Here is a 54964-nt window from a genome sequence, read left to right as displayed (position 1 = left end):
TGCTGGAGCTGTACGGATTCACCGCCGAGGTGCACCGCGCGCTGGCCGAGCGGCACCTTCCGGTCGCCCGCACCCTGGTCGGCAACTATGTGACCTCCCTGGACATGGCGGGCAGCTCGGTGAGCATCTGCCAGGTGGACGAGGAGCTGCTGCGGCTGTGGGACGCGCCGGTGTCGACCCCGGGCCTGCGCTGGGGCTGCTGAGCCCTCTCCCGGCCCCGCTCCCACCCATCCCTCGGTGCTCCCGCATCCCTCGGTGAAAGGCACCCCATGAACGCGCTTCCAGCGGACGAACCCGCGATAGACACGGCCTTCATGCGCCGGTGGCTGGACACGGCCGCGACAGCCATCGACCGCGAGTCCAAGCAGCTGAGCGACCTCGACTCCCCCATCGGCGACGGGGACCACGGTACGAATATGCGCCGCGGGTTCCTCGCCGCCCGCACCGCGATCGAGCAGGAGCCGCCCGACACGCCCGGCGGTGTGCTGGTGGCGCTCGGGCGGCAGCTGATCAGCAAGGTCGGCGGCGCGTCCGGGCCGCTGTACGGCACGCTGTTCCGGCGGGCGGGCAAGGAGCTGGGCGACGACCGGGCGGTGTCCGCCGCCCAGCTGCGCGACGGGCTGCGGGCCGGCGTGGACGCCGTGGCCAAACTCGGCGGCGCGGTGCCCGGCGACAAGACGATGCTGGACGCGCTGCTCCCGGCCCTCGACGCGCTGACCGGCGCCCTCGACGCGGGCGGTTCGGCCGCCGACGCCCTCGCGGCGGCGGCCGGCGCCGCCGACGAAGGCGTCAGGGCCACCGTCCCGCTGCGGGCCCGCAAGGGCCGCGCCAGCTATCTCGGCGAGCGCAGCGTCGGCCATCAGGACCCCGGCGCCACCTCGTCCGCCCTGCTGATCAACACGCTGGCCGACACCGCGAAGGAGGCGGCGGCATGACCTCGACCCCCGATCCGGCGGCCGGCGCGACCCCGCTCGTCGGCGTGGTGCTCGTCTCCCACAGCGCGGCCGTCGCCGAAGCGGTCGCCGAGCTGGCGGTCGGCCTGACCGGCGGCGGCTCGCAGGTCCAGGTGCGGCCGGCCGGCGGAGCCCCCGACGGCGGACTCGGCACCAGCTCGGACCTGATCGCCTCGGCCGCCCGGTCCGTCGACCGCGGCGCGGGCGTGGCCGTGCTCGTCGACCTCGGCAGCGCCGTCCTCACCGTCAAGGCGCTCCTTTCCGACGACGAACTGCCCGAGGGCAGCCGGCTGATCGACGCCCCCTTCCTGGAGGGGGCGGTGGCCGCCGTCGTCACCGCGTCGACGGGGGCGGACCTGGACGCGGTGGCGGCAGCGGCCGGTGAGGCGTACAGCTACCGCAAGACGTAGACCGTCCCGGCCGGTCCCGCGCCGGGCAACGCCGGACGGCCCCCTCCACCGCGGCGTGTGCGGTGGAGGGGGCCGCCCGAGCGGGGGTTCAGCGCCCGTAACCGAGCAGGGCGCGCACCATCCGGCAGGTCAGGTCGGACGGCGGGTGGACACCGATGAGCTCGGCGGTGTCCCGGATCTTCCGGTTGCCGGCCTGGGCCGGCTCGTACACACCCGAGTCGAGCAGCGCGATCACCAGGCGCATGGTCTTCAGCCGGCGGTTGTGCGCGACATACCACTCGCGCGGCAGCCCGGCCGGCAGCGGCTTCTTGGGCAACGGTGTCGCGAACAAGGGAACTTGCGTCGGTCCGGACTTCGGCAGGGACAGTACGGCAGCGGCCATCGACATCCTCCAGAGGCGTCGGCCAACCCTCTCGAACACTGTCGATTTTACCGCCAAGCACTGACAAAGTCCGCTGGCCAGACGGATGTTGACCGGCTTCGCGGCCGGTTCTCGCGAGGCGCCGGACCGCGCGGCGGCACGGGCGGAGGCCGCAGAAAGCCGAGTGCTCCGGCGCGGGTCAGGTCGCGCCGGAGCACTCGCATCCCATCAGAGGGGCGACGTAAATTCAATAGTGATTTACGCAAAAACTCGATGAGGACCTGAAACCCGCGCGCAGGTCATCTGCTGGCATCAGGGGCCGCCCTCCGGGCCGCTACGGCGCCGGGTAGCCCTGGTCCGCCAGGCCGGGCGCCGGGGCCGGGGCGAACCAGGTGGGATCGTCGCGCAGCGCCAACTCGATCCGGCCCCGGGCGATCGGCCCCAGCGGCGGGAGCTCGTCGAGCGCGAACCACCGCACGTCCAGCGACTCGTCGTCGTTCACCCGCGCCTCACCGCCGACCGCGCGGCACCGCAGCACGATGTCGACGTACTGGGCGCGGTCGCCGTTCTCGTAGACCACCGGCTCGTTGGTGAAGACGCTCAGCACCCGTTCCACCACCGCGGAGATCGCGGTCTCCTCCAGGATCTCACGCACCGCGGCCTCGGCCGGCTGCTCGCCGGGATCGGGGAGGCCGCTGATGAGGGCCCACTTCCCGCTGTCCGCGCGCTTGTTGAGCAGGACGCGGCCACGGGTGTCGAAAACCACCATCACCACCCCGGGCAGGAACAGCAGGGTGTCCCCGGCCTTCTCGCGGATGTCGAGGATGAATTTGGGAATCGCCATGCCCTGAGCCTACGAGACAAAGGGTGAACGCCACATCAGCACCAGGTTTCACAAGCCGGACAAGGTTCCCGCGCGACATATCCACAGCGCGAACTTCACCCGTTACGGTGAGCCGGAGGACAGCGCCCACGCGGGGAACGCGGGTGCGGCGGCACCCCCGTCGCGCCCGGGTGGCGGCAGGGGATGGCGGGGGATGGACACGATGACCGGCGGTACGCCGGACGCCGCGCGGGCGGAGCCGTCGCCCGACGGGCGTCTCCCGGCGGTCTGCTCCGTGGGGCCGCACAGCGGTGTCACCGACGCGGTCGGCATCGCGGTGCTGGTGTGCTGTGCCGGGTGGGTGCTGATCGCCGCCGCCGGGCGGCCCGCCCGCCCGGAGGGCGCTCTGCTGGCGCTGCTCGCCGTCACCGCCGGACATGCCGCCGGGCGCATTCTCGGCGCGCTGCTGCCGGCGCCAGCGTCCGCGTCGGCCGCCGGGGTCCTCGTCGCGCTCGCCCTGATGCCGCCGTCCCGGCTGTCCGCCGTCCCGGAGGCGGCGCCCCCGGACAGCCCCGACGCGCGGGCGGCTCTGCTGGTGCTGGCGGTCGGCGCGGCCTGCTGCGCCGCCTGGGCGGCCCGCGGCCGGGTGCGACGGACGGGGTTGCGGCTGGTCGGCGCCGGCGCGGCGGCCGCCGCTCTCCTGCTGGGCTCGGTCGCCGGCTGCACGGCCGGCGCCGCGGTCGTGCTGTGCTCGCTGGCCGCCGCCCGGCTCCGGCGCCGCCGGCTGCTCGCGCTGGCCGCTCTGGCGCTGGTCGCGGCGCTCGCGGTGGCCGGCAGCTGCGCGGTGGCGCTCGACCTGTTCCCGGCCCGCCTGTCGTCGTCGGTGACCGGGCGGCTCTCCCCGCCGCGGGTCGAGCTGTGGCACCGGGCGGTCGCCCTCGCCGATCGGCATCCGCTGCGGGGTGTGGGGCCCGAGGACTTCGCCGACGCGCCGGGGGCGCCGACCACCGCGACGCCGGCCACCGCCACCGGGTCACCGCGGTCCGCGCCGCTCCAGCTCGCCGCGGAACAGGGCTACCCCGGGGTCGCGCTGCTCGCGGTCGCCTACGGCTGGGTGCTGTGCGCCCTGTGGCGCTCGTCCCGGCCGACGCGGGTGGTCCTCACGGCCGGGGCGGCGCTGACCGCTCTGGCGCTGCTGGCGACCGTCGACCAGGTGCTGAGCCATGCCGCGGTGACGGCGGGCGCCGGATATCTGGCGGGCGTCGCGACGGCCCGCCCGCTGGCCGAGGACGGCGGGACCGGAGGCGGGGCGCAGGAGCCGGGCTGAGGCCCGGGGAACGGGGGCGGACTGCGCGGGTCGGACGGAGCGGTTCAGGCGCCGGCGCCCGTGGCCGGGTGGCCGCTGCCCCGCAGCCGCAGGCAGTTCCTGATCGCCAGGACCGCGCCTTCGGGGTCGTCGACGGTGACCGTGAAGTGCCGTCCGCCGCCGAGCTCGATGACCACACCGGGTCCGCGTCGGACGACCACGGCGGTGCCCAGCTCCGGGCGCCAGCGATAGCCCCAGCCGCCCCAGGTGCGCGGGCTGATCAGCATCTTGACCTCGGCGTCGCTGACGTCCTCCAGCGGGATGCGGCGGCGCGGCAGCCCGATGTGGCCGCACCGGACATGGACCGCGTCGTAATCGATGCTCACGTGCACATGGGTGAAGGCGATGGTGCCGAACAGCACCAGCAGGCCGACGGCGAGGCAGCCCACGACGGACATCACCAGCGGTGCCAGGCCCGAGGTGCCGGGCCCGTCCACCGCGAGGTCGATGCCGAGGGCGAGGCAGGCAGCGCCCGCCGCGGCGAGCACCCACTGCATACGGTTGCTGGCCCGGCCTGTCCACTCCTGGGCCGCGCCGGTCTGCGGCCGGTGGGCGTGCGTCATGGCAGGTAGCGTACTAAGGCTGCGGGAAGAGAGCAGCATCCCGCGTCACGTCACCGCCGCGGTCGCTGCCAGAGCGGCGCCTTCGGCATATGCCAGAGCCACTTCCGGCAGCCGGTCGGCCCGCCGGCCGTTCAGGATGACGGTCACCGTGCCGGTCGGGCCGAGCGGGGGCGCGGACGCACCGATCCTGCGCAGCGCCTGGGCGGCGACGGCGTCCGCCGAGCCGTACAGCCGCGCGCCCGGTACGGCGGCGGCGATCCGGTCCGCCACCAGTTCGTAGTGCGTGCAGCCGAGGACGACGGCGCCCACACCGGGCGGTGTACGGGAAGCCGCGACGGCGATGGCCGCGCCGACCGCCTCGGGGTCGGCGGCCTGCACGGCGTCGGACAGACCGGGGCAGGGCACTTCGGTGATCCGGGCGCCGTTGCCGAAGTCGGCGATCAGGGCGCGCTGGTAGGGGCTGCCGGTGGTGGCGGGGGTGGCCCAGATGGCCACGGTGCGGTGCTCGGCGGCGGCCGGCTTGACGGCGGGGACGGTGCCGATGACCGGCAGATCCGGCTCGAACGCGGCGCGCAGGGCGGGCAGCGCGTGGACGGAGGCGGTATTGCACGCCACGATCAGCGCGTCCAGCCCGTCCTCGGCGGCGGCCCGCGCGCACGCGACAGCCCGCCGCGTCACATCCTGCGCCGACCTCGGCCCCCACGGCATTCCCTCCGGGTCCGACGCGAGCACCAGCTCCGCGTCCCCCCGCGCCCGGCGCACCGCCGCGGCCGCGGCCAGCAACCCGATCCCGGAATCCACCAGCCCGATCTTCACGGCCCCAGCCTAAGCCCTCCGCCCCGGCCCCTTCTCCTCTTGTCCTCGCCGCGGCTCTTGTCCTCGCAGCCAACGGCGGCCCCGGAGGCGAGCGGGCGGACCGCCTCCGGGCCGGGCCGGAAGAAGGACCGTGTCCCCGCCGGGCGCCCCGCGGGGGATGGCAGACTGCGGGGCGTGATGGTGATGTCGGTGATTGCCGGGGTGTCGCTCGCCGCCTGGCTGTGGCTGCTGGTGGGTCAGGGCGGGTTCTGGCGGACGGATGTGCGGCTGCCCAGGGGCGGCGGGGAGCCCGCGGTGTGGCCGAGTGTGGCCGTGGTCGTGCCGGCCCGCGACGAGGCCGAGGTGCTGGGGGTGAGCCTGCCGTCCCTGCTGGCGCAGGAGTACCCCGGGCGGGCCGAGGTGTTCCTGGTGGACGACGGGAGCAGCGACGGCACCGGGGAACTGGCCGGGAAGCTGGGCGCGGAGCACGGCGGGCTGCCGCTGACCGTCACCTCGCCGGGCGAGCCGCCGTCCGGCTGGACCGGCAAGCTGTGGGCCGTGCGGCACGGCATCGCGCTGGCCCGCGAGCGGACCGGCGCCGAGTACCTGCTGCTCACCGACGCCGACATCGCGCACCGACCGGACAGCCTGCGCGCTCTGGCCGCCGCCGCCGTCACCGCCGATCTGGACCTGGTGTCCCAGATGGCGCGGCTGCGGGTGCGGACCGGCTGGGAGCGTCTGATCGTCCCGGCCTTCGTCTACTTCTTCGCCCAGCTCTATCCCTTCCGCTGGATCAACCGCCCCGGTTCGCGCACCGCCGCCTCGGCCGGCGGCTGTGTGCTGATCCGCTCCACCGCCGTGACCGCCGCCGATGTGCCGGACGCGATCCGCCAGTCGGTGATCGACGACGTGGCTCTGGCCCGCGCCGTCAAACGCTCCGGCGGCCGGATCTGGCTGGGCCTGGCCGAGCGGGTGGACAGCGTCCGCCCCTACCCGGGTCTCGGCGAGCTGTGGCGGATGGTGTCCCGCAGCGCCTACGCCCAGCTGCGGCACAATCCGGCGGTGCTGGCGGGTACGGTCGCCGGCCTCGCGCTGATCTATCTGGTGCCGCCGGTGGCCGCGATCGGCGGCGCGCTGGCGGGCGCCTGGCCGCTGTCCGCCCTCGGACTGGCCGCGTGGGCCGTGATGACCGGCAGCTATCTGCCGATGCTGCGCTACTACGGGCAGTCGCGGTGGCTCGCCCCGCTGCTGCCGTACACCGCGGGCCTGTACCTGCTGATGACGGTGGACTCGGCGATCGAGCACTACCGGGGCCGCGGCGCGGCCTGGAAGGGCCGCACCTACGCCCGCCCGGACGCCACCGTCTGACGGAGTCCGCCTTCGCTTCCCGGCGCCGCCCGAGCGCGGCTCACTTGCGGCCCGGCGTCCAGTTGAGCCCCCAGCCGTACGCGTAGTCCACGGTCCGCTGCGGGCTCACCCCGGTCCGCGGCACCAGGTAACGGGCCTCCCGCCGGACGACGAGATCGGACCCTTCGCGGGTGAGCAGCGCGAGCGCGCAGACGGTGGACTCGACGGTGCATTCGTCGAGGCTGAAGTCGATGTCGGCGCCGTGCTCGGGCCGGAGCGTCACAGAGGCGTGGAGTCCGGCGAAGCTGCGGGCGCCTTGGTAGAGGGTGACGAAGACCAGGATGCGCCGGAAATGCGGCAGCTGGTCCAGGTTGACGGTCACATTCTCGCCCTCGGCGCTCGCGCCGGTCCGGTCGTCGCCGTCCAGCCGGATGAAGGGCGGCCGGTCCAGCGAGCCGAAAGCGCCGCCGAGGGCCTGGACGACACCCTTGCTGCCGTCGCTCAGCTCGAACAGCGCGCACAGGTCGAGATCGATACCGGCGTGTCCGTGGCCGGTGGGCGCCTGCCAGTCGAGGCCCACCCGCAGCCGTCCCGAACCGCCGCCCTGCTTGGCCAGCGACACCGCGGGCGCCCGCTTGCCGAGCGTCACCCTGGAGGGCGCGGCCGGGGCGGCGGACGGCTCGCCGCCGGGCGCCTCGAAGGCCGGCACCGCGTCCTCCGGCAGCCCGTAGCGCCCGGCCAGTTCGGTGAAGCCGCCCTCGTAGCCCTGCCCGACGGCGCGGAACCGCCAGCCGCCGGCCCGCCGGTAGCACTCGCCCAGGACGTACGCGGTCTCGCTGGTCGCCCCCGCGCAGTCGAAGTGCGCCAGCCGCTCCTCCCGCGCCCCGAGCCGGACCGCCACCCGCAGCCACAGTCCGGGAATCCGCCCGAAGGGCCCGCCGTCACCGCGGGCGACCACCAGTACCGAGTTGACCGCGCTGTCGAGCGACGCGAGATCCACCGTGAGGGTGTCGACCGCGAACCCGTCGACGACGGCGGTGCCTTCGTGCCGGACCGCCCCGCCGGCCCGCGCCGGGGCGCCCGGGTGCACGAGGTCGCCGGCGTCGCGCACCGCGCCGTCGGTTCCGCCGTCGGGGCTGTCCGCGAGCAGCAGCGCGCAGGCATACGCCCGGGGGGTGCCGGCCGCCGCCCGGCGCCCGAACTCCAGCCGCACGGCGGCTGTCGGCAGGCCCGTGTTCTCCCCTTTGCGCAGACTCATCCGCTTCCCCTCCCCGGCGCGCCGAGACCCCCGGTAACCCCCTCGGCGCATGCGTTTTACCTGATCACACCACGACGGGCTGACCGATTTTCACGGATTCGCTCATATTGGGGGCGGCCGGTCACTCCCCGGTGACCAAACAACCTTCTAATCGGTCTCCCCAACGACCACATCGTGGGCTTAACTTATGGCTCATGACCACCCCCCGCGGTTCGTATGGTGGCGGCTACGGCGGCTACCAGTCCTCCTCTTCGTCCTTCCCGGACACCCCGATCTACGACAGCCTCGTCGCCGAGCGAGGCACCCCGCAGATCGCTCCCATCCGTGTGCCCGCCGCTTACTCTCCGTACGAGTCGGGTGGCTACAACAACTCCTACGGCGGCAGCAACCTGCCGGCGCTGCCCGCGGCCCTGCCCGCGCTGCCCCCCGGCCCGTCGGCGCCCTCGCAGTACCCGCAGCCGGTGCCGCCGCCGATGCAGAGCCCGATGCCGAACGCGTACCCGCCGGCCGGCTACCAGCCGCAGCAGCAGACCTCGTACATCCCGCAGCAGGCACCGGCTCCGCGGGCCGGTTACAACAGCTTCGGCAACGGTTTCGGGAACGGGTACGGCAACACCAACGGCGGCAGCAACGGCGCCGGCTACCCCGCGCAGCCCCCGCAGCCCTCCCCCGGCGGGTACGAGGCCGCGCGTCCGGTGCCGCCGCGTCCGATGCAGCCGCGGCAGATGCCGGGCGGCCACCCGGAGGAGCAGTACCCGCGGCGCAACCTCGGTCAGGGTGTGCCCCCGCAGCAGCAGAACGGTGGTTACTACCAGGGCTGACCGAAGCGGTACCGCGCCTGCGAGGATTGCCGTATGACGATGTCCCGGGTGCAGCAGGTGAACGTGCTTCGTACCGGCGCGCCCGTCGTGAGCGCGCTGCATGTCTATCCGGTCAAGTCGCTGCGCGGGTTCAGTCCCGGCCAGGCGGTCGTGGAGCCGTGGGGGCTCGCGGGGGATCGCCGCTGGATGCTGATCGATGCCCGTACGCGCAAAGCCGTGACACAGCGGGAGGACGCCCGGCTCGCCCTGCTGACCGCCGAACCCGTGGGGGGTGGCGGTCTGCGGGTGTGCGCCCCGGGCCGCGAGCCGCTCGATGTCGCGGTGCCCCCGCCGGGGGAGCTGGAGACGGTGGGGCTCTTCTCCCACCGGATCGAGGTGCGGCCGGTGGGCGGCGCCGCCGACCGCTGGTTCGGCGAGTTCCTCGAAGCGCCGGTGCGGCTGGTGCATCTGGACGACCCGGCGGTGCGCCGGCCGGTCGATCCCCGCTTCGCGCAGCCCGGTGAGACGGTGAGCCTGGCCGACGGCTTCCCGCTGCTGGTGACCGCCGCGGCCTCGCTGGAAGCCCTCAACTCATGGATCGCGGCGGGCGACCATCCGGAGGAGGGTCCGCTGCCGATGGATCGTTTCCGGCCGAATGTGGTGATCGACGGCACCGCCCCCTGGGCGGAGGACGGTTGGCGCCGGATACGGATCGGCGGGATCGGCTTCCGGGTGGCCAAGCCGTGCGGACGCTGTGTGATCACCACCACTGATCAGAGCACCGGCGCCCGGGGCAGGGAACCGCTGCGCACTCTGGCCCGGCATCGCAAGTTCGGCGCCCAACTGGTTTTCGGCCAGAATCTGATTCCTGAGCATTCCGGAACCCTGCGCGTCGGTGACCCGTTCTTGGTGGTGGAGTAACACATCCCAAGTGTGCCGTGCATGAGTCCCTCCGTTCGCGGTAATCGAACGGGTGTGAAGGGGGTGGCTGCCCGTGGGTCCGACAGCGAGCCGGTCGGCGCGTCGCCGCAAAAGGACGAAGCAGTTCGGGTGGCGGTGGCGGCGTAACAGCCTGCGCCGGCGCAGTGATGTGATCGAGGCGTGGCTGGGCGTGCTCACCGCGCTGCTGTTCTGTCTGGTTCCCCTCTTCGGCTGGTGGTCCGGCCAGTCGGTGGACCGCACCCTGCAACGCGTGGTGCGGACCCAGCGGTCCGCCCGCTTCCTGGTGACCGCGACCGTGGTGTCGTCCGCCAAGACGCCGGGCGTGGCTTCGGGCCGGGCGCCGGGGACCGTAACCGGCACGGCGACGGGCCGGACGCCGGGTGACGCGTCGCAGCACGGGACAGGACTGTCCTCGGCCACCGCCAGCCTGTCGGGCGGCGCCGCCGAGTCCAGCGGCAGGATGGCCAACACCCTGGGCGACGTGCTGCACTGGACCGCGCCCGACCACTCGGCGCACACCGCGACCGTCTCGGTGGACCTGGAGGTGTGGCACCAGGGCAAGATCCTGCTGTGGACCGACCGGGCCGGTCGGCTCGTACCGCCGCCGCTGGACTCCGCGACCGCCACCACGCACTCGGTGCTGGCCGGCACCGCCGCCGCCACCTCGGCCGGCGGTCTGCTGCTGATCACCCGGCAGGTGCTGATGTGGCGTCTGATGCGCCGCCGGCTCGCGTCGTGGGAGCGGGAATGGGCCCGGGTGGGCCAGGACTGGGGACGCATGGGCGCGGGCGGATGACCACCGGCCGGCGGGCGTCAACACCGGGCCGCCGCGCGCGCTACGGTTGCATCCCCGGTCGGCCGACGCAAGAGGTGGGGGCAGAGCAGCCCGATGGCACATGGCGTGGTGCAGGTCACCAATCAGAACAGCTCGCGGTGGCGCCGCCGCACAGGTGAGTACGAGACGCTCGCCGCCGCGCTGGAGGCGGCGGGCGACGGTGATGTGCTGTCGGTGAGCCCGGGTACGTACCGGGAGAATCTCGTGCTGGACCACGCGGTGACCCTGCGCTGCGCGGACGGTCCCGGCACGGTGCGGATCGCGCCCGCCTCGGGGGTGGCGCTGACGCTGCGGGCCGCGGCGACCGTGCTGGACCTGCTGGTGGAGGGCCAGGACACCTCGTCCGCCGCGCTGCTGGTGGAGGCGAGCACCCCCGAGTTGTCGGGGCTGCGGATCAACACCCGCTCGGCGGTGGGCCTGGAGGTGCGCGACGGCGCGCGGCCGACCGTGCGGCGCTGCACGGTGGACAATCCGGCCGGGCTCGGCATCAGCGTGCTGGACGGCGCCGGCGGCCTGTTCGAGGACTGCGAGGTGGTCGCCGCCGGGCAGAGCGGCGTCGCGGTGCGCGGCGGCGGCGGGCCGCGGCTGGAGCGCTGCCGGGTGCACCACGCCTCGGGCGCCGGGATCTCGGTGACCGGCGAGAGCAGTTCGCTGGAGGCGGTCGGCTGCGAGGTGTTCGAGATCCGCGGCACCGGAGTGCAGATCTCCGCGCGGGCGACCGGGCACTTCACGGACTGCCAGGTGCACCGCACCACCGGGGACGGCGTCACCCTGGACACCGACGGGGTACTGACGCTGGCCGACTGCGACATCCACGACATCCCGGAGAACGCGATCGATCTGCGGGCGCGTTCGGTGCTCACCCTGACCCGGTGCGCCGTCCGCCGCTTCGGCCGCAACGGCCTGTCGGTGTGGGACCCGGGCACCCGGGTCGACGCCGACAGCTGCGAGATCCACGACAGCACGGGCGACTACCCGGCCGTGTGGGTGAGCGACGGCGCGGTGGCCATACTGGACTCCTGCCGGGTGCACGACGTGCCCGACGCGCTGTTCGTGCTGGACCGCGGCTCGCGGGCCGATGTGGTCGACAGCGATTTCAGCCAGATCCGCAACACCGCGGTGTCGGTCAGCGACGGGGCCACCATCCAGCTGGACGACTGCCGGATCAGCCGGGCCGCCACCGGTGCCTGGTTCCGCGATCACGGCAGCGGCGGCACCCTGGCCCAGGTCACCATCGACGAGACGGCGACCGGCGTGATCGTCACCAAAGGTGCCGACCCGGCCCTGGAGCGGTGCACGGTCACCAACCCGGTGGAGTCCGGCGTCTATGTCTCCGCCGGGGGCCGCGGCACCTTCACCGAGTGCCGGGTGACCGGCAGCCGCGGTTACGGCTTCCACATCATCGACGGCTGCCGGTCCACGCTGACCCGGTGCCGTACCGAGCGCTGCGCCCGCGGCGGTTACGAGTTCGCCGAGCCGGGCCCGATCACCGAGAACTGCACCAGCGACCGGGCGGCCACCGAGGAGAGCCCGGCGCCGGTCCCGGCCGGCGCGGTGACCGCGCAGACGGCGGCGGCGCAGTCGTACGGCGTGCTCGGCGCGGTGCCCGAACCGCGTCCCGCCGCGGCGCCGGCCGCGCCCGCCGTGCCCGCCGCCCGGCAGAGCGAGGAGGTCCTGGGCGATCTGGACGCGCTGGTCGGCCTGGACAGCGTCAAACGCGAGGTCCGCACGCTGATCGACCTGATCTCGGTGGGGCGCCGCCGTGAGCAGGCCGGGCTGAAGGCGCCCTCGGCGCGCCGGCACCTGGTCTTCACCGGCTCCCCGGGCACCGGCAAGACGACGGTGGCCCGGCTGTACGGGGAGATCCTGGCGTCGCTGGGTGTGCTGGAGAGCGGCCACCTGGTGGAGGTCTCCCGGGTGGATCTGGTGGGCGAGCACATCGGCTCCACCGCGATCCGCACCCAGGAGGCCTTCGACCGGTCGCGCGGCGGGGTGCTGTTCATCGACGAGGCGTACGCGCTCGCCCCGGAGGACGGCGGCCGGGACTTCGGCCGGGAGGCCATCGACACCCTGGTGAAGCTGATGGAGGACCACCGGGACGCGGTGGTGGTGATCGTGGCCGGCTACACCGAGGAGATGGCCCGCTTCCTGGCCTCCAACCCGGGTGTGGCGTCGCGCTTCTCACGCACCATCACCTTCGGCGACTACACGTCGAAGGAGCTGGTGCGAATCGTGGAGTCGCAGGTGGCCGAGCACGAGTACCGGCTCGGCGAGGACACCGGGGAAGCGCTGCTGAAGTACTTCACCGCCCTGCCGAAGGGTCCCGGCTTCGGCAACGGCCGCTCGGCGCGCCAGACCTTCGAGGCGATGGTGGAGCGGCATGCCGTACGGCTGGCACATGTCGCCGACCCGAGCCACGAGGAACTGCAGCTGCTCTACCCGGAGGATCTGCCCGAGCTGCCGTGAACCGGCGACGGCGGCACCCGGGCCGGGACACCCTCCGCCGATTCATCCGGCGTACACCGGCCGCCCCGCGCGTGGAAGGATGACCGCAGCACTTCGGCGTAGGGCACGGTGCACAACGAAACGGACGGGACGGGGTCACGGGTGAGCGACAACCAGAACCTCCTCGCAGAGCAGCGGCGGGCTCTGATCCTGGACGAGGTGCGACGGCGTGGCGGGGTACGGGTCAATGAGCTCACCCGGCGGCTGAACGTCTCGGACATGACCGTGCGCCGCGATCTCGACGCGCTGGCCCGGCAGGGCGTGGTCGAAAAGGTGCACGGCGGCGCGGTCCCGGTGGTGGAGGCCAGCAGCCACGAGCCGGGCTTCGAGGCGAAGTCGGGTCTGGAACTGGGCGCGAAGGAGGCCATCGCCCGGGCGGCGGCGGCCCTGGTCCCCCCGGGCAGCGCCATCGCGCTGGCCGGCGGCACCACCGCGTTCGCGCTGGCCCATCATCTGCTGGACGTACCGGACCTGACGGTGGTGACCAACTCGGTCCGGGTCGCCGACGTGTTCCAGTCCGGGCAGCGCCGGCCCGGCACCGGCCACGGGGACGCCTCGGCGACCGTGGTGATCACCGGCGGGGTGCGCACCCCGTCCGAGACGCTGGTCGGGCCGGTCGCGGACCGGGCCATCCAGTCGCTCCACTTCGACCTGCTGTTCCTGGGTGTCCACGGCATCTCGGTGGAGGCCGGACTGTCCACGCCGAATCTGGCGGAGGCGGAGACCAACCGGCAGTTCGTACGCTCGGCGCGCCGGGTGGTGGTGATCGCCGACCACACCAAGTGGGGCACGGTGGGCCTGAGTTCCTTCGCCTCCCTGGAGGACGTGGGCACCCTGGTGACGGACGCCGGCATCCCCGAGGTGCTGCGGGCGGAGATCGCCGAGCACCTGGCGGACCTGATCGTCGCGGGTGAACCGGGCGGCGAGAGCGCCGAGAGCTGACGGCGGACAAGCGGCCGCACCGGGCGTAGCCTGCGGCTCATGGCTCGTCTCAAACACCGACTGCGCCCGGTCGGACTGGAGTTCCTCGACAGCGCACCGGTCAGGCTGGTCTTCTCGCTGGCCGTCGCGGCCTCCCCGGAAGCCGTCTACCGCGCTCTCGCGGAGGAGACCGGGTCCTGGCCCGAGTGGTTCGGCGCTGTCCGGCGGGCCCGGGACACGCGGACCGGGCGCTATGTCGTGCTGGCCGGCGGCGCGGCCTTCGAGGAGACGGTGCTGGTGGCCGAGGCGCCGCGGCGGTACGCCTACCGGACCGACGCCATGAACCGGCCGGGTGTGAAGGCACTGCTGGAGGAGTGGCGGGTGGAGCCGGTCGGCCGGTCCAGCCTGGTGCAGTGGACGGTCGTGGCCGAGCCCACCCGGACCGGCACGGCCCTGCTGCGGGTGTTCGCCCCGGCGCTGCGGCGGTCCTTCCGGGCGGCGATGCGGAAGCTGGACGAGCGCGGCGTGTGAGTGCCGGTCCGCGGCCAGGTCAGGTGCGGATGGTGTGGCCCGGGCCGGGCTGCGGCGAGACGCTGGTCGGCGCGGGTCCGGGGGTGCCGCCCTGCTGCCAGCCGTCGCCGCGTATGAAGGACCAGGCGCGGCCGGGCGCGAGCACGATCAGCAGCAGGAGCACCACCAGCACGACGGCGGCCGCGCCCCGGATCCGGCTGCGGCGGCGCAGCCGGACTTCGGCGGCGTCCGTGGTCCCGGAGCGCCAGGCGTGCGGCCCGGGGCCACGGACGCCCCGCCCGGGGCGCCGCCTGCTCGCTTCGGCGAGCCGCGCCTCCTCCTCGCGCAGCCGCCGGGCCACGATCCTGGCCCGTGCGGACGGTTCCCTGGGCGCGCTGGCCCGGATGTCGGTCTCGGTGTCCCGCAGGAACTGGTCCCAGACCTCGTCGGGCAGGGACCCTTCTCCCTCGGGGGCGGGCGATGAATCGGTGGTCACGGTACGCGTCCCGTCTCGTGCAGCATGTTGAGGCCGCGAGCCGGTCGCGTGGTGCCCCCCACAGGCGAATCAACAGTTCGTAGGCCACTTATTACCGCTCGAACGAGTGAACCCACAAGTTCGGTTCCGCGGTGGGCACCGGAGCTGGTCCGGCCCGGCCTCCCGCGGCCGGGCCCGGGCGCTGTCCGCCGTCAGCGGTATTCGGCCAGCCGGGGCCGTACGGCCAGCAGGACCAGCACCCCGGCCAGGCCGAGAGCCCCGGCCGGCACCGCGGGCCAGCCGTCCAGCGAGCCGCGGGCGTCGGTGGCGTGGGCGCTGAAATCGGCCAGTTGTCGGCCGGCCAGGCTGTCGAGGGTGGTGGCGAAGTCCCAGAAGTCGAAGGCGACGTCGCCGCGTCCGACTTCGGTGAGCACCTTCGCGGCCTCGTCGGCCGCGGCCTTGTCGGTCCTGCCCGCCGCCTTCAGGGTGCGCAGCCGCCGGTCGTCGGCGCGGAAGTGGCCGTAGCGGGTCAGGACGTCCTCGTACGCCGGACGCTCCGCCGCGCTGGCGTAGCCGTCGGGTGTCAGCAGGGCGTCGAGGCGCTCGGTCAGCTCGGTGAACTGCGCGGCGTCCGCGGCTCCGAAGGCCGAGTCGTGCACGAACCAGCGGCTCTCGGTGGCGGCGGCCTGGGCGGCCACCGCGCGTGCCTCGGCCAGCCGGGTCCAGGGGCGCAGTCCCTGGCCGACCGCGGTGTTCACATCGCTCGCGCAGGAGGTCAGGGCGAGCGTGCCGGCCAGGCTGACGGCGAGTACGGCGGCGGTCGCGCCGACCAGCGGAAGGCTGAGCAACCGCCGGTAGTCACGGGCCAGTTCGCGCTGCCACCACAGCAGAAGAGCGAGGGTGAGCAGGCCGAGCAGGCCGACGGCGAGCGCCCACCGCGAGGTGGCGTCGTGGACCTGGTCCTGGCGCTGCGCGGCCTGTTTCTGGTAGGCCGCGAACAGCGAGGACGCGGCGGGCAGCAGATCGTCCCGCATCACCTCGCCGGCCTGGACGTTCATGGAGACGGCGATGGGCGGCGGGAAGCCCGCCAGCCGGCTGGTGTTCTGCTCGTCGACGTAGGCGGCGCGCCCGCTGAGGTCGTCGTAGCGGCCGAGTGCGTCGAGCAGGGCGCGGACCTGTGTGCCCTGGGTGGCGTCGGCGCCCAACTGGCGCAACAGGTCGCTGACCTGGGCGCGTCGCTGCTGTGCGGTGATGAGTGCGACGAGTTCGTTGCCGACCTCCACCGTGGGGCTGACGGCGGACTGCCCCGGCGCGAGGGTGTCGGCCCGCTGGGCGTCCAGGTCGGCGAGTGCGAAGCGCAACTGCCCTGCCACGGCGGCCCGTTCGGTGACGGTGGTACGCAGCGCATCGGCGTCCCGGCGCGCCGCCACCGAGCCGACGACCGCGAGCGCGCACAGTGTCCCGAGCAGGATCAGCGCGACCACCGCCCGTATGCCCAGCCGGCGCGGACCGGGCCGGCCCGTCCGGCGGCGGGCGGGCCGGTACAGCTCGGGACGCGGCGCCCTCCCCGCGAGCCCTTCCGGGGAACCCCCCGCCGCCACCGGCCGCGTCGTGATCTGAGGCGTCGTCATGCTGTGACGCTAGGTTCCGGCGGCGAAGCGGCGATGGCGTCATGGCGACCGCGCGGTGTCCTGGGTGTAACGGAACGGCTGCGAAGGGCGACGCCGGCGGTTCGACGGTCAGCCGGCGGGCGGCGGCTCCGGATCGATCCGCTCCGCCGCCGGCGCGGGCTCCGGCCGCGGCGGTGTCGTCGTCCTCGGGGGGTCCGGGCGCCACAGCGGGTGCTCGGCACCGATCCACCAGCGTGGCACGTAGCCGGTGCGCAGGCCGCGACGGGCCTCGGGGTCCTTCGCGGCGAACCGCACATGGCCGGCGATGGCGACGACGACGAGCAGGAAGAGCCAGTCGTGCACGAAGGTCGCACCGGTGCGCCACACCAGCGGGGTCAGCCGGGGGAACCACATGATCAGCCCGGTACCGACCATGAGCAGGATCGCGCCCACGGTGAAGGCGGCGTAGAGCTTCTGCCCGGCGTTGAACTTGCCCGCCAGGCTCGGTTCGCGCCGACGGCGGTGCAGCGCGACGCGCAGCCAGTGCCAGTCGTGCGGGAAGAAGCGGCCGAGCCGCCCGGCGTCGGCCCGGAAGGCGCGGGAGACCAGGCCGAGCAGCGGCGGCGCGGGCAGCAGGATGCCCGACCACTCGTGGATGGTCACCACCAGCCGGCGGCGGCCCACCATCTCGGCGAGCGGCGGAAAGTACAGGCAGACGGCGGTGAAGACGCAGACGCCCATCAGCCAGGCCAGCGAGCGGTGCACCCAGGTCTCGGCCCGGGTGAAGCGGCGCACTCCGCCGGCCGCCCGGGACTGCTCGATCCTGGCCATCGAGTCATGCAGTCGGGTCATCATGGCGACCGTTCGATTTGCCGACCCACCCGTCCACGTCATATCCGTAGTGCTCCCAGTAGCCCGGTTGGACGTCCTTGGTGACCGTGATGCCGGAAAGCCACTTGGCGGACTTGTAGAAGTACATGGGCGCGGCGTAGAGCCGCACCGGGCCGCCGTGCGCGTCGGTGACCGGCTTGTCGTTCATGGTCAGGGCCACCAGCATGTCGCCGCGGCGGGCCTGGTCGAGGGTGAGGCTCTCACTGTAGACGCCGTCGAAGCAGGTGAAGCGGACCGCGGTGCCCTCGGCCCGCACCCCGGCCGCGTCCAGCAGGGTGGACAGCCGCACCCCGGAGAAGGCGGTGTTCGGCACCCGCCAGCCGGTGACGCACTGCACGTCGTGCACCATCCGCACCTGGGGCAGGGCCCGCAGGTCGGACAGCCGGAAGCTGAGCGGTTTGTCCACCAGGCCGCCGACGGTCAGCCGGTAGTCGGCCTCGCCGCGGTGCGGGATGGAGTTGGACACCGAGTAGAAGCGGAACCCGCCACCGCCGGGCAGCAGTCCGGTGACACCGGTGGGATCCAGGGTGGAGACCGAGGCCAGGATCCCGTCCACCTTGTCCTGCAGGGCCCCGCCGACGGCCACACCCGCGGCGCCCAGGCCCAGCATGCCGAGCACCAGGCGGCGGCCCACAGGGCTGCCGCGCCTCTGCTCCTCGGGGTCCTCGGCGCCCTCGGCGGGCAGCGGCTCCGGTGTCTTCACCGGGGGCGACGTGCGGTCTTCCATGCGGCGATTCGAGCACGTGCGCGGCCTCCTGGCCAGGGGCGGCCGGCAAACGTCAGACTTCCGTCACATCTGTGGCCGCCGCGACGGCCGCCAGCAGTCCCGTCAGCGCGGCGTTGAACGCGGCGGGCCGCTCCAGGTTGGGCAGGTGCCCGGCCCCCTCGACCACCGCCAGCCGCGCGCCCGGTATCCGCTCCCGCAGGAACTCCGCGTCCGCGACCGGGGTGAAGACGTCATCCCGCCCGACCACGACGAGCGCCGGCACGCCGATGCCCGCCAGCGTCCCGGTGTAGTCGGGCCGCTCGGCCCGCCCCCGCAGGGCGGCGGCCGCCCCCTCGGGCGGTGCCCCGAGCATCATCGCCAGCACGTGCGCGGCGACCGCGGGCATCGCGGCGACGTTGGCCGGCGTGATCATCTTGTCCAGCACCTCATGGGCGTAGCCGGCCATGCCCTCCGCCAGCAGCCGGTCGGCCCGCTCGTTGCGCTCCCGCTTGCCGGCCGGTGTCTCGCCCTGCGCGAAGGTGTCCGCTAGCAGCAGCCCGGCCACCCGCCCGGGGAAGAGCCGGTGGAACTCCAGCGCGATCTGCCCGCCCATCGACACCCCGCACACCACGGCGCGCGCCATCCCCAGCCGGTCCAGCAACCCGGCCAGATCCCGGGCGAACGTCTCCAGCGGCACCACCCCCGGCACCACCGTCGTCCCGCCATAGCCGCGCAGATCCGGTGCGACCGCCCGCACCCCGCGCCGGACCAGCTCCTCGACCTGCGGCCTCCACATCGTCCGGTCGAACGGATGGCCGTGCACGAACAGGACCGCCGGTCCCCCTTCCGCACCGGCCGCCGGAACGGCGCTGCCGGAGTCCTCGTACGCGATGGCTATGCCGTTGACGTTTGCACTGTCCACCTGGGCGTTTCCCCTCTGCCGCGCTGATGGCTCGATGCTATGGGTGGGCATATTTCGGGGCAATCCCTATATTGATCTCGGTGCAATATGGACCGGCTGGCCGGCCGGTCCGGACGGAGGGAAACGTGCGGGATTTTCGGCGGGTGGCGGACGGGGTCGCCGCTCAGATCGCGGCGGGGCGACTGCGGGCCGGAGACCGGTTGCCGACGCAGCGGGGATTCGCTCGGCGGCACGGGATCGCGGACTCGACGGCGAACCGCGTCTACGCGGAGCTGGCGCGGCGCGGGCTGGTGGTCGGAGAGGTCGGGCGGGGGACGTTCGTACGGGCGGCGCCGCCGGTCGCCGGGCCCGCGCTGGCCGAGCCGTCACCCGCACGGGTCGACCTCGAACTGAACTACCCGGTCGTGGACGGCCAGTCGGAGCTGCTGGGCGCCGGGCTGGCCCGGCTCGCCCGCCCGGACGTGCTGGCCGCGGCGATGCGTCCGGCCGGGGCCGCGGGCACGGCGGCGGCCCGGCAGGCGGTGGCCGCCCTGCTCGCCCGCCCCGGCTGGTCACCCGCCCCCGCGGACGTGCTGTTCGCGGGGAACGGCCGTCAGGCGATCGCCGCCGCGGTGGCCGCGCTGGTCCCCACCGGCGGCCGGCTGGGCGTCGAGGCGTTCACCTACCCCGTGGTGAAGGCGCTCGCCGGTCGCCTCGGCGTCACTCTCGTACCTCTCGACTGCGACGCGGAGGGCCTGCGGCCGGACGCGCTGCTCGCCGCCCGCCGGGCCGGTCCCCTGCGCGCGGTCTACCTCCAGCCGACCCTGCACAATCCGCTGGGGGTGACGATGCCGGCCGCCCGGCGGGCCGAACTCGCCGCCGTGCTGGGGCAGATCGACGCCGTCGCGGTGGAGGACGCGGTCTGGTCGTTCCTGGACGCGGACGCGCCGCCACCACTGGCGGCGTACGCCCCGGAGCGGGTGATCCACACCGACAGCCTGTCCAAGCGGCTCGCCCCGGGCCTCACCGCGGGCTTCCTGATCGGCCCGCCCGCGCTCCGGGACCGGCTGACCGCGGCGCTGCGCTCCGGCGCCTGGACGGTCACGGGGTACGCCCTGGAAGCAGCGACCGGTTGGCTCACCGACGGCACGGCGGCGGCGATCAGCGCGGCCAAGCGGGCGGACGCGGCCGAGCGGCAGGGCATCGCCGCCGAGGCGCTGCGCGGCTTCACCCTGCGCGCGGACGCCCGGTCGTACTTCTGCTGGTGGGAGCTGCCCGGCCCATGGCGGGCCGACACGTTCGTGGCCGCCGCCGCCCGCCACGGCATCGCCGTCACCCCGGCCGCGTCCTTCGCCGTACTCCCGCACCGGACTCCCAACGCCCTGCGGCTCGCCCTGGCCTCGCCCCCGCTTCCACAGCTGCGCGGCACCCTGGCGACCCTCGCCGCCCTGGCCGGCGGTGACCCCGACGACTCCTCCCCCGACTGACCGGAGGTAGCGTCACCGCATGCTTTCTGGAGTGCCGTTGAGCGATGCGTTGCGTGCCGAGTTCGGGGCGGTGGGCCGGGCGCGGCGGATCGGCAGCAGTCCGCGGTCGCGGGTGTGGGCCGTGACGCTGGGCGATACGCCCGTCGTGGTGAAGCAATCGGTGGGCGGCCCCGAGGCGCAGGCGCGGTTCGCCCGCGAGGTGACCGCGCTGCGGGTGGCCGGGCGGGCCGGGGTGCGGGTCGCGGCGCCCCTGCTCGGAGTGGACGAGCAGGCACGGGTGATGGTGCTCGGCCGGATCGAGGGCGGCCCGCCGGGCGCGGGCTGGGCGGTGGCGTACGCGCGGGCGCTGGCGCGGCTGCACGCGACGGGCCGCCCGGAGGATGCCGGCGGGTTGCCGGTGTGGGCCGGGCCCACGCAGGCCGACGTGGAGGCGTTCTGCGGGTTCGCCGGCGCCCTGGGCGTCCCGGTGGGCGCCGGCGCCCGCGCCGAACTGACCGCCGCCGTCGAGCGGTTGGCGGCCGAAGCGGCGGGCGGCCACGCGCTGCTGCACGGCGATCCCTGCCCGGGCAACGATCTGTACACGGCCGACGGCCCGGTCTTCGTCGACTTCGAGGGCGCGGCCCTCGGCAGCGGCTCCGTCGAACTCGCCTATCTGCGGATCGGTTTCCCCACCTGCTGGGGTTCGATGGCGCTGCGGCCCGCGGAGTTGGCCGCGGCGGAGGGCGCCTACGCCGACAGCTGGCGGCAGGTCACCGGGACGGAGGTCTCGGGTGATCCGGCCGATGCCTGCCTCGGCTGGCTGATCCGGGGTGACGCCCTCGTCCCGTGCGCGAAGCGCGGCACCCGGGACCACCTGGCCCGCGCCGCCCGGCGCGACTGGCGCTGGGGGCCGCCCTCGGCCCGGGAGCGGCTGCGCCACCGCCTCGCGGTCGTCAGCGACCTCGGCGTCGGCCACCCCCGCATCCGGCGTGTCGGCGATCTGACCGCCGTGCTCCATCACGCTGTGTCGACCCGCTGGCCCGGTCTGGAAGCGCTTCCCGCCAGCCGTGACCCCCGCGCCGACTGACCGCCGGAGCACCCGTGGAAGTTGCGCCGCGCCCGGCGCGGGGTGACCCTGAAGAAGCATCACGGAGTACTGCAGCAGTAACTCTACGCATTTCACTCAAGTGTTCCCATTGGAGCGGCGCACGGCCCGGCCTCCCGCGTGTGCGGTGGGCTGGTCTCCTCGCCGCGGAGGGAGTCGCAGCCGTGATCATGCAAGCCGACCAGGCCGACCCAGCGGCCAGAGAATGTGCGCTCGAACTGGAAGCGCACCCGTACCGGATCCAGCAGATCCGGCGCATCGTTTCCGCCCAGCTTCGCTACTGGCGCCTCGATCCGCTCGTCGACGCGGCATCGACCGGCATCAGCGAGCTGCTCGCCAATGTCCATCGCCATGCCAGGCCCGACAAGAAGTGCGCCGTGAAGCTGACCCTCGCGGTCGACCGCCTCAAAGTGGCCGTCACGGACCACGATCCGCGGCTGCCCCATCTTCGCCCCATGGAACCGACCGCCACCACCGGCCGCGGTCTGGCCATGGTCGAGGCGATGAGCGACGGCTGGGGCACGGACCTGCTGCCGGGCGCCTCCGGCAAGGTGGTGTGGTTCGTCCTGCGCACCCCGATGGCGGCGCCCACCCTCGTCCCCTTGAAATCCGCCACCATGCCGCAGGAGCGGATCGCTCCGGACCGCCTCGCGGTGGCGGCTTCGGTCGCCTGAAGGCCCAGCCGACGCGGCCGTGAACCGGACCGGCCACCGCCTCCCGTCAGGGGACGGCGGCCGGTCCGGCCGGTGGAACGGGGGCCCTCGCGATCACCGCGTACCGGACCTCGCCGACGGGACCTCACTCGCTGGCTGTCGCCCGCAGGATGTCCAGCCGGGCCGCCCGCCGCGCGGGCCGCCATCCGGCCAGTACGCCCGCGGTGACACCGACCAGGACGACCACGGCCAGCCGCGCCGGCGGGATCGCGAACGCGCTGGTGCCGTCGCTGTCCGTGGCCCGCACCAGCGCCCAGCCGAGGAAGGCGCCGAGACCGGTACCGCCGGCGGTACCGAAGGCGGCCACCATCACCGACTCCCAGCGGACCATCGCCCGCAGCTGCGCCCGGGTCTGGCCCACGGCCCGCAGCAGGCCCAGTTCCCTGGTCCGTTCATGGACCGCGAGAGTGAGGGTGTTGGCGATGCCGAGCAGGGCGATCAGCACGGCCAGCGCCAGCAGCGCGTAGATCAGGGTGAGGAAGGTGTCGATGCCGGCCGCCGAGGACTCGGCGTACTCACTCCTGGTCCGCACGTCCGGCGCCCCGAAGGCCGCCACCGCCTTGATCACCGCGGCCTTCCCCGCGGCCGTGGGGACACCGTCCCGGAAGCCGATGGCGACCAGGGTGTCCTTGTCCTGGATGTGGTGCGGGGCCCAGGCGGCGCGGGTGATCAGATAGTCGCCGGCCAGGTCGGCGCGGTCGTAGACCGCGGCGACGGTGAACGGCACCCTCTGCCCGTCCGCGAAGCCGAGCTCGACCGGGCTGCCGGTGGTCCAGCCGCGCTGGTCCGCCTCCTTCCGCGAGACCGCGACGGCATGGCTGCCGAGGCCGGCGAGGGAACCGCGCACCGTGCCGAGGTCGAGCAGCCGCGACAGGGCGGCCGGGTCGGTGACGGTGAGCTGCCGCCCGCGGCCGTCGACCTCCGCGATGCCGCGGCCGAGCCCCACCGCGGCTTCGACCTGCGGGAGTCTCGCCACGGTCGGGGCGATGCGCGGGCTGAGTCCGCTGCCGCCGGCTCCGTAGACCTGCGCGCTGATCGCCACGTCGCCGGCGAAGGAGCGGTCCACCGCCTGCGACATGGTCTCCTTCAACGAGGCACCGAAGACGGTGAAGAGGGAGACCACCGCCACTCCGATCATCAGCGCGGTCGCGGTGGCCGCGGTCCGGTGGGGACTGCGCAGCGCGTTGCGGCGGGCCAGCGCCCCGCTCACTCCGCGCAGCCGGGCGACCGGCGCGCCCAGCAGCCGTACCGCCACCGAGGCGGCGACCGGGCCGAGCAGCACGAACGCGGCCAGGGTCAGCGCCGCGCCGATCCCGGTCAGCGGCAGGCTCGCGGCGGCCACGCCCGCCGCGGTCAGGGCGACACCCGCCGCTGCCGTAGCGAGCCCGGTCGTGGCACGACGCCGGGAGGCCCCCGAGGTGTCGGCGGCACTCTCCCGGAGCGCGGCGATCGGCGCCGTACGCCCGGCCCGCAGCGCCGGCAGGACGGCCGAGCCGACGCACACCAGCAGGCCGACGGCGAGCGGGACGGCCATCGCGGCGGCGTGGATCACCAGTCCGCGCCCAGGGAAGGGGAAGCCGACAGCCGGGAAGAGGGCCTGCAGACCGGCCGCGACGCCGATGCCGCCGAGCAGCCCCGCCCCCGAGGCCGCCGCGGCCACCACGGAGGCTTCGGCCAGGGTCGAGCCGAGTATCTGACGGCGGCTCGCGCCGAGCGCCCTCAGCAGCGCGTTCTCCCGCGACCGCTGGGCGACGACGATGGCGAAGGTGTTGTGGATGCTGAAGGTGGCGACCAGCAGGGCGATGCCGGCGAACACCACCAGCAGGCTGGTGAAGATGTCCAGGAAGGCGCCCGCGGTGGCGTCCTCGGTCTCGGCGCCGGCCTGCTGCCCGGTGATCGCCTCGTACGGGGCGGGCAGTGTCCGGGCCACCCGCTCGGTGAGCTGCCGCGAGCCGATGCCGGGTGCCGCCCTGACCTTGAGGGCGGTGGCCTCGCCCGGCGCGGGCATCAGATAGCGCTCGGCGTCGGCGTACGTGAGGCCGGCGAACGTGGTCTGGCCCTCACCGTCCTCGCCGCCGAAGGTGGCCACGCCGACGATGGTGATCTTCACCGGATCGGGTGTACGCAGCACGGTGGTGTCGCCGACCCGCAGCCCGGCCTGCCGGGCGGCCTCCCGGTTGATCACCGCCTCGCCAGGGGCGTCGGGCGCTTGCCCCTCGACCAGCCGGTACGGGTTGAGTCCGGTGTCGGCGATCCAGTTGGCGGCCACCGTCGGGCCCCTGGTCTCCAGTGTCCTGCCGTCGTGCGCGACGAGTTCGCCGGCGCCCTCGATGTCGGGAGCGGCGGCGGCGACGCCGGGCACCTTCCGGACGGCGGTGAGAAGACCGGTCGGCACCGGCCTGCGGGTGCCGGCGCCGGTACCCGCCCTGATCTGGTCGGCGCCGCGGACCACGGTGTCGGTGCCGCTGTAGGCGTCGGCGAAGAGCTTGCCGAAGCCGGCCCGCAGGGTGTCGCCCATGACCATGGTCCCGGCCAGGAAGGCGACGCCGAGGAGGACCGCGACGAAGGTCCCGGCGAAGCGGCGCTTGTGGGCGCGGATTCCGGCGAGGCCGAGGCGCAGGGTGATACGGGCCGCGGTGGGGAGGGTGGGCGGACGCGTCATGAGCCGGCGCTCCCCCGTACGGCCGCGTCCCGCCCGGTGTCCGCCGGCCGCCCGTCGAAGGCCTTCATCCGGTCGAGCACCTTGGCGGCGGTGGGCGCCGCCATCCGGTCCACCAGCCGCCCGTCCGCGAGGAAGACCACCTCGTCGGCGTGCGCGGCGGCGCCGGGGTCGTGGGTGACCATCACCACGGTGCGTCCCATGTCGTGCACCGCCCGGCCGAGCAGGTCCAGGACCTCGCCGCCGGAGCGGGAGTCCAGATTGCCGGTCGGCTCGTCGGCGAAGACCACCTGGGGCCGCCCGGCCAGCGCGCGGGCCACCGCGACCCGCTGCTGCTGGCCGCCGGACAGCTCGCCGGGCCGGTGCGAGAGCCGGTCACCGAGACCGACCACCGCCACCAGTGTGTTCACCCATTCGGCGTCGGGCCGACGACCCGCCAGATCGAGCGGAAGGGTGATGTTCTCCGCGACGGTGAGGGTGGGCACCAGGTTGAAGGACTGGAAGACGAACCCCACCCGTTCACGGCGCAGCAGGGTCAGCCGCCGGTCGCCGAGCGGGCCGAGTTCGGTGTCGCCGATGTAGGCGCTGCCGGAGCTGAGTGAGTCGAGGCCTGCCGCGCAGTGCATCAGCGTGGACTTGCCGGAGCCGGACGGGCCCATGATCGCGGTGAAGCGCCCGGCCGGGAACCCGACCGTCACCGCGTCCAGCGCCCGGACGGCCGCTTCCCCGCTGCCGTAGACCTTGGAGGCGTCGACGACCCGGGCCGCCGTGGGCGGCTCCGCCGTGGGCGGGGCACTCATGCCGCTCATGCCGCTCATGCCGTGCCGCCCTTGCCGCCGCGCAGGTCGTGGCCGAAGTGCTCGTCCAGTACGGACAGCCGCCGCCAGTACTCGTCCTCGTCGATCTCCCCCGCCGCGAACCGGCGGCCGAGCACGGCGATCGGCGCGTGCTCGCCCGTGGCCGCCCGGTGCTGGGCCGCCCGGTCCCGCCAGGGCCCGCCGCGGCCCCGCCAGCCGGTACGGCGCAGCACGGTGACCACCGCGGCGACCGCGGCCGCCCAGATCAGCGGAAGGAACAGAATCCACGGGCCGGGCCCGTCGCCATGCCAAGCCAGGGTGCGCATCGCTGATCGTCTCCTCGTTCGACGCCGGTCCCTCCGGCACCCCTGAGCCTCGTCCTGCGCGCGTCCGAAGTCGTCCTACCGCCAGCGGCGGACGGACTGCTCTCCCGGGAGTAGCCGAGGCGGCCCGGACTGCTCCGAAGGCCCTGCGGGGCGGGCGGCCGCGGTGGCCGGGACGGCCCAGCGCACCTCCTGGGCGGGGACGGGCCGGACCGCTCGGGCCCGGACTGTCGGAGGGTGCGCCTACGGTGGAGGGCATGTGGCGGTGTACGGGGGTTCGGTGGCGGGACGGGGCTCCCGTGTGGGGGTGGCGGCATCCGGAGCGGGGGGAGCGGGTCAGTCCGCTGCGGGTGGGCGGCCCGTTGTCCTTCGCGGTGGACGCGGGGGCGATACGGGTGTGCGGCGGTGTGTCGCGGGCCGGTCGGTGGACGGCGTGCCCGTACCGCGCGCGGTTGTCGGAGACAGCGCGGCGGGACCAGTGCGAGCCGTGCTCGGCGCTGGACCGCTCCTTCTCGGTGGCGGCGGACACCCGGGTGGACGACCCGCGCCCGTTCGCCGTCTATCTGGCGTACTTCGGCCCCGGCCTGCACAAGGTCGGCATCACCGCGGCGGCCCGCGGCACCGCCCGGCTCCTTGAGCAGGCCGCCGTGTGCTTCACCTTCCTCGGCGAGGGACCGCTGATGACGGCGCGCCGTACGGAGGCGGTGCTGGGCGCGGCGCTGGGCATCCGCGACCGGGTGCAGGACGCGGCGAAGCGCGCGGCCCGCCGGGCGCTGCCCGACGCCGTGCGGCGGTCGGCCGAACTGCGCGGTGTGTACGACGAGGTCACGGCCCTGCGGGACCGGCTCCCGGACTCGCTGCGGCTGCGCCCTTTCGAGGTCGTCGACCACACGGCGCTCTTCGGCCTGCCCTCGTCGCCGCCGCCGACCGCCGAGATCACCGCTCTCGCCGGGGGCCGTTCGCTGAGCGGCTCGGTCCGCGCGGTCGCCGGCCATGATCTGCACATCGAGACACCCGGCGGCGTGCTCCTGCTCGACACCCGCTTGACGGCCGGCTGGCCGCTGCGACGCCGCGACCCGCGGGAGGACTCCGCCCCGCACGGGGACTCCGGCCCGCCGACCGCGCCGCTGCGGTGGCCGGTGAAGGAAGCGGAGCCGCTCTTCTGACGGGACACCACTTCCCGCCTCGTCCGCCGGCCGGCCTGCCGTCCGCCGGGGCGTCCGTTCCCGCCGCCCCGGCCGAAGCCGGGCGGGTCGGGACCGGGCGCCCGCGACGGGCGCCGGGAGTCAGCCCCCCAGCACCGCCAGCGGATCGTCCAGCACCGGCTGCCACGCCAACTCCGCCGCCCCGACAAGACTGTTGTGGTCGAGAGCGCAGGCCAGCACCGGTACGCCCCCGCTGCGCCCCCACAGGCTGTGGTCGGCCACCACCGCCCGCAGAGCCTCGGGGTCTGCGTCCAGCAGGTAGCGGTGGAGGCCGCCGAGCAGGATGCGGTCGGGGTTGAGGACATTGACCAGCCCGGCGAGGCCGCGGCCGAGCCGGTCGATCAGTATCCGGGCGGCGGCCCGTACGGAGGGATCCTCGTACTCCTCCTGGAGCAGGTCGATGGACTGCTGGAGCAGCGAGACCTCCGGCCCCGGCGCGCGGCCGGCCGCTTCCACGAAGGCCAGCGGGTCGGCCTCGACATCGAGGCAGCCCCGGCTCCCGCAGTGGCAGGGGCGTCCGTCGGGCAGCACGGTGAGGTGCCCGACTTCCAGGGCGAGCCCCGAACTGCCGGTGTGCAGGCGACCGTCCAGGACGAGCGCGCCGCCGACCCCGCGGTGTCCCGAGGCGACGACGAGCAGGTGCTGGGCGTCGCGCCCGGCGCCGTGCCGGTGCTCCGCGAGCGCGGCGACGTTGACGTCGTTGCCGACGAAGGAGGGGACGGGCTCGCCGTCCGGGCCGAGAATGCCGACCCGTGCGATCTGCCCGGCGAACGCCTCCCGCACCGGGGCGCCGGCCGGCCACGCCAGGTGCAGCGGGTTGAGCGCGGTGCCCTCCGGTTCGGCGACCGCCGACGGCACCGCGAGCCCGGCCCCCACACACACCCGCCCGGAGTCGCGCAGCAGCCGGGCCCCGGCCTCGACGACGGCGCCCAGGACGTGCGCCGGGTCGGCCGGCACACTCATGGTGCCCGGCGCGGTGGCCACGATCTCGCCGCCGAGCCCGACCAGCGCGGCCCGGAAGCCGTCGGCGTGCACCTGCGCGGCGAGGGCCACCGGGCCGCCGGGGGCCACGCCGAGCCGGTGCGAGGGCCGGCCCTGGGCGCCCGACGGCCCGGTGGGCCGGGTGTCGACCAGGATCAGCCCGAGCGCCTCCAACTCGGCGGCGACCGCTCCCGCCGTGGCGCGGGTCACCCCGAGCTCGGCGGTGAGCAGGGCGCGGGTGGCCGCACGGCCGGTATGCACCAGGGAAAGCGCGGGTCCGAGCGCACCCCGGCCTCGCTCAAGCCTTGTCCGAATCTGTGTCACCCCCCTATTCTGACTTTGTGCCGACGCTAAACAAAATAGGTACTGTTTTCTCGCCGTTTCCCCGATCCCACCACACTCCGGCCACCGATCCCGCCCTGCGGCGGCTGCGGGTCGCTCTGACCGCCTTCTTCGCGGTCGACGGCTTCCTCTTCGCCGGCTGGGTGGTCCGTATCCCGGCCATCAAGGCCCAGGTCGGCGCGTCCGCCGGACAGTTGGGCCTGGCCCTGCTGGGAGTGTCGGCCGGCGCGGTCGCCACGATGGTGCTCACCGGCCGGCTGTGCCGCGCGTTCGGCAGCGAGCGGGTCACCGTGGTGACCGGCGTCCTGCTCTCGCTGAGCATCGCGCTTCCACCGCGCACCCACTCGGCACTCGCCCTCGGCCTGGTGCTGCTCTGCTTCGGCATCTCCTACGGCGGCATGAACGTGGCGATGAACAGTGTCGCCGTCGATCTGGTGGCCGCGTTGCGCCGCCCGGTGATGTCCGGCTTCCACGCCGCCTACAGCATGGGCGGCCTGCTCGGCGCGGGCATCGGCGGCATCCTGGCCCCCCATCTGTCCCCCGCCACGCATCTGTTGCTGCTCACCCCGATCGGCCTGCTGGCGGTCGTGGTCGCCGGACGCGTACTGGTGGCGCATCCGCTGCGCGGGCCGGTGACGCGCGCGGCGGTGACCGTCGCACGGGTGGCGGACGGCCAGGTCGCGGACGCGTCCGCGGCCGAAGCGGCGGCCCCTTCCCCCGCCGCGGAGCTGGCCCCGGACGAACCGCGGGAAGGGCCGGAGCCCGCCGTCGTGGTGCGGCCGTCCACTTTGCTGGTCGCCGTCTTCGGTCTCATCGCGGCCTGCACGGCGTACGGTGAAGGCGCGCTCGCCGAGTGGGGACCGCTGCACATCCAGCAGGATCTGCACGGCGGGGCCGGCATCGCGGCGGCCGGTTACGCGTGCGTCACGCTGGCCATGACACTCGGCCGGCTCTCCGGCACCGCCCTGCTGCTCCGGCTCGGCCAGACGCGCGCGCTGGTGCTCGGCGGGCTGGTGGCATGCACCGGGATGCTGATCGGCGCGCTGGCACCGGTGATCCCGCTGGTGATGATCGGCTTCGCGATCACCGGCCTCGGCCTGGCCAACCTCTTCCCGACCGCGATCGCCAGAGCCGGGGAGCTGACCGGCCCGAGCGGCGTCGCGGCGGCGTCCACGCTCGGCTACGGCGGAATGCTGCTCGGGCCGCCCTCCATCGGCTTCCTCGCCGACGCCTTCGGGCTGCCCACCGCACTGACCACGGTCTCGCTGCTGGCCGCCGTCGCGGCGGGTATCGCGTACGCGGCACGGAACAGCGGCGCGACCGCGTAGCGCGACCGCGCCCGGCCGGGCCGGACGGCATCGGGAAGCGGGCCGCGGGGCGGCAGGATCTACGGGCAGCGGCCGGGGGAAGGCGGGCCCGTCAGCCCTTGGGGAGCATCCGCTCCAGTACGGCGAGATGCCCGGGGCGGGCCCGCTCGTAGCGTTCCCGGCCGGCGGCGGTGATCCCGACCCGCACTCCGCGCCGGTCCTCACTGCAGATGCCGCGGTCGACCAGACCGTCCTTCTCCAGCCGGGCGACCAGCCGGGACAGCGCGCTCTGACTGAGGTGGACCCGGTCGGCGAGCTCCTGCACGCGGAAGGAGCAGCCGCCGTCGTCCGCCTGCCCGTCGGCGAGCACATCGAGTACTTCGAAGTCGCTGGCGCACAGTCCGTGCGGGTGGAGTTCACGGTCGATCTCGCATGCCGTGCGCGCGTGGATGGCGAGGATCTCCCGCCACTCCGCTACGAGCGCCCGCTCATCCTTGTCGCCGGTCATGCCGCGAGACTAGCAGCAAACGAACCCATATGCACGGGCATTATATGCGCTTGCATTGAATGCGCGTGCATGTAAGTCTGTCGCCCATGACCTCTTCGTCATCTCCGCCCGTCGCCGTCCCCCGCCCCGAAGCACCGTGGACCGCCTTGCAATGGGGCACGCTCCTGGTGCTCTGCGCCGCGCTCTTCCTCGACGCCCTCGATGTCTCGATGGTGGGCGTGGCGCTCCCCTCGATCGGCGACGAACTCCACCTGTCCACGTCGTCGCTCCAGTGGGTCGTCAGCGGCTACATCCTCGGTTACGGCGGCCTGCTCCTCCTCGGCGGACGCGCAGCCGACCTGCTGGGCAGGCGCCGCGTCTTCCTGATCGCCCTCGGCGTCTTCGCGGTGGCCTCCCTGCTCGGCGGGCTCGTCGACTCCGGCGAGCTGCTGATCGCGTCCCGCTTCATCAAGGGTCTGAGCGCCGCCTTCACCGCGCCCGCCGGCCTGTCGATCATCACCACCACCTTCGCCGAGGGCCCGGTGCGCAACCGGGCCCTGACCATCTACTCCAGTTGCGGCGCCACCGGCTTCTCCATGGGCCTGGTGCTGTCCGGCTTCCTCACCGAGGCGGGCTGGCGCTGGACGATGCTGCTGCCGGCGCCGGTCGCCGTGATCGCGCTCGTCGCCGGTCTGAAGCTGATCCCGAGGATCCCCCGGGAGCGGACCGGGAGCCGCGGCTACGACCTGCCGGGTGCCGTCACCGGTACCGGCTCCATGCTGCTGCTGGTGTACACCGTGGTCTCCGCCTCCCAGGCGGGCTGGGCCTCGGCCAGGACCCTGGGCTCCTTCGCCGCGGTCGCGGTGCTGCTCGCCGCCTTCGTGGCCATCGAGCAGCGGTCGTCCGACCCGCTGATCCGGCTCGGTGTGCTGCGGTCCTCCGGCCAGGTGCGGGCCAATCTCGGCGCCGCCACCTTCTTCGGCTCCTATGTCGCCTTCCAGTTCCTGGTCACGCAGTATCTGCAGAACGTGCTGGGATACAGCGCGATGCGGACCGCGCTCGCCTTCCTGCCGGCCGGCGCCCTGGTGGCGATCCTGTCCACCCGGATGGGTCCGGTCGTGGACCGCTTCGGCACCGCCCGGGTGATCGCGGCCGGCTTCACCTCACTGGTGGTCGGCTACCTCCTCTTCCTGCGGATCGACCTGCACCCGAGCTACCCGGCGGTCATCCTGCCCTCGATGCTGCTGCTCGGCGCCGCCTTCGCCACCGCCTTCCCGTCCCTGAACATCCAGGCCACCAACGGCGTCGAGGACCATGAGCAGGGCATGGTCTCCGGGCTGCTCAACACCTCCATCCAGGTGGGCGGCGCCATCTTCCTGGCGGTGGTCACCGCGGTGGTGACCTCGCACACGGGCAACCACCCGGCGAGCAAGCAGGCGATCCTCGACAGCTACCGCCCCGGACTGTGGGTGGTGGCCGGCATCGGAGCGGCGGGGCTGCTGGTGACCCTTTCCGGACTGCGGAACAGGCGTCCCTCGTACGGAATCCTGGTCGCCTCCTCGGCCGACGACGACGCGCGGCGGGACGGGGAACCGCGCGCCGAGGCCGCCGAACACGTCGCGGTACGCGACTGAGCCCGGCGTTCGGCGACCACGGCCGGGCCCCGCGCGGGAGGGAAACGCGCGGGGCCCGGCCGTGTCCCCGTGGCACAATTGACGGGTCGTCGGGGGACGCGGTGGGGAGGAACCAGGATGAGCAGGGTCCGTACCCAGGACGAACGGGACGCGGCCACCGTCGAGATGGTCTACGCCGCTGCTACCGGAATGCTGCTGGCCGCCGCGGGTTTCGCCGCGACGATCAGTCCGGTACTGGCCGACGCGGCCCATGGCACGGCCCGCCAGGGGTGGTTCACGGCGGCGATCGTGATGGCCGCGGGTATCTTCTGCGGGCGGGTGGCGCTGACGCTGCGGCGCTTCGAGCAGGGCGGCCGCGCACGGGACCGCGACACGCCGGGTCAGCCGAGCCAGCCCGGGCGCACCAGACCCGACTCGTAAGCCAGCACCACCAGTTGGGCCCGGTCCCGCGCTCCCAGCTTCACCATGGCCCGGCTGACATGTGTCTTGGCGGTGAGCGGGCTGACGACGAGGCGGCGGGCGATCTCCTCGTTGGACAGCCCGATGCCGGCCAGGGCCATCACCTCGCGTTCACGGTCGGTGAGCCGGTCGAGGACGGCCACCGCCGCGGGTTCCTTGGAGCGGGCGGCGAACTCGGCGATGAGCCGGCGGGTCACGCCCGGGGAGAGCAGCGCGTCCCCGGCCACCACGGCCCTGACCGCGCGCAGCAGTTCGGCCGGCTCGGTGTCCTTGACCAGGAAGCCGGACGCACCGGCCCGGATCGCGTCGAAGACGTACTCGTCCAGTTCGAAGGTGGTCAGGATCACCACCTTCACGCCGGCCAGCTCCGGGTCCTCGGTGATCAGCCGGGTGGCGGCCAGACCGTCCATCAGCGGCATACGGATGTCCATGAGTACGGCGTCCGGGGCCAGTTCGCGGACCTGACGCAGCGCCTGCTCGCCGTCCGCCGCCTCCCCCACCACGTCGATGTCGCGCTGCGCGTCGAGCAGCGCCCGGAAGCCGGCCCGGACGAGCAGCTGGTCGTCGGCCAGCAGGACGCGGATCACCGGTGCTCCTCGACCGCGGCGGCGGCCGGCCGGGCGTCGCACTCCGGCACGGTCCGCGGCGGGCCCGGGGGGCGGCGGTCCGCGCGGGGTGTCAGGGGCCCGGGGCGGGGCTCCCGGTCCGGTGCGCGGTCTGCCGCGCGGCGGTCCGCACCGTCGCCGGCCGCGCCGAGCGGGAGGGTGGCGCTGACCCGGAAGCCGCCGCCGGGGCGCGGGCCGGTCGCGGAGCTGCCGCCGAGCGCGGCGGCCCGCTCGCGGATGCCGACCAGCCCGTTTCCGCCGCCGCTTTCGCCGCCCGGTACGGCGGGTCCGTCGTCGTCGATCCGCACCTCGAGGGCGCCGGGCCCGTAGGCCAGATGGATGCGGGCGGCCCGGGAACCGGAGTGCCGGACGACATTGGTGAGGGCTTCCTGGACGATGCGGAAGGCGGCGAGGTCGGCGCCCGGGGCGAGCGGGATCCTGCCGCCCGCCACGGTGACCTGGGCGTCGAGGCCCACGGAGCCGGCCTGCCGCACGAGTTCCGGCAGCCGGTCGAGGCCGGGGGCGGGCGACCGGGGAGCCTCACCGGGGGCGCGCAGGGCGCCGAGTACCTGGCGGACCTCGTCCAGCGCCTCCTTGCTCGCGGCCCTGATGGTGGTCAGCGCGATACGGGCCTGTTCGGGGCGGTCGTCGAGCAGGGCCAGCGCGACGCCGGACTGGACGTTGATCACCGAGATGCTGTGGGCGAGGACATCGTGGAGTTCACGGGCGATCCGCAGGCGTTCCTCGCCGGCCCGGCGGCGCTCGGCCGCGGCGCGCTCGCGGCGGTCCCGGGCGAGCTGTTCGCCGCGGACCCGGAACAGCTCGGCGGCGGCGAGCACCGCGAGCAGCCAGGCCCCCGAGCCGGAGACCTCCACCCATGACATGCGGTGGTCGGCGGTGGGAGGCAGCCACCGGTAGAGCCATTCACCGACGACCGCGTGACCCGCGTAGACGACGCCGGCGACGATCACTACGCCGCTGCGGTGCCCGGCCGCGACCGCGCTGAAGAAGGCGACCACCAGGGCCGCGAAGACCGGGCCATAGGGGTAGCCGAGCACGAGGTAGAGCAGGGTGACGGCGCCGGTCGCAGCGGCGACGGCCACCGGCATGCGGCGGCGCAGGAGCAGCAGAGCGGGGCCGGCCAGCAGCAGCGCGCAGCCGAGCGCGTCCAGTTGGACCCGGTGGGTCTGGTGGCGTCCGGCCACCCCGGAGCCGATCAGCTGGACGAACGCCAGCACCAGTGCGGGGAACCAGACCGGCCGCACGGCCGCGGGCAGCCCGTGGCGTGACGGCGCGGGCGGTTCCTCGTACGTCATACGCTCCACGCTAGACCGCCGCCCGGCTGGCCGGCGTCCTCCGGCCGGTGGGTTCGCGGCTACTCCGCCGGGAGTACATCGAGACCGACCTGATACGCCAGTGCGGAGGCCGCCTGGTCGAAGAACGGGCCGCGGGCCTCCACCACCTGGTTGAACTGGCCGAAGACCTCGAAGCTCACGATGCCGAAGACCTGGGCCCAGGCGGCGACGAGAGCGGCGATGACCGGGACGGGCAGCTCGGGAGCGAGGTCGGCGGCGAGCTGGGCGGCGTCGGCACGGACCGGGGCGGCCAGTGGGCGGCCCGGAGGAGCACCGAGCCGGCCGGCGCGGTGGGCGTCACGGACGATGGTGACCAGGGTGAGGGCGACGCGGGCGGCGTGGGCGATGGTGTCGGGCGGCGCGTTGTATCCCGGCACGGGCGAGCCGTAGATCAGCGCGTACTCGTGCGGGTGGGACACGGCCCAGTCGCGCGCGGCGCGGCAGACCGCGATCCACCGGTCGACGGGGTCCGCGGCGGCGGCCCCGGCGAGGGCCGCTTCGGCGGCGGCGCCTATCGCGTCGTAGGCGTCGATGATCAGGGCCGTCAGCAGATCGTCCCGGCTGGGGAAGTAGCGGTAGAGCGCGGAGGAGACCATCCCGAGCTCGCGGGCGACCGCACGCAGCGACAGGCGGGCCGCGCCCTCGGCGGCCAGCTGCCTCCTGGCCTCCTCCTTGATCGCGGCGGTCACTTCGATGCGGGCCCGTTCCCTGGCTCCTTTGATGACGCTCATGTCGGTCAGTTTGCCACATGGAATGAGCGTCGATCAATAATGAGAGCGGCGCGGAGAAAAGAGAGCAGTGCTCTTGCTTTCCGCGCCGAGCGATGTCAGGCTGTTCTCAAGCGAGAGCACCGCTCACAGATGGGGAGAGAAAGATGTCCGAGCACGCCGAGAAGCAGGCGCGGTCCGCGCAGTCCGCGAGCCGGGAGCACGTCAAGAAGCCCGGCTGGCTGACCGTCAATGTCCTGAACCGGGCGGTCGCCTGGATGACCCGGCGCGGCCTCAGCGTCTGGGGTTCCCGGGTGCTGGCGGTGCGGGGGCGCAAGAGCGGGGAGTGGCGTCGCACCCCGGTCAATCTGCTCACGGTCGACGGGCGGCGGTATCTGGTGGCCCCGCGCGGCCATGTGCAGTGGACGCACAACATGCGGGCGGCCGGCGGCGGACAGCTGCACCTGGGCAAGAAGGTCGAGGAGTTCACCGCCACCGAGGTCGCCGACGACGACAAGCCGGCGATCCTGCGGGCCTACCTCAAGCGCTGGAAGGCCGAGGTCGGAGTGTTCTTCGACGGGGTGGGCCCGGATTCCACCGACCAGGAGCTGCGCGCGATAGCGCCCAAGCACCCGGTCTTCCGGGTCCATCCCGCCGACGGCCGGTGAGCCGGCCCGCCGCGGCCCCGCGGTGCCGCGACCTCGCCGCACCGCTGGTCCGAGGGGGGTCAGGACCGGTCGGCCGTCCCCAGCGCCCGGCGGGCCAGCGGGTGGGTGCGGACGAGTTCGGCCAGCGAGCTGGTGCCGCGGGTGATGCCGGCGAAGGCGCGCCAGGCGGGCGGGAAGGTGGTGAGCGCGGCGTGCAGCAGCCCGGGGCGCCGTTCGAACAAGCTGAGCATGCGGCGGCCGACACCCATCTCCACGCCGAGTCCGGCCTTCACCGCGAAGGCGTAGTTCAGGGCCTGGCGGCGGGCGTCCACCGCGTCGTGGGACTCGGCGATGCGCACCGCCCACTCCCCCGCGAGGCGTCCGGAGCGCAGCGCGTAGGAGATGCCCTCACGGGTCCAGGGTTCGAGCAGCCCGGCGGCATCGCCGCACACCAGCACCCGGCCGCGGGACAGCGGGGAGTCGTCGGCGCGGCAGCGGGTGAGGTGGCCGGAGGAGACGCTGGGTTCGAAGCCCGCCAGGCCGAGCCGGGCGATGAAGTCGTCCAGATAGCGCTTGGTGGCACCGCCGTCGCCGCGGGCCGAGATCACGCCCACGGTGAGGGAGTCCCCCTTGGGGAAGACCCAGCCGTAACTGCCGGGCAGCGGCCCCCAGTCGATGAGCACCCGTCCGGCCCAGTCCTCGGCGACGGAGGCGGGCACCGGGATCTCGGATTCCAGTCCGAGGTCCACCTGGTCCAGCTTGACGCCGACGTGGGCCCCTATCCGGCTCGCGCTGCCGTCCGCGCCGACCACGGCCCGGGCATAGACGACCTCTTCACCGCCCTTGCCGTCGGAATTGACTATCACCGCGACCGTACGGCGGTCGGGCACACCGGGTCCATGCTGCTCGACCCGGGACACCGTCGCCCCGGTGCGCACCTCGGCGCCGGCCGCGCGGGCCGCGTCGACCAGCCCGGCGTCGAACTCGGGCCGGTTGATCAGCCCGAAGAGCATCTGCCGGGAGCGCTTGGTGCGCGACAGCCTGCCGTTGAGGCTGAAGGTGACCGCGTGCACCCGGTCGAGCAGCGGCAGTTCGAAGCCCGGCGGCAGCGCGTCCCGCGAGTAGCCGATGATGCCACCGCCGCATGTCTTGTACCGGGGCAGCTCGGCCTTCTCCAGCAGCAGGACCCGGCGGCCGGTCACCGCCGCCGCGTGGGCGGCCGAGGCTCCGGCGGGGCCCGCGCCGATCACCACGACATCCCAGACCGACGAGGTCTCGTCGTCCCCCGCACCGTTTTCCTGCGCTTGTTCACCACTCACGTGTGTTTCCGCTCCCGCTCGGCCCGTTCGGCTGTCTTCGCTGTTCAGCCGCATCCTATTGCGCCTGTCGCCGACAGCTCGCTGTGGCACCATCGGCAGCGAGCCGTCCCGGGTGGCAACGCGCCCCGCGGCCGCAAGATTTCCGCCCGTCCCTGCTAGGAGTCCTCATGTCCTCCGTTCCGCTCTCCGACACCGTGGCGTCGCTGATTCCCCGTGCCCGGGCCGAGCTGGCCGAGCTGGTGGCGTTCGCCTCGGTGGCCGATGTGCGCCAGTTCCCCAGGAGTGAGTGCGAGAAGGCCGCCGCCTGGGTGGCGGACGCCCTGCGCCGGGAAGACTTCCGGGACGTGGCGCTGCTCGACACCCCCGACGGCACGCAGTCGGTGTACGGCTACCTGCCGGGCCCGCCCGACGCGCCGACGGTCCTGCTGTACGCGCATTACGACGTGCAGCCGCCGCTGGACGAGTCGCGGTGGCTGTCGCCGCCTTTCGAGCTGACCGAGCGCGAAGGCCGCTGGTACGGGCGCGGTGCGGCGGACTGCAAGGGCGGCCTGCTGATGCACCTGACCGCGTTGCGGGCGCTCAAGGCCAACGGCGGGTTGCCGGTCAGCGTCAAGGTGATCGTGGAGGGTTCCGAGGAGCAGGGCACCGGCGGTCTTCAGCGGTATGCCGAGCAGCACCCGGAACTGCTGAACGCGGACACCATCGTGATCGGCGACTCCGGGAACTTCCGGATGGGGCTTCCCACCGTGACCGCGTCGCTGCGCGGCATGGTGGTGATGGACGTGCGGGTCAGCACGCTGGAGGGCAATCTGCACTCCGGCCAGTTCGGCGGAGTGGCGCCCGACGCGCTGGCCGCGCTGATCAGGATGCTGTCCTCGCTGCGGGACGAGACCGGCGCGACCACCGTAGACGGGCTGAGCGGCGACGGCCGGTGGCCCGGGCTGACCTATGAGGAGTCGGACTTCCGGCGCGACGCGAAGGTACTGCCCGGGGTGGAGCTCGTGGGTACCGGCACGGTCGGAGACCGGCTGTGGGCCCGCCCGTCGGTGACGGTGCTCGGCATCGACGCGCCGCCGGTGGTGGGCGCCACCCCCTCCGTGCAGTCGACGGCCGGCGCGCTGGTCAGCCTGCGCGTCCCGGCGGGCATCGACGCCGACCGGGCCGCCGAGGCGCTGAACGCCCACCTCAGGTCGGCTGCGCCCTGGGGAGCCCGGGTGGAGGTGAAGCAGCACGGCATCGGCCAGCCGTTCGCGGCCGACACCAGCAGCCCGGCGTACGAGGCGATGGCCGAGGCGATGCGGGAGGCGTACGGCAAGGACATGGCGGTGGCCGGACAGGGCGGCTCGATCCCGCTGTGCAACACGCTGGCCGGCCTCTACCCCCGTGCGGAGATCCTGCTGGTCGGGCTGAGCGGCCCGGACGCCCAGATCCACGCGGTCAACGAGAGCCTGTCCCCGCGCGAGTTCGAGCTGATGTCGCTGACCGAGGCGCTGTTCCTGCGGCGTTACGCGGTGTCGCAGTCCGCGGGCCTCGGCGTCTGAGCGGCTGCCGCGACCGGGCCCCGGCGTCCGGCCGTGCCGCCCGCTTCCGTCGCCGGACGCCCGGTCGGCGGGAACGGGCGGCGGGAACGGGCGGGGCGGACGGACACGGAAGCGGGCGGCACGCGGACTGGTGCGGCCCGGGGCCGCCGGGCCGTGGTGGGCACCCGGCCCCGGCCGGGAAGTCGGTGATCGGCGGTCGGCACGCGGTGACGGGTCAGGGGGCGTCGGGCATCAGCCGGCCGGCCGGCCCGCTTCGAGGTTGAGTGGGCGGCCCTGCTCGCGGGCCCGCAGGGCCCAGCGCAGGCGGTCCAGCCGCAGGGGCGGCAGAAGGCCGGCCGCCTCGTCCTCGGTGACGAACCGCCAGCCGCGCAGTTCGGCGTCCGGCAGCAGCAGCCGGGCGATGTCCGAGCCGGGCAGCCGGCCGCCGTCGAAGATCAGCCGGAGGCCGCCGTGGCCCGGCGGCTGGGGCGGTTCCCAGTCCACCACGAGGAGTTCGAGACTCCGGCCGAGTTCGATGCCGAGTTCTTCGGCCACCTCGCGGTGACCGGCCCTGGCCGGCGACTCACCGCGCTCGACGATGCCGCCGGGGAATTCCCAGCCGGGCTTGTAGGTGGGATCGACGAGCAGCACCCGGTCCTCCTCGTCGAAGAGCAGCACCCCGGCGGCCACGGTCTCGGCGCGCGGCTCCGGGGTCTGAACGATGCCGCAGGCCCCCGCGCCGCGGCGGACCGCCTCGGCCACCGCCACAGCGGTCTGCCGGGCGGTCAGTCCGGCGGTGGGCAGTACATACGCGTCCGGTGTCAGCCAGGTCAGCGCCTGGTGGTAGTCGGCGATCCGGTCCAGTGCCCAGCGACGGGCGATCTCGTCGGCCCGCGCGTCGCCGGGAGTCGTGCGGCGGGCCTCGATCCGCTCCCGCAGGATCGTTTCTCCTGGCTCCAGCAGCACATGCCTGACCTCGATGCCGCGGGCGGCCAGGGCGCCGAAGATCTCGTCGCGGTGGTCCTGCCGCAGCAGGGTCATCGGGGTGATCAGCACCCCGCCCACCTCGTTCAGCAGCGCCGCCGCGGTCTCCACCACCATGCGGCGCCAGATGGGGAGTTGCTGGTATTCGGTGACTTCCTGGAGCTGTTTCTCGGGCAGCAGATGGCGTAGACAGCCGCCGAGGACCTCGGGCTCGTACAGGGTGCTTGCCGGTATCAGGTCAAGCATTTCGCGTGCCGCGTCGGTCTTGCCCGCGCCGAACGCCCCGTTCACCCAGATGATCACGGTGCCCCCTTCTCCGTAGACCCCTACGAATTGCCCGGATCATCGACCCCGGCAAACGCGCCGACCCACCCGGCGCCGCCGCCGACCTGCCCGGGGCCCGGCCGGCGGCGCGCCCAGGGGACGGCGGGGCGGAGGGGAGCGGCCGACGCGGGCCCCCGCCGGGCCGCCGCCCGCCGGGTGGCGGGCGGACGGACCGGGGAGGCGAGCAGGTCGGGCCGCGCCGGAGCGCGGGGCGCCGGTGGGACGGGCTCCGGTGCGGAGCCCCCGGAACCCCGGCCGGCCGGGCCTACCCCACCGACGTGAACGACTCCAGTCGCAGCGCGTGCCCCGCGGCTGCCGCCGCGCCCACCAGGCCCGCGTCCGTGCCGAGTTTCGCGGGGACGACTTCGACGCCGGCCGCGAAGGAGAGGGTCGCGTAGCGGGTGAGGTGCTCCCGCAGTGGGTCGAAGAGCAGGGGGCCCGCGTTGGCGACGCCGCCGCCGATGACGGCGACATGGATCTCGACGAGGGTCGCGGTGGCCGCGATACCGGCCGCGAGGGCCTGGGCGGCGCGGTCGAAGGAGGCGAGGGCGAGCGGGTCGCCGGCGCGGGCCGAGGTGGCGACGGCGGCGGCTGTCGGGAAAGTACCCGCGGGGGGCCGCCAGCCGGAATCGACGGCGCGGCGGGCGATGTTGGGCCCGCTGGCGATCCGTTCGACGCAGCCGCGCGACCCGCAGGGGCACAGGTCGCCGTCGAGGTCCACGCTGATGTGCCCGATATGGCCGGCGTTGCCGGTGGGGCCGGGCAGCAGCGTGCCGCCCAGCACCAGGCCGCCGCCCACGCCGGTGGAGACGACCATGCACAGCGCGTTGTCGTAGCCGCGGGCCGCGCCCTGCCAGTGCTCGGCCGCGGTCATCGCCACCCCGTCGCCGGTGAGCACGACGGGGAGGCCGCCGCCGGCCGCCTCGGCGACCCGGGGCACGAGCGGGAAGTCACGCCAGCCGGGCACGTTGACCGGGCTGACCGTGCCATGGGCCGCGTCCACCGGGCCGGCGCTGCCGATGCCGACCGCGACCGCCGCCGGCCACCGGGGATCGGCCCGCAGTTCGGCCACCACCTCGGCGACCGCCCGCATGACCGTCTCGCCGTCCTCCCCGGCGGGGGTCGGCCGCCGGGCCCGGGACACCAGTTGCCCGTCCGCGTCCACGAGCGCCCCGGCGATCTTCGTACCGCCGATGTCCAGTGCGGCCACGAGTGGACCGGTCGCGCCGAAGGGGTGCATCGCTCGGGGGTCTCCCTCTTGTCGTTCGCCACGTTGTCGTCGTGTCGTCGTGTCGTTGATGTCGGTCGTTGGTGTCGGCGTTGCCGGTCGTTCGCCGAGGCCCGTCGGGGCATGGGCGCCGCCACGGGGCGGCTTTCGTCCGCGGGGTTCCGCGAAAGCGGTCCCGGGGGTAGTCTCGCTTAGCTCTGACAACGTTGTCCATCTCTTGCCGCAGGGAATACTACGACGGTGACCCACACTCCTGGCCGTACACCCCGGCCCACCATGAAGGATGTCGCCGCCAGAGCGGGCGTAGGCCTCAAGACGGTCTCCCGCGTGGTCAACGAGGAAGCGGGCGTCACACCCGACACGGTGGCCCGGGTGCAGGCCGCGATCGACGCGCTGGGCTTCCGGCGCAACGACAGCGCGCGGCTGCTGCGGACCCGGCGCACCGCCAGCGTCGGGCTGGTGCTGGAGGATCTCGCGGACCCCTTCTACGCGTCGCTGAGCCGCGCGGTGGAGGATGTCGCCCGGGCGCACGGGGCACTGCTGTTCACCGGGTCCAGCGCCGAGGACCCGCGGCGCGAGAAGGAGTTGGTGCTGGCCTTCTGCGCCCGCCGGGTGGACGGCCTGGTGGTGGTGCCGGCCTCGGACGACCACCGCTATCTGAGCTCGGAGATCGAGGCGGGCGTGGCCACCGTCTTCGTGGACCGGCCGGCTGGCGCACTGGACGCCGACGTGGTGCTCACCGACAACGCGGGCGGCACCCGGGAGGGCGTGGCGCATCTGATCGCCCACGGCCACCGCAGGATCGGCTTCATCGGCGACCAGCAGGGCATCCACACCGCGGCGGAGCGGCTGCGCGGCTACCACGAGGCGATGGAGGACGCGGGGCTGCCGGTGCGGCCCGAGTGGTGGACGATGGGGCCGACCGCCCCGGAGCGGGTCAGGGCCGCGCTGGATGTGATGCTGTCCGGGCCCGAGCGGGTGACCGCGCTCTTCGCCGGCAACAACCGGGTCACCGTCACCGCGGTACGGGTGCTGTCCGGTCTGTCCCGCCCGGTCGCGCTCGTGGGCTTCGACGACTTCGAACTCGCCGATCTGCTCAACCCCCCGGTGACCGTGGTGGCCCAGGACGCGCCCGGCATCGGCCGCAGCGCCGCCCAGCTGCTCTTCCGCCGGCTCGACGGCATCGTCTCCGACGAGCCGACCCGGATCGAGCTCCCGGCCCGCCTGATCCCGCGCGGCTCCGGCGAGATCCCGCCCTCCTGAGACCGCGCCCGTCGTGTCGGCCGGGACGCCCCCGCGGACCCGCCCCGCCCGCACCCGCTATCTCCCGGTCGGCCGAGCCAGCGCGTCCAGCTCCTGCCGGGTCAGGCCGGTCCGCTCCGTCACCTCCGCCGGGTCCACCGCGCCGCAGTCCAGCCCCCGCACCAGATAACCGCTGAGCGCGCGGGCGGTGGCGGGCTCGTCCATCACCTCGCCGCCGGCCCTCGCCAGGTAGCCGGCCAGCCGGGCCGCGGCGGCGTCCAGTCCTTCCCGGTAGAAGGCGTAGGTGGCGGCGTAGCGCGTCGGCAACTGGGCCGGGTGCATGTCCCAGCCCTGGTAGTAGGCGCGGGCCAGCGACCGGCGGACCAGGCCGTAGTGCAGCCGCCAGGCGTCGTGCACCCGGTCGGTCGGGCCGACCGGCAGCACATTGGTCGACCCGTCGCTGAGCCGTACCCCGGTGCCGGCGGCGGCCACCTGCATGACGGCCTTGGCGTGGTCGGCGGCCGGGTGGTCCAGGGACTGGTAGGCCGCGCCGATCCCGCAGGCCGCGCTGTAGTCGAAGGTGCCGTAGTGCAGCCCGGTGGCGCGGCCGGCGGCGGCGTCGATCAGCCGGGGCACGGTGCCGAGCCCGTCCGGGCCGAGGATCGCCTGGGTGGTCTCGATCTGGATCTCGAAGCCGATCCGGCCGGCCGGCAGCCCGGCGGCCCGCTCGAACTCCTCGCACAGCCGGACCATCGCCGTCACCTGCGCGGGGAAGGTGACCTTGGGCAGCGTCAGCGTCAGCCCGGCCGGCAGGCCGCCGCCGTCGAGCAGCGCGGTCAGGAAGAGGTCCAGGGTGCGGATGCCGCGGTCGCGTACGGCGGCCTCCATGCACTTCATCCGGATGCCGATGCGGGGCGGCGCCGTCCCGTCGGCGACCGTCGCCGTCACGGTACGGGCGGCGGCGAGCGCGGCGGCGTCCTCCTCGGCGTCCGGACGGGGCCCGTAGCCGTCCTCGAAGTCGATCCGCAGATCCTCGACCGGCTCGCGGCGCAGTTTGGCCCGCACCCGGTCGTACACCTCGGCGGCGAGGCCCGCGGGCAGCTCCAGCACGGCGGCGAGCGCGGCGGCGTCCGGGGCGTGGGTGTCGAGCGCGGCCAGCGCCTGGTCCCCCCACGCGCGTACGGTCCCGGCGGAGAAGGCGTCGGCGGGGACGTAGACGGTGTGCACGGGCTGGCGGGTACCGGGGTCGCCGGGGTAGCGGCGGGCGAGTTCGGCGTCGGTGGCGGCGAGTTCGGCGCCGATCAGGGTGCGTACCGCGTCTGCCAGTGTCGTCACGGCCGCCATCAGCACCCTCTCGCTTCAACAGAACGTTGAAGCGAAATTAGCCGGGCGGCCCGCGCGGGTCAACAGGGCGACCATGGGGCCCGGCCGAGCCGCCGGCCGCCGTCGAAGACCCCCGAGTTCCGGCGCCGGGAGGACGACGACGGCCCCCGCCCGCCCGGTGGGGCGTGCGGGGGCCGTGCCGGGGTGCGGGGGTCAGCCCTTGCGGGCCTTGACCTCCTCGGTGAGCTGCGGGACGACCTTGAACAGGTCGCCGACCACGCCGTAGTCGACGAGGTCGAAGATCGGGGCCTCGGCGTCCTTGTTGACGGCCACGATGGTCTTCGAGGTCTGCATACCGGCCCGGTGCTGGATCGCGCCCGAGATGCCGTTGGCGATGTAGAGCTGCGGCGACACCGACTTGCCGGTCTGGCCGACCTGGTTGCTGTGCGGGTACCACCCGGCGTCCACCGCGGCGCGGGAGGCGCCGACCGCCGCGCCGAGGGAGTCGGCCAGCTGCTCGATGACCGAGAAGTTCTCGGCGCTGTTGACGCCCCGGCCGCCGGAGACCACGATCGCGGCCTCGGTCAGCTCCGGGCGCCCGCTGGCCTTGCGCTCGGTGCGCCGCACGACCTTGGTGCCGGTGGCCAGTTCGCCGAAGGTCACGGTGAGCTGTTCGACGGTACCGGCCGCCGGGGCCGCCTCGACCGGAGCCGAGTTGGGCTTGACGGTGATCACCGCGACGCCCTTGCTGACCCGTGACCTGGTGGTGAAGGCGGCGGCGAACACCGACTGGGTGACGACCGGGCCCTGGTCGCCGGCCGCCACGTCCACGGCGTCGGTGATGATGCCGGAGCCGAGCCGCAGCGCCAGGCGGGCGGCGATCTCCTTGCCCTCGGCGGAGGACGGCACCAGCACGGCGACCGGGGAGGACGCCTTCGCGGCGGCCTCCAGGGCGTCGACCTTCGGTACGACCAGGTAGTCGGCGAACTCGGGCGCGTCGGCGGTGAGCACCTTGACCGCGCCGTGCTCGGCGAGCACCGGCGCGGCGGTGTCGGCGCCGGGACCGAGGTGGACGGCGACCGGCTCGCCGATACGGCGGGCCAGGGTGAGCAGTTCGAGGGTCGGCTTGCGGACGACACCGTCCGCGTGGTCGACGTAGACGAGGACTTCAGCCATGGGAATGCACTCCTGCGAAAGGTCTGCGGGACGGGGGCGGGTCGCGGACCGGGTGGCCGCCGGCCGTCCCGGCGAAGGGGACGGGGCGGCGGGACCGGACGCGGCCGGTGGGGCTTGTACGCGGCCGGACGGCGCGTCAGATGAACTTCTGCGCCGCCAGGAACTCCGCGAGCTGCTTGCCGCCCTCGCCCTCGTCCTTGACGATCGTGCCCGCGGTGCGCGGCGGGCGCGCGGTGGCGTCCTCCACGGCGGTCCAGGAGCCGCCGAGGCCGACCTCGGCCGGGTCGATGCCCAGGTCGGACAGGTCCAGCGACTCCAGCGGCTTCTTCTTCGCGGCCATGATGCCCTTGAAGGACGGGTAGCGGGCCTCGCCGGACTGGTCGGTGACCGAGACCAGCGCGGGCAGCGAGGCCTCCAGCTGCTCGCTGGCCACGTCCCCGTCGCGCCGGCCGGTGACCTTGCCGCCGGCCACCGAGACCTCGGAGAGCAGGGTGACCTGCGGGACGCCCAGCCGCTCGGCGAGCAGCGCGGGCAGTACACCCATGGTGCCGTCGGTCGAGGCCATCCCGGTCACGACCAGGTCGTAGCCGATGTGCTCGATCGCCTTGGCGAGCACCAGCGACGTGCCGATGACATCGGTGCCGTGCAGCGCGTCGTCCTCGACGTGGACACCCTTGGCGACGCCCATCTGGAGTGCCTTGAGCACCGCGCCCCTGGCGTCCGACGGGCCCACCGTGAGCGCGGTGACCTCGGCGTCGTCGGCGGCCTCGGCGATCTGCAGCGCCTGCTCCACCGCGTACTCGTCCAGCTCCGACAGCAGGCCGTCGACCGCGTCGCGGTCGGTGGTCAGGTCTTCGGCGAAGTGACGGTCACCCGTGGCGTCGGGCACATACTTCACTGCGACTACGATCCTCAAGCTCACGCCTGCTCTCCTACTGCTTCGTCCTGCACGTCTTCGTGAACTGCCCCCGGACACGGGCCGCCCGCCCGGTCCCGGAAGACCGGAGAGTCCGTACCTCGCCCCGTAACGGCAGCATAGGCGCCGGTGGGGGCAGCCCCCGGCCGGGGCACGGCAACTGCCCCGACCGATATATTACTCGTCAGTACACCGAGGTCTCGCCCCAACCGCAAGGTTCTCGCGGTGTGACCTGTCCGACTGCCTTCCCCCGGGCGCGGGCGCCGAACCCGAGGGACGGCCGGTCAGCTCGGCAGCCGGTGGAAGCCGCCCTCGTGGTAGAGCAGCGGGCCGCCGGGACCGTTCGGGTCGCCGGCCACCGCCCGGGCGATCACCAGCCGGTGGTCGCCGGCCGGCACCATGGCCTCCGTACGGCAGACCAGCCAGGCCGAGACGCTGTCGAGCAGCGGAACGCCGAAGGGTCCGGGCGACCAGACGGTGTGCGGTCCGAAGCGGTCGGCGCCGCTGCGGGCGAAGACGGCGGCCAGCGCCTCCTGGTGCTCGCCGAGTATGTGCACACCGACGTAGGAGGCGTCGGCGACGGTGGGCCAGCAGGAGGAGCCGACGCTGATGCCGAAGGAGAGCAGCGGCGGCTCGGCGGCGACCGAGGTCAGCGAGGTGGCGGTGAAGCCGACCGGTCCGGTGGCGCTCATCGCGGTGATCACGGCCACGCCCGCCGCGTGCCGTCGGAAGACGGAGCGGAAGAGCGCGGGGTCGAAGCCGGGTTCCCCGGCCTGGTCATGGGCGGAGCCCAGGTCGATCGTGGCGGTCACGTGACGTCCTTATGGGGCGAGCGGGCCTGCGGTGGGCGGGTCGAAGACGCTCAGCGGACCCGACAGCGCGCGCTGGAGTGACGCCCGAAGTCGACGTCGGCTCGCGTGTGCAGCATGGGGTCAAGGGACATAACGTCAGACTGACGATTCACGGTGCGTCTCGTCAAGAGGCCTCCCACCAGATGAAATGACCGTCACATCGCCCGCGCCGGCGTCTTCGGCGTCACACCGGTTCGACGGCGGCGCCCAGAGCCGCGATCACATCCGCGCGGCGCGGCTGACCGGCCGCCCGGCGCACGATCGCCCCGCCCGCGTCGAGCACCAGTACCGTCGGTGTCTTGAGGACGTTCAGCCGCCGGACGAGTTCCAGCCGCGCCTCGGCGTCCACTTCCACATGGCGGACACCCGGGACCATGCCCGCGACCTCGTCCAGCACCCGCCGGGTGGCCCGGCAGGGCGCGCAGAACGCGCTGGAGAACTGCACCAGTGTCGCCCGCTCCCCCAGCGGCCCGCCCAGATCCTCGGCGGTCAGCCGCTCGTCGCCGTCCTTCGCCCGCACCCGGACTCTCCCGTCCTTGCGCCGGTGGACGACGCCGTAGGCACTCGCGGCGGCGAGCACGGCCAGACACACGATCAGTCCTGTCATCGCCGTCTCCCGCCGTCCTCTCCCGTCGGTCCGGCCGGCGACCGCGCGGCCGGACGGGCTTGCCCCGAGTGTGTTCTGTCTCTGTTCAGTGTGTGCGACATACGTGATCGATTGCAGCGTTCATGCGACCGCAATGATTCCCGCGGGCCCGCGGACTCCGGCCTGCGCGATGATTCCAGCCATGGAGATCGATGTCCGAGGACCCCGTTTCGGTGCCGCCCTCACCACCGTGGTGCTGGCGGTCGCGCTGATCACGGGCAGCGGCTGGCTGCTGGCCGTACAGGCGGCGTTCTTCGCCGTCGGCGCCGCCGCCGGTGTGCAGAACTCGCCCTACGGCTGGGTGTTCCGCACTCTCGTCCGGCCCAGGATCGGACCGGCGCCGGCCACCGAGGACGCCGCGCCGCCGCGCTTCGCGCAGACCGTGGGACTGGTGTTCTCCGCGGTCGGCGTGATCGGCTACCTCGCGGGCCCGCAGTGGCTGGGTACGGCCGCCACCGCCTGCGCCCTGGCTGCCGCCTTTCTCAACGCGGCCTTCGCGTACTGCCTCGGCTGCGAGATGTACCTGCTGCTGAAGCGGGTCACCACGGCCTGAGCCGCGGCGTCCGGGTCGTCCGGCGCGTCCAGCGGCACCTTCTCAGGGCAGTTCGCCGGGCAGCACCAGCGCGTCGCGGTCGGCCGCGCCCCTCAGCGCGGTCAGCACGGAGGGCAGCGGCGCCGCGTGGACCACCCAGTGGTCCTGTTCGCCGAGTTCCGGACGGACCGGCCAGGCCAGCCGCTCCTCGTCGAGCGAGAAGCGCGCGTCGACGCCGGGCTTGTTGCCGCGCGGATCGAGTCGCGACCAGCGGACGCGGCCCGGCAGCAGCAGGGCGATCAGCCCGTGCAGCACCTCGAACCGCTGGTAGCACAGTCCGGCCGGGATGCCCTGGGCCCGCAGCAGCGCGGTCAGCGCGTGCGCCTTGGCGTGGCAGATGCCGGTGCGCCGCTCCAGCACGTCGGAGGCCCGCCAGGTGACCCGGCGGTCGCCGGAGTCGGCGGAGTGCGGGATGGTGTCGCGGACGTAGCCGAAGGCCGCCTCCGCATACTCATACGGTCCGGACCTGCCGATCCTCAGTTGGGCGGCGGTCCGCCGGACCAGCGGATGGTGGTGGTCGATGGCCTCGTCGGCGGCCAGATAGCGGGAAAGGTCGGTGGTCTCCGGGATCGGTTCCATGACGCCGACCCTAGAGAGCCACCGACCCTCCGTTCAATTCATTTACGGTCTATCGTATATCTATTCAGCTGGCGGCGAGTTCCTCGATGATCGCCGCCGCGAAGGCGTCGACATCCTGCTCGGTGGTGTCGAAGGCGCACATCCAGCGCACCTCGCCGGTGGACTCGTCCCAGAAGTAGAAGCGGAAGCGCTTCCGCAGCCGCTCGCCGACCTCGCGCGGCAGCACCGCGAAGACCGCGTTGGACTGTACCGGCCGCAGCACCTCGACCCCCTCGATCCGCCGCACCGCCTGATCCAGGCGGCGGGCCATCGCGTTGGCGTGGCGGGCGCTGCGCAGCCACAGGTCGCCGGAGAGCAGCGCCTCGAACTGCACCGAGACGAAGCGCATCTTGGAGGCCAGCTGCATGGTGCCCTTGCGCAGATACGGCAGGGCGCCTACGCGTTCCGGACTGAGTACGACCACGCACTCGCCGAACAGCAGTCCGTTCTTCGTACCGCCGAAGGACAGGATGTCCACGCCCGCCTCGGTGGTGAAGCGGGCCGGCGGCACGTCCAGGAAAGCGGCGGCGTTGGCGATCCGGGCGCCGTCCAGGTGCACCGCCATGCCCAGCTCATGGGCGTGGTCGCAGATCGCCTTGATCTCCTCGGGCGTGTAGCAGGTGCCGAGTTCGGTGGTCTGGGTGATCGAGACGACCTGCGGCTGCGCCCGGTGCTCGTCGGTGAAGCCGAACGCCTGCCGGTCGATCAGCTCGGGGGTGAGCTTGCCGTCCGGGGTGGGTACGGTGAGCAGCTTCAGGCCGCCGACCCGCTCGGGGGCGCCGCACTCGTCGGTGTTGATGTGCGCGGACTCGGCACAGATCACGCCGCCGAAGCGCTCGGTGACGGCCTGGAGGGAGATGACGTTGGCGCCGGTGCCGTTGAAGACCGGGAAGACCTCGGCGGCGGGGCCGAAGTGGCTTCGGAAGACCTCCTGGAGATGGGCGGTGTAGGCGTCCTCGCCGTAGGAGACCTGGTGGCCGCCGTTGGCGAGGGCGAGGGCGGTGAGGATCTCGGGGTGGACCCCCGCGTAGTTGTCACTGGCGAATCCGCGGACCTGCGGATCGTGACGCCGTACGGCGTCCGGGGTGAGCTGCTCGGTCAGGGTCGGGGCGTCAGCCACTGTCGGGTCCCGTTCACTTCCGTAGGGCTCCGGTTCCAGATGTCCGCGATGGCCTCGGCCAGGTCGTGGACATCGGTGAAGCCGGTGAATTTGGCGTTCGGGCGCTGGGCCCGCAGCTCATCGTGCACCAGCGCCTTGATCACCAGTACGGTGGCCGCCGCGGTGGGGCCCTGGTCACCGCTGAGTTTGCTGAAGGAGTCGCCCAGGGCCAGGGTCCAGGCCTCGGCGGCGGCCTTGGCCGCGGAGTAGGCGGCGTTGCCCGCCGTGGGGGTGCTGGCGCCGGCCGCGCTGATCAGCACATAGCGGCCGCCGGCACTGCGCATCAGGCCGTCGTGGAAGGCGAGCGAGGTGTGCTGGACGGTCCTGATCAGCAGATCGTGCAGCACGTCCCAGTCGGCGAGGTCCGTCTCGGGGAAGGACGCGGATCCGCGCCAGCCGCCCACCAGGTGCACCAGGCCGTCGACCCGGCCCTGGTCCTTCTCGATCCGGCCGGCCCAGTCCTCGGTGGCCTCCAGGTCCAGCAGATCCACGATCTCACCGGTGATGTCCGCGCCGCCGGCGTCGTAGCGCGCCGCGTCCACCGACTCGGCGAGCCGTTCCGGATCGGCGTCGGCGGCGATCACATGCCCGCCCGCGCGCGCCAGCCGCTGCAGGACGGCCCGTCCCGCCGGCCCGCCGGCGCCCGCCACCGCGATCACCGCACCGTCCAGACCACCGCTGTATGTGTCGGTCGTCATCTCCGCCTCCTCGCCCGCTCCGGTCACGCGGCGCTCCGCAGCGCGCTCTCGCCGGTGATGCCCTTGGTCGAGGCGATCACCTCGCGGAGCTTCTTCGCAAGTGCCTCGTAGAACATGCTGAGGGGAAACTCGTCCGGCAGCACGTCGTCCACCAGTTTGCGCGGCGGCAGTGTCAGGTCCAGGGCGTCCGGGCCCTTGGCCCAGACCGAGCCGGGATGCGGGGAGAGGTACTTCGCGACCAGGTCGTAGGCGGCGAACCAGTGCACCAGCTTGGGGCGGTCGATGCCGTCCCGGTAGAGCGTCTCGATCTCGGAGCAGAGCTGGTTGGTGATCCGCGGCGCGCGCTCCCAGTCGATGCGCAGCGTGTTGTCGGTCCAGCGCACGGCGTCGTGTTTGTGGAGGTAGGCGAAGAGCAGCTGGCCGCCGAGCCCGTCGTAGTTGCGGGTCCTGGCGCCGGTGACCGGGAAGCGGAAGAGCCGGTCGAACAGGATGGCGTACTGCACGCCCAGGCCCATCGGGTGGCCTTCGGCCTCCAGCGTGACGGCCTCCCGGAAGGAGGTCAGGTCGCAGCGCAGCTCCTCCAGGCCGTACATCCAGAACGGCGCCCGCTGCTTGATCATGAACGGGTCGAACGGCAGGTCGCCGTGGCTGTGGGTGCGGTCGTGGATCATGTCCCAGAGTACGAAGGTCTGCTCGGCCAGCTCCTGGTCCTCGACCAGCCGGGCGGCCCCCGCGGGCAGGTCGAGGCCCAGGGTGCCGACCGCGGCGGCGGTCACGGCACGGAAGCGGGCCGCCTCGCGGTCGCAGAAGATGGCGCCCCAGGTCCAGCGCTCGGGGGCCTCGCGGACGGCGACGGTCTCCGGGAAGAGCACCGCGGAGTTGGTGTCGTAGCCGGGGGTGAAGTCCTCGAAGGCGATCGGTACGAAGAGCTGGTTGTCGTAGCGGGTGCGCTCCAGCTCGGCGAGCCACTGCGGCCACACCACTCGCAGCACGACGGCTTCCAGATTGCGGTCCGGGTTGCCGTTCTGGGTGTACATCGGGAACACGACCAGGTGCTGGAGGCCGTCCCGGCGGTCCGCGGCGGGCTGGAAGGCCAGCAGCGAGTCGAGGAAGTCCGGTACGGCGAAGCCCCCCTCGGACCAGCGGCGCAGATCGGCCACCAGCGCCCGGTGGTAGGCGGCGTCGTGCGGGAGCAGCGGCGACAGTTGTCCGACCGCGTCCATCACCCGCCCGACGGTGCGGACCGCGTCGTCCCGGCCGGGCGCGTCCTCGGCGTCGAAGTCGATGGAGCCGTCCTTGAGCTGCCAGGGCCTGATGGCTTCGACGGCCTGCTTCAGCACCGCCCACTGGGGATGACCGGTGACGTCTGCGCCGGACATACTGCTCCCGTCCACCGCACGCGGCGAAAGAACTTCGGTCATGACCCCACCTCCACGAGAGAACCTGTCGTCAAGACACCGTATCCAGGTCGTAGGCAGCGCATCAAGACGGCAAGACGCCGATCCTCCCGCCGCATGCTCTCCTCGCCGCTGATTTTCCGGCCCGTTTACCGAATGGGTCATTAAAAGTTGCATCCGGCGGCGTTTGACGCATGGGCCCTCAGCTCGGCGGCAACGAGTGGGCCGGGCGGGCGGGACGCCGGCTCGTCACGGAGTGTTCGGCCCGCGGTCGCCTCCGCTCGCTAGGGTGCGGGGATGAACTTCCTCACCGTCGGTCACCGCGGAGTCATGGGCGTCGAGCCGGAGAACACCCTGCGTTCCTTCCGCCGCGCCGAGCAGGCGGGCCACGACCAGGTCGAACTCGATCTGCACCTGAGCAAGGACGGCGCCCTGATCGTCATGCACGACGCCGAGGTGGACCGCACCACCGACGGCGCCGGCCTCATCCGCGACCTCACCCTGGACGAGATCCGCGGTCTCGACGCCGGCTTCGGCGAGCGGGTGCCGGTGTTCGAGGAGGTGCTGGACGCGGTGGGCGTGCCCATCCAGGCCGAGATCAAGGACGTGGCCGCGGCGCGGGTGCTGGCCGGGGTCCTGCTCGAGCGCGGCGCGACCGGCCGGGTCAGCGTGCTCTCGTTCCACGACAAGGCGCTCGCCGAGATCCACGCGCTGCTGCCCGAGGTCGCCACCGTGCTGGTCGCCGAGGAGCTGGGACCGCACATCGTGCCGCGCGCCCAGGTGGTAGGCGCCCGGCTGGTCAGCCTCGACATCCGCCGGCTCAACCTCGACACGGTCCGCCGCTGCCACGACGCCGGGATCAAGGTGATGGCCTGGACCGTCAACACCGCGCAGGACTGGGCGGTGGCCCGCGCGCTCGGGCTGGACGGCGCCGCCACCGACCTGCCGGCCGAACCGGCCGCGTAGCACCGCCCGTACACGCCGCCCCGCACGGCGCCCGGCCGCACGCAACACCGCGGACACAAAGGTCCGGCATCCGGACTCCGGCGGCAATGGCGTGGACAAATCCGGCCGGGCGGTGCCAAGGTCCCGCCATGCCTCCCGCGATCCCGCTGTCCCCGAGCCGCGCCGCCCTGGCCGCCGCCGCCCTGTTCGCCCTCGCCCTGACCGGCTGCGCGCCGCAGGACGACGACACGCAGTCCTCGGCCCCCTCGTCGCCTCCCTCGTCGTCAGCGGCCGGCTCCGGCTCGCCGTCGGCCGCCGCCTGCGCCCCCGGCGCGCTCGCCACCCACTCCCCCGGCAAGCTCACCATCGGCACCGACAAGCCCGCCTACGACCCCTGGTTCTCCGACGACGACCCGTCCAACGGCAAGGGCTACGAGTCGGCCGTCGCCTACGCGGTCGCCGAACGGCTCGGCTACCCGCCGGACCGCGTGGTCTGGCAGACCGTCCCCTTCAACAGCGCCTTCTCCCCCGGCGTGAAGGACTTCGACTTCGACCTCGACCAGGTCTCGATCAACGCCGACCGGAAGAAGGCCGTCGACTTCTCCCCCGGCTACTACGACGTCCGGCAGGCGGTCGTCGCCCGCAAGGGGTCGAAGATCGCGGACGCGCACTCGCTGGCGGACCTGAAGGACGCCAAACTGGGCGCTCAGGTGGGCACGACGAGTCTGGACGCCATCACCGGCACGGTCCGGCCGAGCAAGCAGCCGGCCGTCTACCAGCGCAACGACCTGGCGGTGGCCGCGCTGAAGAACGGTCAGGTCGACGGGATCGTGGTGGACCTGCCGACCGCGTTCTACATCACCGGCGCCGAAGTCACCGACGCCAAGGTGATCGGGCAGTTCGACGACACGGGCGGCGCGCCCGAGCAGTTCGGACTCGTGCTGGACAAGGGCAGCGAACTGACGTCGTGCGTCTCCCGGGCCGTCACCGGCCTGCGCGCCGACGGCACGCTCGCCGCACTGGACAAGCGGTGGCTGTCCGACGCGGTCGACGCGCCGGTGCTCAAGTGACCGTGCGGGACGAGGCCGCGCCGCCGGAGGCGTACCGGCCGTCGGCGCGGCGGATCGAGCGGGAACGCTACCGGCGGGCCCGCACCAGGCGGTCCTTCGCGATCGCCGCGGTCAGCACCGCGGTGACGGCGTTCGCCCTGTACGAACTGATCGTCAGCTCACCGGGCTGGCAGCGCACCAGGGAGACCTTCTTCAGCGCCCACTACGCGCGCCTGGCCTTCCCGAAGGTCATGGAAGGGCTGTGGCTCAATCTGCGGCTGCTGGCGGTGTGCGGCGCGGTGGTGCTGGTCGCCGGGCTGCTGATGGCCATGCTGCGCACGCTCCGCGGCCCGGTCTTCTTCCCGGTGCGCGCGCTGGCCACCGCCTATGTGGACTTCTTCCGCGGTCTGCCGCTGATCATCTGCATCCTGATCAGCGTGTTCGGCATCCCCGCGCTGCGGCTGAGCGGGGTCACCAACGACCCCGTACTGCTGGGCGGTTTCGCGCTGTGCCTGACCTACACCGCGTATGTCGCCGAGGTGTTCAGGGCCGGGATCGAGAGCGTCCACCCCAGTCAGCGCGCGGCGGCCCGCTCGCTCGGTCTGAGCGGCGCGCGGACCATGCGGTACGTGGTGCTGCCGCAGGCCGTGCGGCGGGTGGTGCCGGCGCTGCTCAACGATCTTGTGTCGCTGCAGAAGGACACCGGTCTGGTGTCCATCGGCGGCGCGGTGGACGCGGTCTACGCGGCGCAGATCATCGCCAGCCGCAGTTTCAACTACACGCCCTACGTCGTCTCGGGGTTGATCTTCGTGGCCATCACCGTCCCCATGACGCGGTTCACCGACTGGGTGGCGGCGCGGATGAACCGGCGGCAGTCCCAGGGAGGCGTCGTATGAGTGCGGACCCGCTGCCGAAGGACGGCTCCCGCCTGGAGCCCGGACCGGAGCCGGTTCGCGCCCCGGGCCCCGCCGCGGAGCCGGTGCTGCGGCTCTCGGCGGTCCGCAAGACATACGGCTCCTCGGTGGTGCTCGCGGACATCGGTCTCGATGTGCCGGCGCACACCGTGACGGCCCTGATCGGCGCCTCCGGCTCGGGCAAGTCGACGCTGCTGCGCTGTGTGAACCTGCTGGAGGAGATCGACGACGGAGCGGTCTTCCTGGACGGCGCCGAGATCACCGACCCGCGCACCGACCAGGACGCGGTACGGCGCCGG

56 protein-coding genes (2 of these 56 cut by a window edge) are annotated in these 54964 nt (G+C 73.6%); 26 read left to right on the top strand and 30 right to left on the bottom strand.

Translation table 11 applies throughout. The annotated features are described in order from the left end of the window. The 3 genes from dhaK to ACFO3J_RS08475 all read left to right on the top strand — a co-directional run. Positions 1–203, top strand: partial view of a dihydroxyacetone kinase subunit DhaK gene (gene dhaK / locus ACFO3J_RS08485; RefSeq protein WP_386427707.1) — the end only. The gene continues 790 nt to the left of window position 1, outside the view; the window shows 203 of its 993 coding nt (coding positions 791–993); its start codon lies off the left edge, out of view; it ends in the stop codon at positions 201–203. 66 nt (positions 204–269) lie between these two features. Beyond that, positions 270–935, top strand: a complete 666-nt coding sequence (gene dhaL, locus ACFO3J_RS08480) for a dihydroxyacetone kinase subunit DhaL (RefSeq protein WP_386427705.1) — start codon at positions 270–272, stop codon at positions 933–935. Beyond that, positions 932–1363 (top strand): PTS-dependent dihydroxyacetone kinase phosphotransferase subunit DhaM, encoded by a 432-nt coding sequence (locus tag ACFO3J_RS08475; protein WP_386427703.1) that lies wholly within the window; start codon positions 932–934, stop codon positions 1361–1363. The genes dhaL and ACFO3J_RS08475 overlap by 4 nt, the downstream gene beginning before the upstream one ends. Before the next feature lie 88 nt (positions 1364–1451). Here ACFO3J_RS08475 and ACFO3J_RS08470 read toward each other — a convergent pair whose 3' ends face one another. Continuing rightward, entirely contained in the window at positions 1452–1745 is a 294-nt protein-coding gene (locus tag ACFO3J_RS08470; protein ID WP_386427701.1) for a hypothetical protein, read from the bottom strand. 313 nt (positions 1746–2058) lie between these two features. Further along, positions 2059–2568 (bottom strand): NUDIX hydrolase, encoded by a 510-nt coding sequence (locus ACFO3J_RS08465; protein WP_386427699.1) that lies wholly within the window; start codon positions 2566–2568, stop codon positions 2059–2061. Positions 2569–2761: 193 nt separating this feature from the next. On the opposite strand from ACFO3J_RS08465, the gene ACFO3J_RS08460 reads away from it, so the two are divergent. Further along, on the top strand, positions 2762–3874 hold the full coding sequence (locus ACFO3J_RS08460) for an O-antigen ligase family protein (RefSeq protein ID WP_386427697.1): 1113 nt from the start codon (positions 2762–2764) through the stop codon (positions 3872–3874). 44 nt (positions 3875–3918) lie between these two features. On the opposite strand, the gene ACFO3J_RS08455 is transcribed toward ACFO3J_RS08460, so the two are convergent. Beyond that, positions 3919–4476 carry a hypothetical protein gene (locus tag ACFO3J_RS08455; RefSeq protein WP_386427696.1) on the bottom strand — a complete coding sequence of 186 codons (558 nt, stop codon included), beginning with the start codon at positions 4474–4476 and terminating at the stop codon, positions 3919–3921. A gap of 45 nt (positions 4477–4521) precedes the next feature. Then, positions 4522–5292, bottom strand: coding sequence for a glutamate racemase (locus tag ACFO3J_RS08450; protein WP_386427694.1), 771 nt, complete (start codon positions 5290–5292; stop codon positions 4522–4524). 183 nt (positions 5293–5475) lie between these two features. On the opposite strand from ACFO3J_RS08450, the gene ACFO3J_RS08445 reads away from it, so the two are divergent. Next, positions 5476–6639 (top strand): glycosyltransferase, encoded by a 1164-nt coding sequence (locus tag ACFO3J_RS08445; RefSeq protein WP_386427817.1) that lies wholly within the window; start codon positions 5476–5478, stop codon positions 6637–6639. A 40-nt stretch (positions 6640–6679) separates the two neighbouring features. Here ACFO3J_RS08445 and ACFO3J_RS08440 read toward each other — a convergent pair whose 3' ends face one another. Next, the gene (locus ACFO3J_RS08440; RefSeq protein ID WP_386427692.1) at positions 6680–7876 is read right to left on the bottom strand and encodes a TerD family protein; all 1197 of its coding nucleotides are present in this window, start codon (positions 7874–7876) and stop codon (positions 6680–6682) included. 194 nt (positions 7877–8070) lie between these two features. On the opposite strand from ACFO3J_RS08440, the gene ACFO3J_RS08435 reads away from it, so the two are divergent. From ACFO3J_RS08435 to ACFO3J_RS08410, 6 genes are all read left to right on the top strand, one after another. Continuing rightward, positions 8071–8697 (top strand): DUF6643 family protein, encoded by a 627-nt coding sequence (locus tag ACFO3J_RS08435; protein ID WP_386427690.1) that lies wholly within the window; start codon positions 8071–8073, stop codon positions 8695–8697. Positions 8698–8736: 39 nt separating this feature from the next. After that, on the top strand, positions 8737–9597 hold the full coding sequence (locus tag ACFO3J_RS08430) for an MOSC domain-containing protein (protein ID WP_386427815.1): 861 nt from the start codon (positions 8737–8739) through the stop codon (positions 9595–9597). A gap of 169 nt (positions 9598–9766) precedes the next feature. Continuing rightward, positions 9767–10414, top strand: coding sequence for an Rv1733c family protein (locus tag ACFO3J_RS08425; RefSeq protein WP_386427688.1), 648 nt, complete (start codon positions 9767–9769; stop codon positions 10412–10414). A gap of 93 nt (positions 10415–10507) precedes the next feature. Continuing rightward, positions 10508–12919, top strand: a complete 2412-nt coding sequence (locus ACFO3J_RS08420) for a right-handed parallel beta-helix repeat-containing protein (protein ID WP_386427687.1) — start codon at positions 10508–10510, stop codon at positions 12917–12919. Positions 12920–13060: 141 nt separating this feature from the next. Further along, positions 13061–13900 (top strand): DeoR/GlpR family DNA-binding transcription regulator, encoded by an 840-nt coding sequence (locus ACFO3J_RS08415; protein ID WP_386427685.1) that lies wholly within the window; start codon positions 13061–13063, stop codon positions 13898–13900. A gap of 39 nt (positions 13901–13939) precedes the next feature. Continuing rightward, on the top strand, positions 13940–14410 hold the full coding sequence (locus tag ACFO3J_RS08410) for an SRPBCC family protein (protein WP_386427683.1): 471 nt from the start codon (positions 13940–13942) through the stop codon (positions 14408–14410). A 19-nt stretch (positions 14411–14429) separates the two neighbouring features. Here the strand turns inward: ACFO3J_RS08410 and ACFO3J_RS08405 are convergent, their stop codons facing one another. From ACFO3J_RS08405 to ACFO3J_RS08385, 5 genes are all read right to left on the bottom strand, one after another. After that, positions 14430–14885, bottom strand: coding sequence for a hypothetical protein (locus tag ACFO3J_RS08405; RefSeq protein ID WP_386427681.1), 456 nt, complete (start codon positions 14883–14885; stop codon positions 14430–14432). A gap of 191 nt (positions 14886–15076) precedes the next feature. Next, the gene (locus tag ACFO3J_RS08400) at positions 15077–16495 is read right to left on the bottom strand and encodes a hypothetical protein (protein WP_386427679.1); all 1419 of its coding nucleotides are present in this window, start codon (positions 16493–16495) and stop codon (positions 15077–15079) included. Positions 16496–16603: 108 nt separating this feature from the next. Then, positions 16604–17326 carry a cytochrome b/b6 domain-containing protein gene (locus tag ACFO3J_RS08395; RefSeq protein WP_386427678.1) on the bottom strand — a complete coding sequence of 241 codons (723 nt, stop codon included), beginning with the start codon at positions 17324–17326 and terminating at the stop codon, positions 16604–16606. Then, the gene (locus ACFO3J_RS08390) at positions 17310–18092 is read right to left on the bottom strand and encodes a molybdopterin-dependent oxidoreductase (protein ID WP_386427676.1); all 783 of its coding nucleotides are present in this window, start codon (positions 18090–18092) and stop codon (positions 17310–17312) included. The genes ACFO3J_RS08395 and ACFO3J_RS08390 overlap by 17 nt, the downstream gene beginning before the upstream one ends. A 52-nt stretch (positions 18093–18144) precedes the next feature. Next, complete coding sequence (locus ACFO3J_RS08385; RefSeq protein ID WP_386427675.1) at positions 18145–18993, bottom strand: alpha/beta fold hydrolase; 849 nt, start codon at positions 18991–18993, stop codon at positions 18145–18147. Positions 18994–19118: 125 nt separating this feature from the next. Between ACFO3J_RS08385 and ACFO3J_RS08380 the strand changes: the two genes are divergently transcribed. The 3 genes from ACFO3J_RS08380 (at position 19119) to ACFO3J_RS08370 (ending at position 22217) form a co-directional block, all read left to right on the top strand. Continuing rightward, on the top strand, positions 19119–20459 hold the full coding sequence (locus ACFO3J_RS08380; protein WP_386427674.1) for an aminotransferase-like domain-containing protein: 1341 nt from the start codon (positions 19119–19121) through the stop codon (positions 20457–20459). 19 nt (positions 20460–20478) lie between these two features. Beyond that, the gene (locus tag ACFO3J_RS08375; protein WP_386427672.1) at positions 20479–21525 is read left to right on the top strand and encodes a phosphotransferase; all 1047 of its coding nucleotides are present in this window, start codon (positions 20479–20481) and stop codon (positions 21523–21525) included. A gap of 188 nt (positions 21526–21713) precedes the next feature. Continuing rightward, entirely contained in the window at positions 21714–22217 is a 504-nt protein-coding gene (locus ACFO3J_RS08370) for an ATP-binding protein (protein ID WP_386427670.1), read from the top strand. 124 nt (positions 22218–22341) lie between these two features. Here the strand turns inward: ACFO3J_RS08370 and ACFO3J_RS08365 are convergent, their stop codons facing one another. The 3 genes from ACFO3J_RS08365 to ACFO3J_RS08355 are packed head-to-tail and all read right to left on the bottom strand — an operon-like array spanning position 22342 to position 26038. Next, positions 22342–24918 carry an ABC transporter permease gene (locus ACFO3J_RS08365; protein WP_386427669.1) on the bottom strand — a complete coding sequence of 859 codons (2577 nt, stop codon included), beginning with the start codon at positions 24916–24918 and terminating at the stop codon, positions 22342–22344. Beyond that, positions 24915–25733: an ABC transporter ATP-binding protein gene (locus tag ACFO3J_RS08360; RefSeq protein ID WP_386427667.1), complete on the bottom strand. Its 819-nt coding sequence runs from the start codon at positions 25731–25733 to the stop codon at positions 24915–24917. The genes ACFO3J_RS08365 and ACFO3J_RS08360 overlap by 4 nt, the downstream gene beginning before the upstream one ends. Next, entirely contained in the window at positions 25730–26038 is a 309-nt protein-coding gene (locus tag ACFO3J_RS08355; RefSeq protein WP_386427665.1) for an SHOCT domain-containing protein, read from the bottom strand. Before ACFO3J_RS08355 ends, ACFO3J_RS08360 begins: the two co-directional genes overlap by 4 nt. A gap of 449 nt (positions 26039–26487) precedes the next feature. On the opposite strand from ACFO3J_RS08355, the gene ACFO3J_RS08350 reads away from it, so the two are divergent. After that, positions 26488–27201, top strand: coding sequence for a DUF2797 domain-containing protein (locus ACFO3J_RS08350; RefSeq protein ID WP_386427663.1), 714 nt, complete (start codon positions 26488–26490; stop codon positions 27199–27201). A gap of 120 nt (positions 27202–27321) precedes the next feature. Here the strand turns inward: ACFO3J_RS08350 and ACFO3J_RS08345 are convergent, their stop codons facing one another. Beyond that, complete coding sequence (locus tag ACFO3J_RS08345; protein WP_386427661.1) at positions 27322–28545, bottom strand: ROK family protein; 1224 nt, start codon at positions 28543–28545, stop codon at positions 27322–27324. Positions 28546–28562: 17 nt separating this feature from the next. Here ACFO3J_RS08345 and ACFO3J_RS08340 point away from each other — a divergent pair, with 17 nt between their 5' ends. Next, a complete protein-coding gene (locus ACFO3J_RS08340) occupies positions 28563–29891 on the top strand; it encodes an MFS transporter (RefSeq protein ID WP_386427659.1) in 1329 nt (442 codons plus the stop codon). A gap of 91 nt (positions 29892–29982) precedes the next feature. On the opposite strand, the gene ACFO3J_RS08335 is transcribed toward ACFO3J_RS08340, so the two are convergent. Beyond that, on the bottom strand, positions 29983–30378 hold the full coding sequence (locus ACFO3J_RS08335) for a MarR family winged helix-turn-helix transcriptional regulator (protein ID WP_386427657.1): 396 nt from the start codon (positions 30376–30378) through the stop codon (positions 29983–29985). An 86-nt stretch (positions 30379–30464) separates the two neighbouring features. Between ACFO3J_RS08335 and ACFO3J_RS08330 the strand changes: the two genes are divergently transcribed. After that, the gene (locus tag ACFO3J_RS08330) at positions 30465–31991 is read left to right on the top strand and encodes an MFS transporter (protein ID WP_386427655.1); all 1527 of its coding nucleotides are present in this window, start codon (positions 30465–30467) and stop codon (positions 31989–31991) included. A 117-nt stretch (positions 31992–32108) separates the two neighbouring features. Further along, the gene (locus ACFO3J_RS08325) at positions 32109–32411 is read left to right on the top strand and encodes a DUF6332 family protein (RefSeq protein WP_386427654.1); all 303 of its coding nucleotides are present in this window, start codon (positions 32109–32111) and stop codon (positions 32409–32411) included. Here ACFO3J_RS08325 and ACFO3J_RS08320 read toward each other — a convergent pair. From ACFO3J_RS08320 to ACFO3J_RS08310, 3 genes are read right to left on the bottom strand one after another with little or no spacing between them, the layout of a single operon-like run. Beyond that, positions 32372–33037 (bottom strand): response regulator transcription factor, encoded by a 666-nt coding sequence (locus tag ACFO3J_RS08320; RefSeq protein ID WP_386427652.1) that lies wholly within the window; start codon positions 33035–33037, stop codon positions 32372–32374. The genes ACFO3J_RS08325 and ACFO3J_RS08320 overlap by 40 nt on opposite strands. Then, a complete protein-coding gene (locus ACFO3J_RS08315) occupies positions 33034–34371 on the bottom strand; it encodes a sensor histidine kinase (protein ID WP_386427650.1) in 1338 nt (445 codons plus the stop codon). Before ACFO3J_RS08315 ends, ACFO3J_RS08320 begins: the two co-directional genes overlap by 4 nt. Positions 34372–34430: 59 nt before the next feature. After that, a complete protein-coding gene (locus ACFO3J_RS08310; RefSeq protein ID WP_386427648.1) occupies positions 34431–35141 on the bottom strand; it encodes a TetR/AcrR family transcriptional regulator in 711 nt (236 codons plus the stop codon). 143 nt (positions 35142–35284) lie between these two features. Between ACFO3J_RS08310 and ACFO3J_RS08305 the strand changes: the two genes are divergently transcribed. Beyond that, positions 35285–35785, top strand: coding sequence for a nitroreductase family deazaflavin-dependent oxidoreductase (locus ACFO3J_RS08305; protein WP_386427647.1), 501 nt, complete (start codon positions 35285–35287; stop codon positions 35783–35785). 59 nt (positions 35786–35844) lie between these two features. Here ACFO3J_RS08305 and ACFO3J_RS08300 read toward each other — a convergent pair whose 3' ends face one another. Beyond that, positions 35845–37137 carry a geranylgeranyl reductase family protein gene (locus tag ACFO3J_RS08300; protein ID WP_386427646.1) on the bottom strand — a complete coding sequence of 431 codons (1293 nt, stop codon included), beginning with the start codon at positions 37135–37137 and terminating at the stop codon, positions 35845–35847. A gap of 113 nt (positions 37138–37250) precedes the next feature. Here ACFO3J_RS08300 and ACFO3J_RS08295 point away from each other — a divergent pair, with 113 nt between their 5' ends. Next, complete coding sequence (locus ACFO3J_RS08295) at positions 37251–38624, top strand: dipeptidase (RefSeq protein WP_386427644.1); 1374 nt, start codon at positions 37251–37253, stop codon at positions 38622–38624. Positions 38625–38855: 231 nt separating this feature from the next. On the opposite strand, the gene ACFO3J_RS08290 is transcribed toward ACFO3J_RS08295, so the two are convergent. Further along, positions 38856–39890, bottom strand: a complete 1035-nt coding sequence (locus ACFO3J_RS08290; RefSeq protein WP_386427643.1) for an NUDIX hydrolase — start codon at positions 39888–39890, stop codon at positions 38856–38858. Positions 39891–40176: 286 nt separating this feature from the next. Continuing rightward, positions 40177–41151, bottom strand: coding sequence for an ROK family protein (locus tag ACFO3J_RS08285; protein ID WP_386427642.1), 975 nt, complete (start codon positions 41149–41151; stop codon positions 40177–40179). A 264-nt stretch (positions 41152–41415) separates the two neighbouring features. Between ACFO3J_RS08285 and ACFO3J_RS08280 the strand changes: the two genes are divergently transcribed. After that, positions 41416–42402 carry a LacI family DNA-binding transcriptional regulator gene (locus tag ACFO3J_RS08280; protein WP_386427813.1) on the top strand — a complete coding sequence of 329 codons (987 nt, stop codon included), beginning with the start codon at positions 41416–41418 and terminating at the stop codon, positions 42400–42402. 57 nt (positions 42403–42459) lie between these two features. Here the strand turns inward: ACFO3J_RS08280 and ACFO3J_RS08275 are convergent, their stop codons facing one another. From ACFO3J_RS08275 to ACFO3J_RS08255, 5 genes are all read right to left on the bottom strand, one after another. After that, complete coding sequence (locus ACFO3J_RS08275; RefSeq protein WP_386427640.1) at positions 42460–43716, bottom strand: DUF6986 family protein; 1257 nt, start codon at positions 43714–43716, stop codon at positions 42460–42462. Between the two features lie 201 nt (positions 43717–43917). Beyond that, positions 43918–44880 carry an electron transfer flavoprotein subunit alpha/FixB family protein gene (locus ACFO3J_RS08270; protein ID WP_386427638.1) on the bottom strand — a complete coding sequence of 321 codons (963 nt, stop codon included), beginning with the start codon at positions 44878–44880 and terminating at the stop codon, positions 43918–43920. A 136-nt stretch (positions 44881–45016) separates the two neighbouring features. Further along, a complete protein-coding gene (locus ACFO3J_RS08265; RefSeq protein WP_386427636.1) occupies positions 45017–45802 on the bottom strand; it encodes an electron transfer flavoprotein subunit beta/FixA family protein in 786 nt (261 codons plus the stop codon). Positions 45803–46080: 278 nt separating this feature from the next. Next, positions 46081–46608, bottom strand: coding sequence for a flavin reductase family protein (locus tag ACFO3J_RS08260; RefSeq protein ID WP_386427635.1), 528 nt, complete (start codon positions 46606–46608; stop codon positions 46081–46083). 223 nt (positions 46609–46831) lie between these two features. After that, positions 46832–47254 (bottom strand): TlpA family protein disulfide reductase, encoded by a 423-nt coding sequence (locus ACFO3J_RS08255; RefSeq protein WP_386427633.1) that lies wholly within the window; start codon positions 47252–47254, stop codon positions 46832–46834. Between the two features lie 181 nt (positions 47255–47435). Here ACFO3J_RS08255 and ACFO3J_RS08250 point away from each other — a divergent pair, with 181 nt between their 5' ends. After that, a complete protein-coding gene (locus tag ACFO3J_RS08250; protein ID WP_386427631.1) occupies positions 47436–47846 on the top strand; it encodes a DUF4395 domain-containing protein in 411 nt (136 codons plus the stop codon). 42 nt (positions 47847–47888) lie between these two features. Here the strand turns inward: ACFO3J_RS08250 and ACFO3J_RS08245 are convergent, their stop codons facing one another. From ACFO3J_RS08245 to ACFO3J_RS08230, 4 genes are all read right to left on the bottom strand, one after another. Next, positions 47889–48464, bottom strand: coding sequence for a transglutaminase-like domain-containing protein (locus ACFO3J_RS08245; protein ID WP_386427629.1), 576 nt, complete (start codon positions 48462–48464; stop codon positions 47889–47891). A 64-nt stretch (positions 48465–48528) separates the two neighbouring features. Continuing rightward, a complete protein-coding gene (locus tag ACFO3J_RS08240; protein ID WP_386427628.1) occupies positions 48529–49623 on the bottom strand; it encodes a threonine aldolase family protein in 1095 nt (364 codons plus the stop codon). Then, complete coding sequence (locus tag ACFO3J_RS08235; protein WP_386427626.1) at positions 49602–50360, bottom strand: SDR family NAD(P)-dependent oxidoreductase; 759 nt, start codon at positions 50358–50360, stop codon at positions 49602–49604. The genes ACFO3J_RS08240 and ACFO3J_RS08235 overlap by 22 nt, the downstream gene beginning before the upstream one ends. Before the next feature lie 23 nt (positions 50361–50383). Continuing rightward, positions 50384–51781, bottom strand: coding sequence for a DUF6421 family protein (locus ACFO3J_RS08230; RefSeq protein WP_386427624.1), 1398 nt, complete (start codon positions 51779–51781; stop codon positions 50384–50386). Between the two features lie 273 nt (positions 51782–52054). Between ACFO3J_RS08230 and ACFO3J_RS08225 the strand changes: the two genes are divergently transcribed. The 4 genes from ACFO3J_RS08225 to ACFO3J_RS08210 all read left to right on the top strand — a co-directional run. Beyond that, positions 52055–52723, top strand: a complete 669-nt coding sequence (locus ACFO3J_RS08225) for a glycerophosphodiester phosphodiesterase (protein ID WP_386427622.1) — start codon at positions 52055–52057, stop codon at positions 52721–52723. 128 nt (positions 52724–52851) lie between these two features. Then, positions 52852–53772 carry an ABC transporter substrate-binding protein gene (locus tag ACFO3J_RS08220; protein WP_386427620.1) on the top strand — a complete coding sequence of 307 codons (921 nt, stop codon included), beginning with the start codon at positions 52852–52854 and terminating at the stop codon, positions 53770–53772. Then, complete coding sequence (locus tag ACFO3J_RS08215) at positions 53769–54647, top strand: amino acid ABC transporter permease (protein ID WP_386427618.1); 879 nt, start codon at positions 53769–53771, stop codon at positions 54645–54647. The genes ACFO3J_RS08220 and ACFO3J_RS08215 overlap by 4 nt, the downstream gene beginning before the upstream one ends. Beyond that, positions 54644–54964: the 5' portion of an amino acid ABC transporter ATP-binding protein gene (locus ACFO3J_RS08210; protein WP_386427616.1), read on the top strand. It continues 504 nt past the right edge of the window; only the first 321 of its 825 coding nucleotides appear in the window; its start codon is at positions 54644–54646; the stop codon falls past the right edge of the window. The genes ACFO3J_RS08215 and ACFO3J_RS08210 overlap by 4 nt, the downstream gene beginning before the upstream one ends.

The sequence above is a fragment of the Streptomyces polygonati genome, assembly GCF_042650325.1.
Taxonomy (GTDB): Bacteria; Actinomycetota; Actinomycetes; order Streptomycetales; family Streptomycetaceae; genus Actinacidiphila; species Actinacidiphila polygonati.
The sequence above is the reverse complement of the archived record's forward strand: the minus strand, read 5'-3'. Positions and strand labels throughout refer to the sequence as shown.

Coding starts and splice junctions, on each gene's coding strand:
- dhaL (WP_386427705.1), top strand. CDS start 270: ATGAACGCGCTTCCAGCGGACGAACCCGCGATAGACACGGCCTTCATG.
- ACFO3J_RS08475 (WP_386427703.1), top strand. CDS start 932: ATGACCTCGACCCCCGATCCGGCGGCCGGCGCGACCCCGCTCGTCGGC.
- ACFO3J_RS08470 (WP_386427701.1), bottom strand. CDS start 1,745: ATGGCCGCTGCCGTACTGTCCCTGCCGAAGTCCGGACCGACGCAAGTT.
- ACFO3J_RS08465 (WP_386427699.1), bottom strand. CDS start 2,568: ATGGCGATTCCCAAATTCATCCTCGACATCCGCGAGAAGGCCGGGGAC.
- ACFO3J_RS08460 (WP_386427697.1), top strand. CDS start 2,762: ATGGACACGATGACCGGCGGTACGCCGGACGCCGCGCGGGCGGAGCCG.
- ACFO3J_RS08455 (WP_386427696.1), bottom strand. CDS start 4,476: ATGACGCACGCCCACCGGCCGCAGACCGGCGCGGCCCAGGAGTGGACA.
- ACFO3J_RS08445 (WP_386427817.1), top strand. CDS start 5,476: ATGTCGGTGATTGCCGGGGTGTCGCTCGCCGCCTGGCTGTGGCTGCTG.
- ACFO3J_RS08440 (WP_386427692.1), bottom strand. CDS start 7,876: ATGAGTCTGCGCAAAGGGGAGAACACGGGCCTGCCGACAGCCGCCGTG.
- ACFO3J_RS08435 (WP_386427690.1), top strand. CDS start 8,071: ATGACCACCCCCCGCGGTTCGTATGGTGGCGGCTACGGCGGCTACCAG.
- ACFO3J_RS08430 (WP_386427815.1), top strand. CDS start 8,737: ATGTCCCGGGTGCAGCAGGTGAACGTGCTTCGTACCGGCGCGCCCGTC.
- ACFO3J_RS08420 (WP_386427687.1), top strand. CDS start 10,508: ATGGCACATGGCGTGGTGCAGGTCACCAATCAGAACAGCTCGCGGTGG.
- ACFO3J_RS08410 (WP_386427683.1), top strand. CDS start 13,940: ATGGCTCGTCTCAAACACCGACTGCGCCCGGTCGGACTGGAGTTCCTC.
- ACFO3J_RS08400 (WP_386427679.1), bottom strand. CDS start 16,495: ATGACGACGCCTCAGATCACGACGCGGCCGGTGGCGGCGGGGGGTTCC.
- ACFO3J_RS08395 (WP_386427678.1), bottom strand. CDS start 17,326: ATGACCCGACTGCATGACTCGATGGCCAGGATCGAGCAGTCCCGGGCG.
- ACFO3J_RS08390 (WP_386427676.1), bottom strand. CDS start 18,092: ATGGAAGACCGCACGTCGCCCCCGGTGAAGACACCGGAGCCGCTGCCC.
- ACFO3J_RS08375 (WP_386427672.1), top strand. CDS start 20,479: ATGCTTTCTGGAGTGCCGTTGAGCGATGCGTTGCGTGCCGAGTTCGGG.
- ACFO3J_RS08370 (WP_386427670.1), top strand. CDS start 21,714: ATGCAAGCCGACCAGGCCGACCCAGCGGCCAGAGAATGTGCGCTCGAA.
- ACFO3J_RS08365 (WP_386427669.1), bottom strand. CDS start 24,918: ATGACGCGTCCGCCCACCCTCCCCACCGCGGCCCGTATCACCCTGCGC.
- ACFO3J_RS08360 (WP_386427667.1), bottom strand. CDS start 25,733: ATGAGCGGCATGAGCGGCATGAGTGCCCCGCCCACGGCGGAGCCGCCC.
- ACFO3J_RS08355 (WP_386427665.1), bottom strand. CDS start 26,038: ATGCGCACCCTGGCTTGGCATGGCGACGGGCCCGGCCCGTGGATTCTG.
- ACFO3J_RS08335 (WP_386427657.1), bottom strand. CDS start 30,378: ATGACCGGCGACAAGGATGAGCGGGCGCTCGTAGCGGAGTGGCGGGAG.
- ACFO3J_RS08330 (WP_386427655.1), top strand. CDS start 30,465: ATGACCTCTTCGTCATCTCCGCCCGTCGCCGTCCCCCGCCCCGAAGCA.
- ACFO3J_RS08325 (WP_386427654.1), top strand. CDS start 32,109: ATGAGCAGGGTCCGTACCCAGGACGAACGGGACGCGGCCACCGTCGAG.
- ACFO3J_RS08315 (WP_386427650.1), bottom strand. CDS start 34,371: ATGACGTACGAGGAACCGCCCGCGCCGTCACGCCACGGGCTGCCCGCG.
- ACFO3J_RS08310 (WP_386427648.1), bottom strand. CDS start 35,141: ATGAGCGTCATCAAAGGAGCCAGGGAACGGGCCCGCATCGAAGTGACC.
- ACFO3J_RS08305 (WP_386427647.1), top strand. CDS start 35,285: ATGTCCGAGCACGCCGAGAAGCAGGCGCGGTCCGCGCAGTCCGCGAGC.
- ACFO3J_RS08300 (WP_386427646.1), bottom strand. CDS start 37,137: ATGCGGCTGAACAGCGAAGACAGCCGAACGGGCCGAGCGGGAGCGGAA.
- ACFO3J_RS08295 (WP_386427644.1), top strand. CDS start 37,251: ATGTCCTCCGTTCCGCTCTCCGACACCGTGGCGTCGCTGATTCCCCGT.
- ACFO3J_RS08285 (WP_386427642.1), bottom strand. CDS start 41,151: ATGCACCCCTTCGGCGCGACCGGTCCACTCGTGGCCGCACTGGACATC.
- ACFO3J_RS08280 (WP_386427813.1), top strand. CDS start 41,416: ATGAAGGATGTCGCCGCCAGAGCGGGCGTAGGCCTCAAGACGGTCTCC.
- ACFO3J_RS08270 (WP_386427638.1), bottom strand. CDS start 44,880: ATGGCTGAAGTCCTCGTCTACGTCGACCACGCGGACGGTGTCGTCCGC.
- ACFO3J_RS08255 (WP_386427633.1), bottom strand. CDS start 47,254: ATGACAGGACTGATCGTGTGTCTGGCCGTGCTCGCCGCCGCGAGTGCC.
- ACFO3J_RS08250 (WP_386427631.1), top strand. CDS start 47,436: ATGGAGATCGATGTCCGAGGACCCCGTTTCGGTGCCGCCCTCACCACC.
- ACFO3J_RS08245 (WP_386427629.1), bottom strand. CDS start 48,464: ATGGAACCGATCCCGGAGACCACCGACCTTTCCCGCTATCTGGCCGCC.
- ACFO3J_RS08235 (WP_386427626.1), bottom strand. CDS start 50,360: ATGACGACCGACACATACAGCGGTGGTCTGGACGGTGCGGTGATCGCG.
- ACFO3J_RS08230 (WP_386427624.1), bottom strand. CDS start 51,781: ATGACCGAAGTTCTTTCGCCGCGTGCGGTGGACGGGAGCAGTATGTCC.
- ACFO3J_RS08225 (WP_386427622.1), top strand. CDS start 52,055: ATGAACTTCCTCACCGTCGGTCACCGCGGAGTCATGGGCGTCGAGCCG.
- ACFO3J_RS08220 (WP_386427620.1), top strand. CDS start 52,852: ATGCCTCCCGCGATCCCGCTGTCCCCGAGCCGCGCCGCCCTGGCCGCC.